Annotated in this window: 58 protein-coding genes and 1 pseudogene (1 of these 59 only partly in view); 27 read left to right on the top strand and 32 right to left on the bottom strand. The window is 71.0% G+C overall.

Features of this window, described 5'->3' with window-relative positions:
- Window positions 1–780 carry the 3' portion of an NAD(P)-dependent alcohol dehydrogenase gene (locus tag BDW27_RS05635; RefSeq protein ID WP_199560577.1) on the top strand. It extends 171 nt beyond the left edge of the window, so 780 of the gene's 951 nt are visible here — the last part of the coding sequence; its start codon lies off the left edge, out of view; it ends in the stop codon at window positions 778–780.
- 104 nt (window positions 781–884) lie between these two features.
- On the opposite strand, the gene BDW27_RS05630 is transcribed toward BDW27_RS05635, so the two are convergent.
- Entirely contained in the window at window positions 885–1,376 is a 492-nt protein-coding gene (locus BDW27_RS05630) for a hypothetical protein (RefSeq protein WP_110048491.1), read from the bottom strand.
- A 225-nt stretch (window positions 1,377–1,601) separates the two neighbouring features.
- Here BDW27_RS05630 and BDW27_RS05625 point away from each other — a divergent pair, with 225 nt between their 5' ends.
- Window positions 1,602–3,203, top strand: coding sequence for an alkaline phosphatase (locus tag BDW27_RS05625; RefSeq protein WP_017543327.1), 1,602 nt, complete (start codon window positions 1,602–1,604; stop codon window positions 3,201–3,203).
- A gap of 44 nt (window positions 3,204–3,247) precedes the next feature.
- On the opposite strand, the gene BDW27_RS05620 is transcribed toward BDW27_RS05625, so the two are convergent.
- Together BDW27_RS05620 and BDW27_RS05615 are read right to left on the bottom strand one after the other, a co-directional pair.
- Window positions 3,248–3,943, bottom strand: a complete 696-nt coding sequence (locus BDW27_RS05620; protein ID WP_017543326.1) for a metal-dependent transcriptional regulator — start codon at window positions 3,941–3,943, stop codon at window positions 3,248–3,250.
- A gap of 88 nt (window positions 3,944–4,031) precedes the next feature.
- The gene (locus BDW27_RS05615; RefSeq protein WP_110048490.1) at window positions 4,032–4,238 is read right to left on the bottom strand and encodes a hypothetical protein; all 207 of its coding nucleotides are present in this window, start codon (window positions 4,236–4,238) and stop codon (window positions 4,032–4,034) included.
- Window positions 4,239–4,342: 104 nt separating this feature from the next.
- Here BDW27_RS05615 and BDW27_RS05610 point away from each other — a divergent pair, with 104 nt between their 5' ends.
- Both BDW27_RS05610 and BDW27_RS05605 read left to right on the top strand, forming a co-directional pair.
- The gene (locus BDW27_RS05610; RefSeq protein WP_110048489.1) at window positions 4,343–5,254 is read left to right on the top strand and encodes a LysR family transcriptional regulator; all 912 of its coding nucleotides are present in this window, start codon (window positions 4,343–4,345) and stop codon (window positions 5,252–5,254) included.
- Window positions 5,255–5,609: 355 nt separating this feature from the next.
- Window positions 5,610–6,572 carry a bacteriocin fulvocin C-related protein gene (locus BDW27_RS05605; RefSeq protein WP_110048488.1) on the top strand — a complete coding sequence of 321 codons (963 nt, stop codon included), beginning with the start codon at window positions 5,610–5,612 and terminating at the stop codon, window positions 6,570–6,572.
- Window positions 6,573–6,770: 198 nt separating this feature from the next.
- Here the strand turns inward: BDW27_RS05605 and BDW27_RS05600 are convergent, their stop codons facing one another.
- From BDW27_RS05600 to BDW27_RS05580, 5 genes are all read right to left on the bottom strand, one after another.
- Complete coding sequence (locus tag BDW27_RS05600) at window positions 6,771–7,913, bottom strand: PrsW family intramembrane metalloprotease (RefSeq protein ID WP_110048487.1); 1,143 nt, start codon at window positions 7,911–7,913, stop codon at window positions 6,771–6,773.
- Window positions 7,906–8,499 (bottom strand): hypothetical protein, encoded by a 594-nt coding sequence (locus BDW27_RS05595; RefSeq protein WP_110048486.1) that lies wholly within the window; start codon window positions 8,497–8,499, stop codon window positions 7,906–7,908. The genes BDW27_RS05600 and BDW27_RS05595 overlap by 8 nt, the downstream gene beginning before the upstream one ends.
- A gap of 283 nt (window positions 8,500–8,782) precedes the next feature.
- Complete coding sequence (locus BDW27_RS05590) at window positions 8,783–9,385, bottom strand: DUF4291 domain-containing protein (RefSeq protein ID WP_110048485.1); 603 nt, start codon at window positions 9,383–9,385, stop codon at window positions 8,783–8,785.
- Between the two features lie 65 nt (window positions 9,386–9,450).
- Window positions 9,451–10,146, bottom strand: a complete 696-nt coding sequence (locus BDW27_RS05585; RefSeq protein ID WP_110048484.1) for a type 1 glutamine amidotransferase domain-containing protein — start codon at window positions 10,144–10,146, stop codon at window positions 9,451–9,453.
- A 128-nt stretch (window positions 10,147–10,274) separates the two neighbouring features.
- Window positions 10,275–11,234 (bottom strand): GlxA family transcriptional regulator, encoded by a 960-nt coding sequence (locus tag BDW27_RS05580; protein ID WP_110048483.1) that lies wholly within the window; start codon window positions 11,232–11,234, stop codon window positions 10,275–10,277.
- Between the two features lie 69 nt (window positions 11,235–11,303).
- Here BDW27_RS05580 and BDW27_RS05575 point away from each other — a divergent pair, with 69 nt between their 5' ends.
- Window positions 11,304–12,260, top strand: coding sequence for an NADP-dependent oxidoreductase (locus BDW27_RS05575; protein ID WP_199560550.1), 957 nt, complete (start codon window positions 11,304–11,306; stop codon window positions 12,258–12,260).
- A gap of 438 nt (window positions 12,261–12,698) precedes the next feature.
- Here the strand turns inward: BDW27_RS05575 and pabB are convergent, their stop codons facing one another.
- On the bottom strand, window positions 12,699–14,711 hold the full coding sequence (pabB, locus tag BDW27_RS05570) for an aminodeoxychorismate synthase component I (protein ID WP_110048482.1): 2,013 nt from the start codon (window positions 14,709–14,711) through the stop codon (window positions 12,699–12,701).
- Between the two features lie 158 nt (window positions 14,712–14,869).
- Here pabB and BDW27_RS05565 point away from each other — a divergent pair, with 158 nt between their 5' ends.
- Both BDW27_RS05565 and BDW27_RS05560 read left to right on the top strand, forming a co-directional pair.
- On the top strand, window positions 14,870–15,103 hold the full coding sequence (locus tag BDW27_RS05565; protein WP_110048481.1) for an SHOCT domain-containing protein: 234 nt from the start codon (window positions 14,870–14,872) through the stop codon (window positions 15,101–15,103).
- 290 nt (window positions 15,104–15,393) lie between these two features.
- The gene (locus BDW27_RS05560; RefSeq protein ID WP_110048480.1) at window positions 15,394–17,058 is read left to right on the top strand and encodes an ABC-F family ATP-binding cassette domain-containing protein; all 1,665 of its coding nucleotides are present in this window, start codon (window positions 15,394–15,396) and stop codon (window positions 17,056–17,058) included.
- 31 nt (window positions 17,059–17,089) lie between these two features.
- Here BDW27_RS05560 and BDW27_RS05555 read toward each other — a convergent pair whose 3' ends face one another.
- From BDW27_RS05555 to BDW27_RS05525, 7 genes are all read right to left on the bottom strand, one after another.
- The gene (locus BDW27_RS05555) at window positions 17,090–17,488 is read right to left on the bottom strand and encodes a VOC family protein (protein ID WP_110048790.1); all 399 of its coding nucleotides are present in this window, start codon (window positions 17,486–17,488) and stop codon (window positions 17,090–17,092) included.
- Window positions 17,485–18,369, bottom strand: a complete 885-nt coding sequence (locus tag BDW27_RS05550; protein WP_110048479.1) for a helix-turn-helix domain-containing protein — start codon at window positions 18,367–18,369, stop codon at window positions 17,485–17,487. Before BDW27_RS05550 ends, BDW27_RS05555 begins: the two co-directional genes overlap by 4 nt.
- A 92-nt stretch (window positions 18,370–18,461) precedes the next feature.
- Window positions 18,462–19,880, bottom strand: coding sequence for a sugar porter family MFS transporter (locus BDW27_RS05545; RefSeq protein ID WP_110048478.1), 1,419 nt, complete (start codon window positions 19,878–19,880; stop codon window positions 18,462–18,464).
- Window positions 19,881–20,250: 370 nt separating this feature from the next.
- Complete coding sequence (locus tag BDW27_RS05540; RefSeq protein WP_110048477.1) at window positions 20,251–20,655, bottom strand: NUDIX domain-containing protein; 405 nt, start codon at window positions 20,653–20,655, stop codon at window positions 20,251–20,253.
- A 194-nt stretch (window positions 20,656–20,849) separates the two neighbouring features.
- Window positions 20,850–22,178 (bottom strand): UDP-glucose/GDP-mannose dehydrogenase family protein, encoded by a 1,329-nt coding sequence (locus tag BDW27_RS05535; RefSeq protein WP_199560548.1) that lies wholly within the window; start codon window positions 22,176–22,178, stop codon window positions 20,850–20,852.
- Between the two features lie 272 nt (window positions 22,179–22,450).
- Window positions 22,451–22,999 carry a M23 family metallopeptidase gene (locus BDW27_RS05530; RefSeq protein ID WP_017543306.1) on the bottom strand — a complete coding sequence of 183 codons (549 nt, stop codon included), beginning with the start codon at window positions 22,997–22,999 and terminating at the stop codon, window positions 22,451–22,453.
- A gap of 407 nt (window positions 23,000–23,406) precedes the next feature.
- Window positions 23,407–24,054: an HNH endonuclease family protein gene (locus BDW27_RS05525; protein ID WP_110048475.1), complete on the bottom strand. Its 648-nt coding sequence runs from the start codon at window positions 24,052–24,054 to the stop codon at window positions 23,407–23,409.
- Between the two features lie 180 nt (window positions 24,055–24,234).
- Here BDW27_RS05525 and BDW27_RS05520 point away from each other — a divergent pair, with 180 nt between their 5' ends.
- Both BDW27_RS05520 and bioB read left to right on the top strand, forming a co-directional pair.
- A complete protein-coding gene (locus tag BDW27_RS05520) occupies window positions 24,235–24,714 on the top strand; it encodes a GNAT family N-acetyltransferase (protein WP_017543304.1) in 480 nt (159 codons plus the stop codon).
- 96 nt (window positions 24,715–24,810) lie between these two features.
- The gene (gene bioB, locus BDW27_RS05515) at window positions 24,811–25,884 is read left to right on the top strand and encodes a biotin synthase BioB (protein ID WP_110048474.1); all 1,074 of its coding nucleotides are present in this window, start codon (window positions 24,811–24,813) and stop codon (window positions 25,882–25,884) included.
- A 63-nt stretch (window positions 25,885–25,947) separates the two neighbouring features.
- Here the strand turns inward: bioB and BDW27_RS05510 are convergent, their stop codons facing one another.
- Window positions 25,948–27,072, bottom strand: a complete 1,125-nt coding sequence (locus BDW27_RS05510) for an FAD-binding oxidoreductase (protein WP_110048473.1) — start codon at window positions 27,070–27,072, stop codon at window positions 25,948–25,950.
- A gap of 144 nt (window positions 27,073–27,216) precedes the next feature.
- Here BDW27_RS05510 and ddaH point away from each other — a divergent pair, with 144 nt between their 5' ends.
- The 4 genes from ddaH (at window position 27,217) to BDW27_RS05490 (ending at window position 30,630) form a co-directional block, all read left to right on the top strand.
- Window positions 27,217–28,014 carry a dimethylargininase gene (gene ddaH, locus BDW27_RS05505; RefSeq protein WP_110048472.1) on the top strand — a complete coding sequence of 266 codons (798 nt, stop codon included), beginning with the start codon at window positions 27,217–27,219 and terminating at the stop codon, window positions 28,012–28,014.
- A 144-nt stretch (window positions 28,015–28,158) separates the two neighbouring features.
- Window positions 28,159–29,148 (top strand): YafY family protein, encoded by a 990-nt coding sequence (locus tag BDW27_RS05500; RefSeq protein WP_110048471.1) that lies wholly within the window; start codon window positions 28,159–28,161, stop codon window positions 29,146–29,148.
- A gap of 71 nt (window positions 29,149–29,219) precedes the next feature.
- Window positions 29,220–29,606, top strand: a complete 387-nt coding sequence (locus tag BDW27_RS05495; protein ID WP_110048470.1) for a DUF2784 domain-containing protein — start codon at window positions 29,220–29,222, stop codon at window positions 29,604–29,606.
- A gap of 103 nt (window positions 29,607–29,709) precedes the next feature.
- Window positions 29,710–30,630: a GNAT family N-acetyltransferase gene (locus tag BDW27_RS05490; RefSeq protein ID WP_017543298.1), complete on the top strand. Its 921-nt coding sequence runs from the start codon at window positions 29,710–29,712 to the stop codon at window positions 30,628–30,630.
- Here BDW27_RS05490 and BDW27_RS05485 read toward each other — a convergent pair.
- Window positions 30,608–31,624, bottom strand: coding sequence for a Gfo/Idh/MocA family protein (locus BDW27_RS05485; RefSeq protein WP_110048469.1), 1,017 nt, complete (start codon window positions 31,622–31,624; stop codon window positions 30,608–30,610). The two genes, BDW27_RS05490 and BDW27_RS05485, sit on opposite strands and share 23 nt — an antisense overlap.
- 124 nt (window positions 31,625–31,748) lie before the next feature.
- Here BDW27_RS05485 and BDW27_RS05480 point away from each other — a divergent pair, with 124 nt between their 5' ends.
- On the top strand, window positions 31,749–32,138 hold the full coding sequence (locus BDW27_RS05480; protein WP_110048468.1) for a hypothetical protein: 390 nt from the start codon (window positions 31,749–31,751) through the stop codon (window positions 32,136–32,138).
- Here the strand turns inward: BDW27_RS05480 and BDW27_RS05475 are convergent.
- From BDW27_RS05475 to BDW27_RS05465, 3 genes are all read right to left on the bottom strand, one after another.
- Window positions 32,135–33,103, bottom strand: a complete 969-nt coding sequence (locus tag BDW27_RS05475; protein WP_026129020.1) for a DUF4097 family beta strand repeat-containing protein — start codon at window positions 33,101–33,103, stop codon at window positions 32,135–32,137. The genes BDW27_RS05480 and BDW27_RS05475 overlap by 4 nt on opposite strands.
- A 62-nt stretch (window positions 33,104–33,165) precedes the next feature.
- The gene (locus BDW27_RS05470) at window positions 33,166–33,873 is read right to left on the bottom strand and encodes a response regulator transcription factor (protein WP_026129019.1); all 708 of its coding nucleotides are present in this window, start codon (window positions 33,871–33,873) and stop codon (window positions 33,166–33,168) included.
- Entirely contained in the window at window positions 33,861–35,270 is a 1,410-nt protein-coding gene (locus tag BDW27_RS05465; protein WP_199560547.1) for a histidine kinase, read from the bottom strand. The genes BDW27_RS05470 and BDW27_RS05465 overlap by 13 nt, the downstream gene beginning before the upstream one ends.
- Window positions 35,271–35,331: 61 nt before the next feature.
- Between BDW27_RS05465 and BDW27_RS05460 the strand changes: the two genes are divergently transcribed.
- Window positions 35,332–36,171: a (2Fe-2S)-binding protein gene (locus tag BDW27_RS05460; RefSeq protein ID WP_370446430.1), complete on the top strand. Its 840-nt coding sequence runs from the start codon at window positions 35,332–35,334 to the stop codon at window positions 36,169–36,171.
- Between the two features lie 45 nt (window positions 36,172–36,216).
- Here the strand turns inward: BDW27_RS05460 and BDW27_RS05455 are convergent, their stop codons facing one another.
- Window positions 36,217–36,699 carry a VOC family protein gene (locus BDW27_RS05455; RefSeq protein WP_017543291.1) on the bottom strand — a complete coding sequence of 161 codons (483 nt, stop codon included), beginning with the start codon at window positions 36,697–36,699 and terminating at the stop codon, window positions 36,217–36,219.
- 149 nt (window positions 36,700–36,848) lie between these two features.
- Here BDW27_RS05455 and BDW27_RS05450 point away from each other — a divergent pair, with 149 nt between their 5' ends.
- The 4 genes from BDW27_RS05450 (at window position 36,849) to BDW27_RS05435 (ending at window position 39,361) form a co-directional block, all read left to right on the top strand.
- Window positions 36,849–37,277 carry a helix-turn-helix domain-containing protein gene (locus BDW27_RS05450; protein WP_017543290.1) on the top strand — a complete coding sequence of 143 codons (429 nt, stop codon included), beginning with the start codon at window positions 36,849–36,851 and terminating at the stop codon, window positions 37,275–37,277.
- A 44-nt stretch (window positions 37,278–37,321) separates the two neighbouring features.
- Window positions 37,322–37,687 (top strand): DUF4180 domain-containing protein, encoded by a 366-nt coding sequence (locus BDW27_RS05445; RefSeq protein WP_110048467.1) that lies wholly within the window; start codon window positions 37,322–37,324, stop codon window positions 37,685–37,687.
- A gap of 98 nt (window positions 37,688–37,785) precedes the next feature.
- On the top strand, window positions 37,786–38,589 hold the full coding sequence (locus BDW27_RS05440; protein ID WP_017543288.1) for a class I SAM-dependent methyltransferase: 804 nt from the start codon (window positions 37,786–37,788) through the stop codon (window positions 38,587–38,589).
- Between the two features lie 364 nt (window positions 38,590–38,953).
- Window positions 38,954–39,361: a MarR family winged helix-turn-helix transcriptional regulator gene (locus tag BDW27_RS05435; RefSeq protein ID WP_110048466.1), complete on the top strand. Its 408-nt coding sequence runs from the start codon at window positions 38,954–38,956 to the stop codon at window positions 39,359–39,361.
- Window positions 39,362–39,365: 4 nt separating this feature from the next.
- Here BDW27_RS05435 and BDW27_RS05430 read toward each other — a convergent pair whose 3' ends face one another.
- Together BDW27_RS05430 and BDW27_RS05425 are read right to left on the bottom strand one after the other, a co-directional pair.
- Window positions 39,366–39,926, bottom strand: a complete 561-nt coding sequence (locus tag BDW27_RS05430) for a GNAT family N-acetyltransferase (protein WP_110048787.1) — start codon at window positions 39,924–39,926, stop codon at window positions 39,366–39,368.
- Window positions 39,927–40,054: 128 nt separating this feature from the next.
- A complete protein-coding gene (locus tag BDW27_RS05425) occupies window positions 40,055–40,672 on the bottom strand; it encodes a TetR/AcrR family transcriptional regulator (protein ID WP_110048465.1) in 618 nt (205 codons plus the stop codon).
- A gap of 68 nt (window positions 40,673–40,740) precedes the next feature.
- Between BDW27_RS05425 and BDW27_RS05420 the strand changes: the two genes are divergently transcribed.
- Window positions 40,741–41,430 (top strand): GAP family protein, encoded by a 690-nt coding sequence (locus tag BDW27_RS05420; RefSeq protein WP_110048464.1) that lies wholly within the window; start codon window positions 40,741–40,743, stop codon window positions 41,428–41,430.
- 98 nt (window positions 41,431–41,528) lie between these two features.
- Here BDW27_RS05420 and BDW27_RS05415 read toward each other — a convergent pair whose 3' ends face one another.
- Both BDW27_RS05415 and BDW27_RS05410 read right to left on the bottom strand, forming a co-directional pair.
- On the bottom strand, window positions 41,529–42,266 hold the full coding sequence (locus BDW27_RS05415; RefSeq protein ID WP_049577375.1) for a VOC family protein: 738 nt from the start codon (window positions 42,264–42,266) through the stop codon (window positions 41,529–41,531).
- A gap of 118 nt (window positions 42,267–42,384) precedes the next feature.
- The gene (locus BDW27_RS05410) at window positions 42,385–43,242 is read right to left on the bottom strand and encodes a LysR family transcriptional regulator (RefSeq protein WP_110048463.1); all 858 of its coding nucleotides are present in this window, start codon (window positions 43,240–43,242) and stop codon (window positions 42,385–42,387) included.
- A gap of 68 nt (window positions 43,243–43,310) precedes the next feature.
- Between BDW27_RS05410 and BDW27_RS05405 the strand changes: the two genes are divergently transcribed.
- A complete protein-coding gene (locus tag BDW27_RS05405) occupies window positions 43,311–44,258 on the top strand; it encodes a DMT family transporter (RefSeq protein ID WP_110048462.1) in 948 nt (315 codons plus the stop codon).
- Here BDW27_RS05405 and BDW27_RS05400 read toward each other — a convergent pair.
- Window positions 44,197–45,054, bottom strand: a complete 858-nt coding sequence (locus tag BDW27_RS05400; RefSeq protein WP_110048461.1) for an alpha/beta fold hydrolase — start codon at window positions 45,052–45,054, stop codon at window positions 44,197–44,199. The genes BDW27_RS05405 and BDW27_RS05400 overlap by 62 nt on opposite strands.
- A 156-nt stretch (window positions 45,055–45,210) precedes the next feature.
- Between BDW27_RS05400 and BDW27_RS05395 the strand changes: the two genes are divergently transcribed.
- Entirely contained in the window at window positions 45,211–47,106 is a 1,896-nt protein-coding gene (locus tag BDW27_RS05395) for an ABC transporter ATP-binding protein (RefSeq protein WP_110048460.1), read from the top strand.
- Between the two features lie 205 nt (window positions 47,107–47,311).
- Here the strand turns inward: BDW27_RS05395 and BDW27_RS05390 are convergent, their stop codons facing one another.
- The 5 genes from BDW27_RS05390 to BDW27_RS05370 all read right to left on the bottom strand — a co-directional run bounded on the left by BDW27_RS05390 (window position 47,312) and on the right by BDW27_RS05370 (window position 50,605).
- Complete coding sequence (locus tag BDW27_RS05390) at window positions 47,312–47,659, bottom strand: MmcQ/YjbR family DNA-binding protein (RefSeq protein ID WP_110048459.1); 348 nt, start codon at window positions 47,657–47,659, stop codon at window positions 47,312–47,314.
- 24 nt (window positions 47,660–47,683) lie between these two features.
- Window positions 47,684–48,217, bottom strand: a complete 534-nt coding sequence (locus BDW27_RS05385) for a sugar O-acetyltransferase (RefSeq protein WP_110048786.1) — start codon at window positions 48,215–48,217, stop codon at window positions 47,684–47,686.
- Window positions 48,218–48,302: 85 nt separating this feature from the next.
- Window positions 48,303–49,481, bottom strand: coding sequence for an acyltransferase (locus BDW27_RS05380; RefSeq protein WP_110048458.1), 1,179 nt, complete (start codon window positions 49,479–49,481; stop codon window positions 48,303–48,305).
- 37 nt (window positions 49,482–49,518) lie between these two features.
- Complete coding sequence (locus tag BDW27_RS05375) at window positions 49,519–50,139, bottom strand: TetR/AcrR family transcriptional regulator (RefSeq protein WP_110048457.1); 621 nt, start codon at window positions 50,137–50,139, stop codon at window positions 49,519–49,521.
- Window positions 50,140–50,227: 88 nt separating this feature from the next.
- Window positions 50,228–50,605, bottom strand: coding sequence for a VOC family protein (locus tag BDW27_RS05370; protein WP_110048456.1), 378 nt, complete (start codon window positions 50,603–50,605; stop codon window positions 50,228–50,230).
- A gap of 112 nt (window positions 50,606–50,717) precedes the next feature.
- Between BDW27_RS05370 and BDW27_RS05365 the strand changes: the two genes are divergently transcribed.
- The 5 genes and pseudogenes from BDW27_RS05365 to BDW27_RS05345 all read left to right on the top strand — a co-directional run bounded on the left by BDW27_RS05365 (window position 50,718) and on the right by BDW27_RS05345 (window position 53,775).
- Window positions 50,718–51,143 (top strand): CrcB family protein, encoded by a 426-nt coding sequence (locus BDW27_RS05365; RefSeq protein ID WP_110048455.1) that lies wholly within the window; start codon window positions 50,718–50,720, stop codon window positions 51,141–51,143.
- Window positions 51,140–51,501: pseudogene (crcB, locus tag BDW27_RS05360) on the top strand (fluoride efflux transporter CrcB). The gene BDW27_RS05365 and the pseudogene crcB overlap by 4 nt, the downstream one beginning before the upstream one ends.
- A 27-nt stretch (window positions 51,502–51,528) precedes the next feature.
- Window positions 51,529–52,188 carry a bifunctional 2-polyprenyl-6-hydroxyphenol methylase/3-demethylubiquinol 3-O-methyltransferase UbiG gene (locus BDW27_RS05355; RefSeq protein WP_110048785.1) on the top strand — a complete coding sequence of 220 codons (660 nt, stop codon included), beginning with the start codon at window positions 51,529–51,531 and terminating at the stop codon, window positions 52,186–52,188.
- Between the two features lie 106 nt (window positions 52,189–52,294).
- Entirely contained in the window at window positions 52,295–52,900 is a 606-nt protein-coding gene (locus tag BDW27_RS05350) for a bifunctional 2-polyprenyl-6-hydroxyphenol methylase/3-demethylubiquinol 3-O-methyltransferase UbiG (RefSeq protein ID WP_110048454.1), read from the top strand.
- Between the two features lie 206 nt (window positions 52,901–53,106).
- The gene (locus BDW27_RS05345) at window positions 53,107–53,775 is read left to right on the top strand and encodes an SRPBCC domain-containing protein (protein ID WP_110048453.1); all 669 of its coding nucleotides are present in this window, start codon (window positions 53,107–53,109) and stop codon (window positions 53,773–53,775) included.
- Window positions 53,776–53,865: the final 90 nt, after the last annotated feature.

Genomic DNA, 53,865 nt, shown 5'->3' with positions numbered 1-53,865 from the left:
CGCTTCCCCAAGGGGATGGGCATCGACTTCGCCGGGGAGGTCGTGGAGGCGGGCGCGCGGGTGAGGGGGCCCGCCGTGGGAGACCGGGTGTGGGGCGTCCAGGGGCGAGCCGGAGGCAGCGCGACCTCCGAGTACGTGGCCGTGCGTCCCCGACGGGTCTCCCTCAGCCCGGCCGGTCTCGACGCGGTCGAGGCGGTCTCGCTGCTGGCCGGTGGCACCACGGGAATCACCGCGCTGCGGGACATGGCACGGGTCAGGCCGGGTGAACGCGTCCTCGTGCGCGGCGCCAGCGGAGGGGTGGGCAGCGCGGTCGTCCAGCTCGCCAGGGCCATGGGGGCGCACGTGACCGGTCTGGCGGGGGCGCGCAACCTGGACTTCGTCCTTGGTCTGGGAGCCCATGAGGCGTATGACTACGCGTCCACCGGCCCCGCCGAGCTGGCCAGGCTGGAGGGGTTCGACGTGATCATCGACACCGTCGCCTCCGACCTGCCCGAATACCAGCGGCTCCTGACCCGGAGGGGGCGCCTGGTGGCGTTGTCCCTCGGGTCGTTCTCCTCGGCGGTGCGCCTGGCGGGCGCGACACTCCTGCGATCCCGCCGGACCATGTTCTTCAGCGGCAACCCGAAGACGCCGCTCTTCCGGGACCTGGCCGGGTATGTGGAGCGCGGAGAGGTGCGCCCGGTCGTGGACACGGTGCACGAACTGGCCGACATCGCCGAGGCCCACCGCGCGCTTGAGGCTGGTGGCGTGCGGGGCAAACACGTCGTTCGCCTGACCTGAACCGGGCCCGTCGAGCCCTGCTCGGCGGCTCCTCCGGGCATCCGGATCGTGTCGCGGTCCTCAAGCCGAGGGCTGCGGTGCCGCCCGCTCCCCCTGCGCCCCGCCTACGCGTCGTGGGGCGTCGCCACCTGGGCCCAGGCCTCCGTGGAGCGGTGCGCACCCAGCCCGGCGGCGTCGAACTCGTCGCGCTCGTCGGGGCCGACCACCACCCCCGGTCGGCGCAGAGCCCGGGCGATCGGGGTCCCCTCCCCGGGCGTGGGCTCGCCCACCGGTAGGTGGAGGGGACCCAGGTCCACCACTCCCCGATCCCACACGAGTGCCCTCTGCGAGCCTGTGCCGCCGAAGGAGTCGGCCTCGACGTAGGCGACCGGTCCCCGAGCCGACCACGCGGTGACGCGCTCCACCAGAGGCACGGTGAGGCGGACGAAACCGGAAGGGGCCTCGGCCGCCGGGTCGTCCCCGGAGGCCAGCGCCTCGGTGACGGGCACCAGCACGAGCCCCTCACTCAGAGTGACGGACACAACCGCGGAGAGGTCCGATCCGACCGCCCGAAGGAGCGACGGCGGAGCGATCACGGCTTCGAGAGCGTCACCCATGCGGACCTCTTGAGGGGGTGGGGCCAGAACGTAAGCGATCGTAATATCCCAGGGTCGACGAAACACCCAGGCTGCGACCCTCAGTAACCTTGCCGTCACCGAAGCGGAGGTAATGTTCACCGCGTAGGCGTTGGGTCGTACCACTTTCCATGGCCGGATGGACCACGGTTGCTCCCGTCCCGGGCACTCCGGGGCGGTCCGCCGCTCGAACCCAGGAGACCGTACATGCCGGGTACACCCGCATCCCCCGATCAGTCCCCCACGCTGTTCCCGGGGCCCGCAGCCACCCGCCGCCAGGCGTTGGTCGGTGGCGCCGTCACGCTGGGAGCCGCCGCACTGGGCACCTCCCTCGGGGCACCCTCCGCGCTCGCGGCCACCTCGATCCCCCGGAACCCCGCGATCTCCGACCCCTTCACCCTGGGCGTCGCCTCCGGCGACCCCCTCCACAACGGTGTGGTCCTGTGGACCCGGCTCGCTCCGAACCCCCTGGCCGAGGACGGGCTGGGCGGGATGCCCAACCGCGCCGTCGAGGTGGAGTGGCAGGTCTCCCACAGCGAGAACTTCGGCACCCTCGCCGCGTCCGGAAGCGTCGAGACCCGCCCCGAACAGGCCCACTCGATCCACGTGGAGCTGGAGCGCCTGCGCCCCAGGGCCGACTACTTCTACCGCTTCCGGGTCGGAAACGAGATCAGCCCCGTCGGCCGCACCCGCACCGCACCGCTTCCGGGCGCCCGCGTGAACAGGTTCGACTTCGCGTTCGCCAGCTGTCAGAGCTACACCCACGGGCACTACACCGCCCAGGCGCACCTGGCGGAGGAGGACCTGGACCTGGTCGCCTTCCTCGGCGACTACATCTACGAGACCCCCGACCAGGGCAGCATCGGTCGCGGCCACTACCCCGAGGTGGAGATCCGCTCCCTCGCCGAGTACCGGCTGCGGCACGCCCAGTACAAGACCGACCGCGACCTCCAGGCCGCCCACGCGGCCTTCCCGTGGGCGGTGGTCTTCGACGACCACGAACTGGAGAACAACTGGGCCGACGACACCTCCTACGAGGAGGACATCCCCCCGGAGGAGTTCCTGCTCCGGCGCGAGCACGCGCTCAAGGCCTACTACGAGCACATGCCGCTGCGCGCCGCCCAGCGCCCGGCCGGACCCGACCTGCACCTGTACCGCAGGCTGACCTTCGGCAACCTGGTGGACATGCACCTGCTGGACACCCGCCAGTACCGGGACGTGCAGGTGGCGGACTCCGAGCGCGACGACCCCGGGCGCACCCTGCTCGGCGCCGACCAGCGCCGGTGGCTGTCCCGGGGACTGTCGGACTCCAAAGCCAGGTGGAACGTCCTGGCGCAACAGGTGTTCTTCTCCCAACGCGACTTCGCCGAGGGAGACTCGACCAGTTTCAGTGACGACGCCTGGGACAACTACCGGGTCGAGCGGGACAGTGTCCGGGACGAGATCGCCGGGGTGTCCAACCCGGTCGTGCTCACCGGCGACGTGCACGCCAACTACGTGGTGGACGTCAAGGCCGACTTCGACGATCCGGGATCAAGGACGGTGGCCACCGAACTGGTGGGGACCTCCTTCACGAGCGGTCAGGACGGCGCCGAACAGAACCCGGGCGACGCGGTCCAGCTGGCCGAGAACCCGCACATCAAGTTCATCAACCGCCGCCGCGGCTACGTGCGCAACACCGTCACGCCCACCGAGTGGACCGCCGACTACCGGGTGGTGGACTACGTGAGCCGGCCGGGCGCGCCCATCCGGGACCGGGCCCGGTTCGTCATCGAGGCCGGTCGTCCCGGCGTCCGGTCCCTGGCCTAGGACCAGCCCGCCCGGCATCCCACCCCGGTGTGGTGCCGGGTCGGCTACTCCTCGGGGCTGAGCCAGAGGGCCTCGGCGGCGACGAGCCCCAGGGCCTGCTCGCGCTCCTCCCCGCCCTTCTCCGGGCGGACCGCGATCTGGATGGATCCGGCGAAGGGCAGCCGTTCCACGACCTCCACCCGCATGCCGATACCGATGTCGATGTCGGCGAGGTAGCGCAGGAGTTCGGGGTCGGTGTCGTTGACCCGGACGATCACGCCGGTCGTGCCCGCCTCGGCCTCGGAGAGCAGCACGGACTCGCGCTCGACTATGACGCCCTCACGTGTGGGGATGGGGTCGCCGTGCGGGTCCACCACCGGGTTGCCCAGGTGGGCTGCGATGCGGTCGACGAACTTGTCCGAGACGACGTGTTCGAGGATCTCGGCCTCGTCGTGCACCTCGTCCCAGGAGTAGCCCAGCTCGGCCACCAGGTAGGTCTCCAGCAGCCGGTGGCGGCGCAGGACCGCCAGGGCCGCTTTGGTGCCGGTCTCGGTGAGGCTGACGTTGCCGTACCGCTGGTGCTCCACGAAGCCGAGTTCGTTGAGCTTGCGGAGCATCCCGGACACCGACGAATTGGACACCGACAGTCGCTCGGCCATCCCGGAGATCGTCACCGGTCCGGTTCCGCGCTCCTGGAGGTCATAGATGACCTTCACGTAGTCCTCGGCCGAAGTGGACGGTCGCGCCGGTGTGTTCCCCATGCCCGTAACCGTATCGCGGACCGCTCCCTGACCACGATTTCCGCACTGTTCCTGTGGACGAACCCCCGTCACACTTCCGGTGGGTCGCTCAGGCGTTGCAGCCGGGTGTGCGGGGGAGCTTGGTGGGCCGCCCCCGGGAGACGATCCGCGTGCCCGCGAGGCCGATCTCGCGGACCTGGGTCGAGCCGCAGACACAGCGCGACCACACGGTCAGCCCCGTGCCGGTCCGATGCTGGGAGAGCACCGCGAAGGGCTGTTCGTCCGGCCATCCGCAGTGTGGGCAGACACTGTTCATCGAGCACCTCTGGTTCGCTGTCGTCTTCCGCGATCCAGCATCACGCCCACGGACCCTCGCGGTCCAGGTTGAGTTTCTGGATGGCACTGTGAAGAATCGGCTACATGATCGATCTTCGTCGGCTGCGCATCCTCAGAGCGGTGGCCCACCACGGAACGGTGACCGCCGCCGCCGAGGCGCTGCACTTCACTCCCTCGGCGGCCTCACAGCAGATCCGCCAGCTCGCCAAGGAGTTGGACGTGCCACTGCTGGAACCCCAGGGGCGTGGTGTGCGGCTGACATCGGCCGCGCGAAGTCTGTTGGGGCACGCGGACGCGATCCAGGCCCGCTGGGAGCGGGCGGAGATCGAGATGCGCGGGCTGGAGGCGGAACCGGCCGGGCCGCTCCGGGTGGCGGGTTTCCCCGTCGTGTTGACCCGGCTGCTGGCGCCCATGGCCGCCGCTCTGCGCACAGCGTACCCGCGCCTGGACGTACGGATCCTCGAATCCGAGCCCGGGGACAGCCTCGACCTGCTCTTCCGGGGTGACATCGACCTCTCCATCGTGGAGTCCGCCCCCGGCACGCCCGCGTTGGACGACGCCCGCTTCGACCAGGCGCCCCTGTTCGACGACCCCTTCGACCTCCTGGTCGCCCGTGGGCACCGCCTCGCCGGGCGAGCGAGCGTGACGTTGATCGAGACCGCCCGTGAGCCGTGGGTGCTGCCGCGCCCGGACACGACCTGTCACGCGCACGCCCTGACCGCGTGCGGGGCTGTCGGGTTCACCCCGCAGGGCCGTCACCAGGCGCTGGAGTGGAGTTCCGTGGCGGCGCTGGTCGCCCACGACCTGGGGGTGGCGCTCGTGCCGAGGTCCGCGGACGTGTCCCCCGACCTGCCGGTCACCCGCGTGCGCCTGGAGGGTTCTCCGGTCCCGGCCCGCTCACTGCTGACCTTCACCCGTGCCGGAGCCCGGGGACGTCCCTCGGTCGCCGCCGCCGTCGCCGAACTGGAGCGTCTGGCCCCCGGCATGGTGGCCTGATCCTGTTCGCTCCGAGGTGCCCTCGGGACGGGGCGTCCCCTGGTGGTGGAGCGTTCGCCGCCCCCTCGCGTCGTCGCGGGGCCCGCTGTTCCTGGTCCTTTCCGGCTCCTTCCCCGAGGACCCCGCCTGACCTCGGTGAACTCCCCGTGGTTCCGGGTCTCCCCGGCCAGCCCGATACGTGACCCAAGTGACCACCAAAAAGAACGCTGACGAGCGGCGCGAACGCGGTTTCATCCGTGTTCGCGCCGTTATTGCCCTCGAGGACCATCGATTGGAGGTACCAAGTTCCGAAAACCTGACCCACGGCGAAGAACTCCCCTTGACACTGGGATGCGGCAGTGCGGGAAGGGAGATCATGAGGGACGTTCGGGTTCGGTACGTGTTGGCCTTCGACTCCTCGTGCGACAGGTGCGCGGACATCTCCACCACTGTGGAGTCCGTGTCGGGTGGTCGGCTGGAGACACTTCCGCTCACTCACCCGGAGGTGCGCGAGTGGCGGGTCCGTCAGTGGGGGCCCAACGCCCCCTGGGTCCCCACGCTGGTCCGGCACCGGGGTACCGAGGTCCGCTGCTGGAGCGGGGTCTCCATGGTCCGGCCGCTCCTGCGCGGCCTGGGCACGCAGGCGGCTCTGCGTGTCGTCGAGGCCCTGGGCGAACTCAGCCGCCAACGCCGCCGAGCCCCCTGGGAGCGGTCTCGGGTGTCCTCCCCCGGAACCTCGGTGCGGCCCCGGCTTCAGAGGCTGCGCGCGGGCTGGTTCGTCATCATGACCCTCGCGCTGGCGGGCCGTACTCCCGCGCTGGCCCGTTCCGACCACGGTCTGGCCCGCGAGTGGGTGGAGGCCAACCGCGACCGCCTGCCCAGGGACTACGACGCGTTCACCGCGCACCCCCTGGTCCACCGCCGCCTGGTCTTCGCGGAACTCCCTCCCCGTGCCCGCCGTGACCTGTGGCTGGAGCACCTGAGGCGTTACGAACGCGCTCACCCCCATCTCACCGCGGCGCAGCGCGAGGTGGTGCACCTGGCCCGGCGCACGCTGTCCGACGTTCTGGTGTTCCGCGACGGCCTCGACCCGGTCCGGGAACGCGAGCTACGCGGGCTGGCCGTCTCCGCGTTCGGCACGGAGGAGGCCCACGCGCTGCTGGCGACCCTGGGCCCCGACGAACCCGACTCGCGCGGCGGTGCCACCACGAGGGCGGAGCGCTGCGGAGCCTGGGAGCCCTGCCTGTCGAAGGGATGTACCGAGGTCCCCTTCACCTGTGGCACCGCCTGGATGTACACGCGGGACGGTATGCGCGCCCGCGCCGAACCAGCCGGTTAGCCCCCGAAGGTACGGTGCCTCCGCAAGACGGGGACCTCGGGAACGGGGGGACGAGGGGGATGAGTCCAGGACCTGGCGGTAGCGGCGAACCGAAGCTGACGGCATGGGCGCACCAGGGGGCGAGGAACGTCGAAACGACAACCCGCGCCAGGCGCCGGATTCTGTTCCGATGTTGCTCGCCCCCGCGGACCGGTGTGGTCAGGCCGCGCCCGGCACGGCCTCCCGGGCGCCCTTGCCCATGGCCCGTGATTCAGCCGCGTTCACCAGGCGGTCCTGCTCACCGCGCAGGGCGGCGCGGTCGGCCGCCGGAACCTCCCGCAGGGCCCTGCGCCGTCCCCGACGGGTAGCCAGCGCGAGCGAGGCCTCGCGCTCCCACCCGTGCTCGGCGCCCGCCTCCTCCAGTGCGCCGCGCAACCGCCGCAGGTGAGCTCGGCGCAGCACGAAGTAGAGAGCCATCGCGAGCACGAAATTCACCAGCGCCTTGACCACGACCGCCGACCCCTGGAGGAAGGGCAGGTTGATGGACGCGTGCATCCCCATGGCGAGCACCACCAGCAGCAGGGCCGCCGCAATGGTGCGGGGCGGCGGCCGCCGCCCCGCGGCCACCATCAGCCCCACCGCGGTGCCCGCGACCGCCGACAGCGCCCAGTGCGTGCCCATCCCCGTGAGCAGCACGCGCATGGCCGAGGACTGCACCACCAGGTCGACCCCGCCCAGACCGCCGCTCGAGGTCACCTCCTGCACGGCCATGAAGAAGTTCTCCGTCACCTGGAACCCCAGCCCCGTGAGCGCCCCGATGACGAATCCGTCCACCGGCCCCCTGACCGCGTGGGGGAACGCGACGGCGACCAGCACGACCCCGGCGAGCTTGAGCAGCTCCTCGTCGAGGGGTCCCGAGACCGCCGCGCCCCACGTGTCCGCCGCCTGCGGACCCATCGTCTTGGCCAGGACCGCGTCCAGCGCCTCGTTGGCGGTCAGGGCCAGCGCGGTCACGGCGAACAGCCCCCAGGCGACCGCCGCGAGCGACGCGGCCGTTCCGGGAGCACGCACGGGCCGGATGCGGCGCAGCAGCCAGTACCCGAACACCAGTGTGAGCGCGCCCAGAAGGAGCGCGCTCGCCCACACCGCGGGGAAGGCCACGGCGACGCCGAACACGCGGTACACCAGGGACCCGAGGGCGACCAGGCACACCAGGGCGATCAGCACGCCTGCGGCCTGTTGCGGCTCCAGCCCTCTTCCCGGGCTGCGCGCGGCGGTTCCGACTCCCGGACCGCGCCTGGGGGCCGGGGTCCCGCTGGCGGCGCGGCCGGTGGACCCGGATTCGTGTGGGGCCCTAACCATGTCCGGCCTCCCCGGAGAAAGTGATCATGTGCGCGAGGTCCTCCGGGGAGGGGCCGGGATCGCCGTCCGTGCCCTGCAGGACCATCCGGACCGCGTAGCTGTCACCGGGTGCAGGGAACAGCACGACGGCCCCCGGTCCTTGGGAGCGGCTCACGTCCGCCGCGAGCCCCTCCGTGCCGTCGGCGGAGACGACCGTCGCGGGCGCACCGATCTCGGTGGAGGGAGCCTGCGAGCGCAGGACCCTGCGTGCGCCCTCCCAGCGCCGGTCCGTGCCGGGGGCGGCCTCTGACTCCCCCGGCTGCCCGACATCGAGCACCAGGGAGCCGTGTTCGAGGCGGTAGGACTGCCCGGGGTGCGAGGCGGCCACGTCCATCTCCCAGCCGTCCTCGGGCACCACGAGTGCGGCGCGGGTCGTGCCGTCGCCTCCCAGGGCCAGTTCCTGTCCGGCCGTTACCGGGGTCTTGCCGGGGATCAGCGTGTTGACCAGTGACCACCCGGCCGTCACCAGGACGATCATCGCGACCGCGACTCCGACCGCGATCCATCCCGGTCCGGCCCGCCTTGTGGCCGTCTCCTGTTCCGTCACCGTGGACCTCCTCGTCCGAGCATGTGCTTGCCAGCAGACCCGGCGGCGGAAGGACGGCAAAAATGACACGCGTCACTTTGTGGGGTTTTGAACCGTTCTGAGAGTCGCTTGGTCGGGGCGGGGGTTGAGGAGTATCGGAACAGCATCCGCGCTGGGGAACCCCTGCCGCTCACCGGTCGGTGGTGGGGGCGTCCAGCGCGGCATCTATCGGCCTCGCTGGGCAGGGTGTGGCGACGGAGGGCGTCGGGCGTCCGCACCGTGAAGGAGTGGAGGGCACGGTGGTTCACCTCCGGGCTGGTCGCAGATGTGCGATGGCCTGGTCCGGGATCGGATACGGGCGTTCCCGCGGCAGCAGCGCGGCCGCCGTGTCCAGCTCACCTCGGCTCACCAGGTCGCGCAGCTCGTGGGCCAGGGGTGTGATGTCGGTGATCGACACCGTCCACTCGTCCGCGTAGCGGCGGGACGCCTCGCCGGACAGCCCCAACTGGAGGGAGCGGTACGCGAGCGGGTTCAGACGGAGGTCGCGTTCGGGGTCCCACTGGACACGCGACGGTGCCGCTCGCAGCTCCCGTTTCCAGGCGTCTCGGTCCGAGTGCAGACCGGGCTTGTAGTGCGACAGGGCGGAGCGGCGCAGGGCCCACTCGAACCCCTCGCGGGTGATCTCCACCGCCAGTACGGTCTCCTGGTTCGCCTTCCGCCCCCACCCGCAGCGGTACATCATCCAGAGGATCGACGGCTTGATCCAGGTCATCCGCTCGCGTTTCCACGACGCCGGGAAGCGGCCCTCACGTGCGGCGGGGACCCCGATCGCGGGGGCGTAGGCCTGGTAGACGGTGACCGTCGTGTCGGTGTACCTGGCCCTGATCTGGAACGGGGGAATGCTCATGGGAGACCACAGTGGCGCTGACCAGCGGGCGCGGCAACCGGATTTCCGCTGGCCAGCGCGGGGCCTCAGCCCATCAGCCTGAGCATCTCCTGGGCCAGCGGGGCTGAGGACGCGGGGTTCTGGCCGGTGACCAGGTTGCGGTCCACCACGACCTTGGGGGCCCAGGGCTCGCCCTCCTGAAAGTCCACCCCGGCCTCCACCAGGCGGTCCTGGAGCAGCCACGCGGCCTGGTCGGCCAGGCCCGCCTGGGTCTCCTCCGTGTTGGTGAACGCGCTCACCCGGTAACCGGCGAACGGGTTCGTGCCGTCCGGTCGCTCGGCCGCCAGCAGGGCGGCGGGGCCGTGGCAGACCACGCCGAGCAGCTTGCCCGTCTCCAGAGCGGTGGTGAGCAGGTCACCGGAGACGGTGTCCACCGCCAGGTCCTCCATGGGGCCGTGCCCTCCGGGCAGGTACACCGCGTCGTAGTCGCCGAGGTCGACCTCCTCCAGGCTGAGCGGCGAGTGGAGTTCGGTGAAGGAGTCCAACAGGGCGGAGACCCGGTCGGCGTTCTCCTGGCCGCCGTTGGCGCCCGCCTCCAGGCTGCCCCGGTCAACGGGAGGCACGACCCCGCCGGGGGTCGCGACGACGATCTCGTGTCCGGCGTCCCTGAAAGCCTCGTAGGGAGCGACGGCCTCCTCAGCCCAGAAACCGGTGGGGTGCCGGGTGCCGTCCGCCAGCGTCCAGTGGTCGGCGCCGGTCATCAGGAACAGGATCGTGGACATACTGGATCACTCCGCATGTGGGTTCCGCCTCGATGGTGCCGCTGACACTAGTTGCCCGGGCAGGCATGTTCCAACGGAACACCCTGTGTCCGCCGTCGGGGTTCGTCCGGCTTCCCGCGCCGCTGACCTCAGGAAACAGCCACGGTCGCGCCCCGGAAGGTGCGCCGGTAGGTGAGTGGGGACACCCCGATCGCGGCCCGCAGGTGCTGGCGCAGGGAGGTACCGGTGGCGAACCCGACCCGTCCGGCGATCTCGTCCACCGGAAGGCCCGTGGTCTCCAACAGGTGCCGCGCCCGCAGGACCCGCTGGTGGATCAACCACCGCCCCGGGCTCGTCCCGACCTCCTCGTTGAACCTGCGGATGAAGGTCCTCAAGCTCATGTGTGCGTGTTCGGCCAGATCAGACAGGGTTATTGGTTGATCAAGGCGGGCGAGGGCCCAACCGCGGGCCGCCGCCGTGCCCTCGCGTCCCGGCTCGGGGACCGGCCGTTCGATGTACTGGGCCTGGCCGCCGTCGCGCCAGGGCGGCACCACACAGGTACGCGCCACCCGGTTCGCGAGTTCGCTGCCATGGTCGGAGCGGACCAGGTGCAGGCACACGTCCACCCCCGAGGCCGCGCCCGCCGAGGTCAGGAGGTCGCCGTCGTCCACGAAGAGCACGTCCGGGTCCAGGAGCACCTTCGGGAACCAGGTGCGGAACGATTCGGTGAGGGCCCAGTGCGTGGTGGCCGGGCGCCCGTCCAGCCAACCGGCGGCGGCCAGCACGAACGCGCCGGTGCAGATCGAGACCACACGCGTGCCCGGGCGGATCGCGTCCAGGGCACCGGCGACCCGCGGGTCCAGCTCGCGGGAGAGCAGCCCGGCGTCGAAGGGCGGGATGACCACGGTGTCCGCGCTGGCCAGGACATCGGGACCATGCTCGACCGTGACCGCGAAGTCGGCGTTGGTGGGAACCGAGGGTTCGCCGGAAGAACAGGTCAGCACCTCGTACCGGCCGTTCGCGGCCCCGAGGACGCGGCTGGGGATACCCAGCTCGAAAGGGTAGACACCAGGCAGGGCCAGAACAACGACGCGATGCGGAACGCTCATGGCACGATCCTATTCAAAGATGACAATCATGCCATGGTGCGCCGATCCCGAACCCGAGAGGCTGGAGCCATGAACGCAGACCACAGCACCATGCGCGCCATCAGCCAGGACACCCACGGCGGTCCGGAGGTCCTCCAGGAGGTACGGGTCCCCACACCCAGTCCCGGGCCCGGCGAGATTCTGGTCTCCGTCCGCGCGGCCGGGGTCAACCCGACCGACTGGAAGCACCGCGCCGCGGCGGGCTTCGTGAACCGCCTCCCCCTCGTCCTGGGCTGGGACGTGTCCGGGGTCGTGGAGTCCGTGGGGTACGGGGTGACGATCCACCAGCCGGGCGACGAGGTCCTCGGAATGCTGCCCTACCCGCACGGAGCGGGCTCGCACGCCGAGTTCGTCACCGGCCCCGCGCGGGCCTTCGCCCGTAAACCCGCCGGTGTCGACCACGTCCAGGCCGGGGCGCTGCCGCTGGCCGCGCTCACCGCTCACCAGGCTCTGGTGGACACCGCCGGGCTTCGCTCGGGGCAGCGCGTGCTGGTGCACGCGGCCGCCGGAGGCGTCGGCCACCTCGCCGTGCAGATCGCCAAGGCGCACGGGGCCTATGTCGTGGGCACCGCCAGCACGCCCAAGCACGACTTCCTGCGTGAGCTAGGCGCCGACGAAGTGATCGACTACCGCGAGGTCGACTTCGCCGAGGCCACCAGCGACATCGACGTGGTTCTGGACCCGCTGGCCGGTGACGTGGCGGAGCGCTCCCTGAAGGTGATGCGCTCGGGCGGGACTCTGGTCTCCCTGCTGCCCCTGCCCGGGGAGGTGGTGGAGCGGGCCGCCCAACGTGACATTCGAGCGGTGTCGATGCTGGTCGAGGACGACCACGCCGGGATGGAAGCGATCGCCGAACTCGTGGCCGAAGGGGCTCTGAAGGCGCACGTGGAGGCGACGTTCCCGCTGTCCGAGGCCGCGAAGGCCCACTCCCTGGGCGAGACCGGCCGGACCACGGGGAAGATCGTCCTGGTCATGGAGGACGATTAGGCGGGAGAACTGGAAAGGCTGAGTCGGATTTGTCTGTTTCTGGAGAACTTGCAAAAACAGACCCTTGCCGCCGGTAAGTTCGCAGGTGAAAAAGGGTGCTCCCCGCGCACGCGGGGATGGTCCCTACAGCGGGGTGGTGGGCGGCGTCGAGTTCTTGTGCTCCCCGCGCACGCGGGGATGGTCCAGCTCGCTCACTCCAGATCCACTCCAGATGGAAGTTCCCCGCGCACGTGGGATTGGGTCGCATCAGGCTGAGGTGGTCGCCTGCGGCTCAAGGGTTCCTGATCCGGTCACGGGCATGGGTCTCGCCCTGCGAAGGCAGAGCCCAACCCGAGCCTGAGCCCGCTGACGACGAGCCGAAGGAGAACCACGGCGACCGCTGAGACTGATCCCTGACGTGCGACGAGGCAAGGCCTCTTGCTCGGGTGGTACGCGTTGCTACCGGCCTCGGGCTGGGACCTCGGCCTTGAGGAGCATCTCCTCGTACTCGTCCTCGGGGTCGGAGTCCAGCACGATCGCCCCGCCAGCGCCCACGGTGACCTCACCGTTGGCGTGCACGGCCGTGCGGATGACGATGCTGAGGTCCGCCTCGCCGGTGTGCGAGACGTAGCCCAGCGCCCCGGAGTACACACCTCTGGCCGAGGACTCCAGCCGGTCGATGAGCTCCATCGTGCGCAGCTTCGGTGCACCGGTCATCGAACCGCCCGGGAAGCAGGCGCGGACCGCCTCCAGCGTCGACACCTCCGGGCGCAGCCGTCCTCGGACGGTCGAGACCAGCTGGTGCACGGTCGCGTACGACTCCGTGTACATGAAGGCGGGCACCTCCACGCTGCCGACCTCGCACACGCGGCCGAGGTCGTTGCGGAGCAGGTCCACGATCATGAGGTTCTCGGCGCGGGTCTTGGCGCCGGTGCGCAGCTCGGAGGCGATGCGGGCGTCCGCCACCGGGTCGGTGTGGCGGGGCGCGGTGCCCTTGATGGGGCGGCTCTCGGCAACACGCTCCGCATCCACGCGCAGGAAGCGCTCGGGTGAGGCGCTGAGCACGGTCACCCCCCGGGCTCGCAGGAACGCGGCGTAGGGGGCGGGGCTTGCGGCACGCAGGCGGCGGTAGAAGTCCAGGTCGCCACCGTCGCCGAGGTCGGGCAGACGGACCCGGTTGGTCAGGCAGATCTCGTAGCTCTCGCCGTCGGTCAGGTGGCCCAGACACGTCTTGACGTCGTCCACGTAGGCGTCGCGGGACTGTTCCAGGAGCGAGGCCAGGTCGACCGGCGTGAGCGAGGGCGCGGGTTCGGGCAGCGGGGGGAGGTCGCCCAGGGCCGCGAGCGTGTTCCGGACCCACTCGTCCGCGTCTGGCTCATCGTCCGCGCAGACCACGTGGGTACGGCCCTCGTGGTGGTCGACGGCGACGAACCGGTCGCAGCGCATCCACACGGCGTCCGGGGTGTCGGCCGTGTGCGCCTGGTCGGCCCCGCAGTCGGCCTTGAGTTCGTAGCCGAAGTAGCCCACGTAGCCGCCGGTGAAGCCGAAGGGCAGTCCGGTCGGGCGGGGTGTGTGGCGGGTGCGGCGTTCCAGTGCCCCGAACACGTCACCGGGTTCCTCGCGGGTCCCGGTGGTGGTGTGCACCCACACGCCCGTGTCGCCGACGTCGTAAGTGAGGACCTCGGAGGCGTCCCCGAGGAAGGAGAAGCGGGCGGGCCCCTCGGGGCGGGAGCTGTCCAGCCAGAAGGCGTGTTCGGAGCCGCCGTACAGGTGGGCGAAGGCGCGCTCGGTGTCCACCGCGTGGGGCAGTGACTCGGAGCGGATCGAAGGGCCGCTCTCGGTGTCGTTCCTGGTGGTCGGCCCCTGGGCGCTGTGGCCGGTGGACGCCCCCCGGTGGTCGCGGGCCAGTGCCAGGAAGTTGGCGACCAGGTCGGTTCCGTGCTCGCTGGCGACGGACTCGGGGTGGAACTGCACCCCCCAGCGCGGCAGGTCGCGGTGGCTCAGACCCATCACCACGCCGTCCTCGGCCCAGGCGGTGGCCACGAGGTTCTCGGGCAGGGGCTCGGACACGGCGAGGGAGTGGTAGCGCACGGCGGTGAAGTCCTGCGGCACCCCTGAGAAGAGCCCTGTGCCGTCGTGCCGGACCCGGGTCAGGTGTCCGTGGCGGGGCTGGGGCGCCGCGTTCACCTCGGCTCCGGCCAGGTGTGCGATGGCCTGGTGCCCCAGGCACACCCCGAGGACCGGCAGGTCCGTGTGCGCGAGGAGTTCGGTGACGCGTCCCAGGTCGCGGGCGTTCTGCGGGCGACCGGGGCCCGGGGACACCACGACGGCGTCCACGGTGGCGAGGTCGAGTTCGGACCAACGGGGGTCGTCGTTGGTCAGGACCAGGGGCTCCGTGCCGAGCACCTCGGCGAGGAGCTGGAACAGGTTGTACGTGTAGGAGTCGTGGTTGTCCACGAGGAGAACGCGCATCCCGCCCTTTCTGGGACCGGCCGTTGGATCGCGATGTCCCAGATTACGCCGTTCTGGGTGGTTCAAGGATCGCCAGCCCTGGTGGTGGGACCGGGCAGGCTGTAGACAGGGAGAGCGGCGGGCGCGCCGGTCCGCTCACTGTCGAAGGTAGGGACGCCGTGAACGTCTTCATCGCCGTGGTCGCGATCGTGGTCGTGCTGGGCCTGGCCTTCTTCTTCGTCCTCACCGTCACCGAGGTCGGTCAGCTGCTCACGCGTCGTCGCACCGGACCGTCGATCGCTCCTCCCCCGGCCACGGACGCCGCCACTCAGGAGCTGCGCATGCGCTATGCCCGGGGTGAGATCAGCCGGGAGGAGTACCTCCAGCGCAAGATCGACCTCGAGGAGTTCTGAGCAACCGGAGACGCACGTCACACGCATGGGCTGATTGACACTCCGGCCGGAGTGGGTACAGTTCTCCTCGTCCTGTTGTCTACGATCGAGGTGGACGTTGCGCATCTGAGGTTCGCGATCATCACGCGGTGCGGCGCCGGTTTCCGGCTGTCCGACGCGTGCATGGAACCTCGGTGCAGGAGCCGTCCCTGACTCGACCAGGACTCCCCTCGCCTTCCCTCCCGGCGCAACGCCGTGTGGTGCTCGCACACGAAGCCCTTTCCACACCGCTTCTGACTGCGAGAACACCCATGTCCAAGACCAGCACCACCACGAGTGCCGTTGCCTGCTCCGACCTGGCCTTCCAGTGGAAGGACGGCACCGTCGTGTTCGACGGACTGTCCCTCACCCTCGGCCGGGGCCGCACCGGACTGGTCGGCACCAACGGCGCTGGCAAGTCCACCCTGCTACGGCTCCTGGCCGGTCAGCTGCGCCCCGCACGGGGTTCGGTGACCGTCGGCGGGAGCCTGGCCTACCTGCCGCAGAACGTCACGCTCGACACCGGCATGCGGGTCGACCAGGCGATGGGCATCGCCGACACACGCGCAGCCCTGCACGCCATCGAGGCCGGAGACGCCTCCGAGCAGCACTTCGAGACGGTCGGCGACGACTGGGACATCGAGGAGCGCACCCTGGCGACCCTGGGTTCGCTCGGGCTGGGCGGGATCGGCCTGGACCGCAGCGTCGGCCAGCTCTCCGGCGGCGAGACCGTCCTGCTGCGCCTGGCCACGGTCCTGTTGGAGCGCCCCGACGTGCTCCTGCTCGACGAACCCACCAACAACCTGGACCTCGTCGCACGCCGCCGGCTCTACGAGACGGTGGAGACCTGGCGGTCGGGCTCCCTGGTGGTGGTCAGCCACGACCTGGAACTCCTGGAACGGGTGGACCGGATCGCGGAGCTGCGGACCGGCTCGGTGACCATCTACGGCGGCGGCTGGACCGCCTACCAGGAGGCACTGGCCGTGCAGCAGGAGGCGGCCGAACGGACCCTGCGCGCGGCCGACGCCGACGTGCGCCGGCAGAAACGGGAACTGGAGGAGACCCAGGTCAAACTGGCCCGACGCCAGCGCACCGCCAAGAAGGCGGCCATCGACGGAGGAATCCCGAAGATCGTCCAGGGCGCGCTCAAGCGGGCCGCCCAGGAGTCCGCGGGCAAGCTCCGGGGCACCCACGAGGACCGGCTCGACGAGGCGCGCGAACGCCGCGAGGAGGCGGCCGACGCGGTGCGCGACGACGCGGAGATCCGGGTGGAGCTACCCCACACCGAGGTTCCCAACGGCCGTGACGTGCTCAGTCTGCGCGGGGTGCGTCCCCGGTTCGGCCGTCTGGTCTCGGGTGACCTGCTGGTACGCGGACCGGAGCGGATCGCCCTGGTGGGACGCAACGGAGCGGGCAAGACCACGCTGCTGCGAGCCGTGGCCGGGCAGGAGAGCCCGGTGGAGGGCGAGGTCGACGTGTCCGTGCCCGTACGGTTCCTGCCACAGCGGCTGGACGTGCTGGACGAGTCCCTGAGCGTCGCGGAGAACGTCTCCGATGCCGCTCCGGGCGTCAGCGTCCAGCACATCCGCGCCCAGCTGGCACGGTTCCTGTTCAAGGGGAACCGGGCCGCGCAGGTCGCGGGGACGCTGTCCGGCGGCGAACGCTTCCGGGCCGCCCTGGCGGCGACCATGCTGGCCTCCCCGGCCCCGCAGCTGTTGATGCTGGACGAGCCCACCAACAACCTGGACCTGTCGAGCGTCCGGCAGTTGACCAGCGCCCTGGAGGCCTACCAGGGGGCGCTGCTGGTCGCCAGCCACGACCTGCGCTTCCTGGAGTCCATCGGGATCACCCGCTGGCTGCTGCTCGACGAGGAGCTTCGGGAGACCACCGCCGAGGAGGTACGCGAGCTGTTCACCGGCGCACCGGACGAACGGTGACCCCCGCGGCGGCTTCGGTGGCGTGCGCCCCTCAGGGGGCGGACGCGCCGGGGTAGGTGCCGAACGACCAGAGGTTGCCCTCCGGGTCGCGCACCCCGAACTCACGGGAGCCGTAGTCGGTGTCCGCGAGGGGGCGGGTGACGTCCGCGCCCCGGGCGGTCACCCGCTCGTACAGGGCGTCCGGGTCGGTGGTGACCACGTAGGTCCCCGCCGTCCCGGGCTGGCGCGACCACTCGCCTCCGGGCTTGTGGGTGCCGAGCATGAGACCGCCGCTGCCCTCGGGCCACAGCAGTTCGGCGTGGGCCACGGTGTCGCCGTCGTCGTGACGCGCCGCGAGCACGAAGCCGAAGGTCTCGACGTAGTAGTCGATCAGTCTGGGTGCGTCCACGGCCTGGAGCGTGCTCCAGACGGTGGGATTCGTGTTGTTCATGGTGTCCATTCTTCGTGTGGGGCGCGGGCCACGTCTTGGATGTTTCGGAACTCCCTGATCAGCCAGGACCCCGGGGAGAGTCCGGTGAAGCGCACGAACTCCCTGTTCAGGTGTGCCTGGTCGCTGTACCCGGCTTCGAGGGCCACCTCGGCGAGCCGGGCCCGGCCGTGCACGTGAACGTCCTGGGTGATCAGGGTGCGTGCGTACTCGAAGCGCATCAGGGTCGCCACCGTCTTGGGCGACCGCCCGACCTCGCGGTGGAAGAGGGTGCCCAGGTGGCGCGCGCTCACGCCGACCTCCCGAGCGAGCTCGGCCACGGGGAACCGACCATGGCTGCGGGCCAGCAGCTCCCAGGCGTGCACGACCTCACTCCTCGGAGCCACCGCGCCCAGGTCGCGGTGGCGCGCCACGAGGTAGTGGCGGACCAGCGCGAACGACGCGTCCCACCCGGGCGCCTCGGTCAGCCGCTCGTGGACCTCGGTGGCGGCGCGTCCCAGCAGGTCCGAGGCGTCGAACCCGTCGGAGTCGCCCACGGCCAGTTCCGCCCCCGGCACGCCGAAGAGCGCGCGGGAGGCGAGGGGGTGCACCGAGACCTGGACCCCGGACTGTCCCGGCCGCTGGTTCACGTGGGTCGCCCGGGTGTGGAGTCCGCCCAACAGCACCGGGCTGGGGCGGGCGTCGGCCAGTCGGTCCGGGGTGTCGGCGGCCTCGACTCCGTCGTCCAGGCTGAGGATGAGGGTCAGGGTCGCCGACGGCAGACCGAGGTGGACGGAGTCGGGCGCGTCGCGGTTGCGGTAGCCGACCATCGCGGCCACCCCGGGAGCGCTGTCGGGGGCCGCCACCGCGAAGTCCCAGGTGTGGCCCCGTTCCCTGCCGTCCACGCTTCCAGCCTAGCTCCGTTCCGTGCCCCCTATCTGCCCCCCTGAGGCCGGAGTCGGAGGCCCCCGAAGGGCGAGATGGGGCTCTGACCAGCCTAGCCTCGCATCTCCTCCAGGGTCTTGCCCTTGGTCTCCCGCACGAACTTGAGCACGAAGAAGAAGGACAGCAGGGCGAAGGCCGCGTAGATCGTGTAGGAGCCCGGCAGGCTCCAGTCCCGCAGGCTCGGGAAGCTCACGGTGATCAGCCAGTTGGCCAGCCACTGGGTGGCGGTGGCCACGCCCATGGCGGCGGCGCGGATGCGCAGCGGGAACATCTCTCCCAGCAGCACCCACACGACCGCGCCCCACGACAGGGCGAAGAACAGCACGAACGAACTGGCCGCGACCAACGCCACCACGCCCCACATGAAGGGGAGTGTGACCTCTTCGCCGGAGCCGGTGGCGTGGCTGAACGCGAAGGCGGCCAGACCCAGCGCCACGGTCATGCCCGCCGACCCCGCCAGCAGCAGGGGTTTGCGCCCCACCCGGTCCACCAGCATGATCGCGATGACCGTGCCCACGATGTTCACCAGGGAGGTGAACAGACTCAGCAGCAGCGAGTCGGTCTCGGCCACGCCCACGGACTGCCACAGGGAGCTGGAGTAGTAGAAGATGACGTTGATGCCCACCAACTGTTGGAAGGCGGAGACCGCCATACCGATCCACACGATGGGCAGCAGGCCGTACTTGCCGGTGAGGTCACGCAGGCTGGGCCGTACCTCCGACCCCAGGGCCTCCTTGATCTCCCCGATCCGCCGGTCGATCCGAGCGGTCCCGCCGCCCTCGACCTCGCCCAGGATGGTCCGGGCCCGGTCCACGCGCCCCACCCGCACCAGGTATCGGGGCGACTCGGGGATGACCAGGCTCAACCCGAGGTAGACCAGTGCGGGCAGCGCCTCCACGGCCAGCATCCACTGCCACGCCTGCACCGGCCCGAGCATGTTGTGCGCGCTGCCGTCCGCCTCCTGGGCGATCGCGTAGTTCACCAGCTGGGAACAGGCGATTCCCAGCACGATGGCGAGTTGTTGCAGGGAGGCCAGGCGGCCACGGTAGGCGGCGGGCGAGACCTCGGCGATGTAGGTCGGTGCGATCACCGAGGCCATACCGATCGCCACGCCGCCGATGATCCGCCAGAAGGTCAGGTCCCAGATGGAGAACGGGAGGGCCGAACCGATGGCGCTCACCGCGAAGAGCACACCGGCGATCTGCATGGCCCGGATGCGGCCGAGCCGGTCGGCGAGGTTGCCCGCCGCCGCGGCGCCCACCACACAGCCCAGCAGCGCGGAGGCGACAGTGAACCCCAGGATCCCGGGGCCCACCTCGAACCGCTGCTGGATGGCGTCGACCGCGCCGTTGATCACGGCGCTGTCGTAACCAAACAAGAAGCCACCCATCGCGGCCGCGGCCGCGATCATGGTCACGTGGGCCAGGTTCGCGTCACCGGCCCCCGCCGGAGATGCCCCGGTATTGCTCACATCTGCCTCTTCCCAGTTCACAGGCGCGCATGGGTAGCGCGCCCGTGCTCCACAGTGACAGATCAGCGCCCTCCGGTCCCGGAGCGCAACGCGAACCGGGAACGCACCAGACCGCGGTGGGAGGCACCTCGCCAGCTGCCCCCTCTCCCGAATTTCTCCCACCCGAGACCGAGCCGGAGCAGGCGACATGAACGTCCGGGGCCGATCCGGCGAGCCAGAGGGGTCCCACGAGCCGACCGGGCGGCTCTCCGACGCGGTGCTGGAGGAGGAAGGGATCAGGCAGCAGTGCGTAGTCCAGCGGCTGGCGGGGCCGCTTCGGTTCTCTCCACCAGCCACGCCCAGGACCGGTGACCCGGCCAGCGGTCGCTCGTCACACGGTGCGCTTCAACTCAGCCGTTTGCCGAATGAAGTGCGCGATGTGTGGGGGAACCGGTGCGGGAAGGCGGTCAGGATCGCAGAACCGCAGGGCCTGCCCCTCCCCCAGCACCAAGTCCCGCTCGGCACCGTCCCAGTCCGCGTGGAACACCCTGTCCTGCCCTCCGGGGTGTTCGTCCACGCTCACTTCGCTGACGACGTCGAGGACGATCCCCGTCTCCTCGGCCACCTCCCGGCGAGCCGCCCGCTCCCATGACTCGCCCGCTTCCCGGTGCCCGCCCGGCAGGCTCCAGTGACCGGGCCAGCAGATGCCCTCGATGTCGTCGCGAAGCTGGAGCAGCACCTGGCCGCGCCCGTTGGTGATCACTACGACGCACCCGGCAGGGTCGGTGTCGGCCACGGGCTTCTCCTCTGGTCGTGAGAGCGGTCCCCCACCGTAGCGAGGGACCGCTCCGCTCCGCGCACCGGGGACGGACCAGGCCCCGTGTTCGGTGGTCTCCCGCACGGCGCCCTCCACCCGGCGGTTCCCCGGCCGCGCGGCCGGACCGACCAGTCGACCATCTCCGCCTCCACGGCCGCGCTGTTCGTGGACCTCTAGGTGGTGGGGTGCTGGGTCGGGCGGCCGAGCTGGCGCACCTGCCACCCGGCCGCCTGCCAGACGGGAACGTCGATGGCGTTGCGCACATCGACCACGATGCGACGAGCGACGACCTCCCCCAGGCTGCTCGGCAGGTCCGCGTCCTGGGTGAAGTGGGGCCATTCGGTACCGATGACGAGCAGGTCGGCGTCGGTGGCCGCCTCGGCAGCGGTGGCCGCGTAGGAGTACTCCGGGTGCAGACGCCGCGCGGCCGCCACCGACTCGGGGTCGTGGATGCGTACCTGCGCGCCGTCCTGGTGCAGCAGCCCGGCCAGCCGCAGCGCCGGGCTGCTGCGGACGTCGGAGGTTCCGGCCTTGAAGGAGGCGCCGAGCACCCCGATGCGGGCGCCGTCCACCGGCCCCTGGTTGGCGGCCTCCACCAGCGCCTGCGCGGAGTGCAGCTGCGCGGTGTTGACCTCCTGGACCGCGCCCAGCATCGCGGCGGCCTGGTGGGCGCCGAGTTCGTTGATGCGGTGGGTGAAGGCGGCCACGTCCTTGGGCAGGCAACCGCCACCGAACCCGATGCCGGGACGCATTCCCTTGGGGCCGATCCGCTCGTCCAGGCCGAGCGCGTGGGCGATGGCGTTGACGTCGGCGCCCGTGTGGTCGGCGACCTGGCTCATGGCGTTGATGAAGGAGATCTTCGTGGCCAGGAACGCGTTGGCGGCGGACTTGAGCACCTCGGCGGTGGCCGGGGTGGTGACGATCATGGGTGTGCCGCGGTCCAGGATCGGCGCGTACACCTCGCGCACGGCCAGTTCGGCTTCCTTGGAGGACACTCCGGCCACGATCCGGTCCGGGTAGAGGGAGTCGTGGATGGCGTGGCCCTCACGCAGGAACTCCGGGTTCCACGCCAGGTGGGCTTCGGGCGCGTGTCCGGTGAGGATGCGCTCCAGACGGGCGGCGGTGCCCACGGTCACCGTGGACTTGCCCACGACCGTGGCCGGTCCGGTCAGCAGCTTGGCCAGGGCGCGTACGGCGCCCAGGACCTGGGAGACGTCGTATCCCTTGCGGTCCTCTCGCAGGGGGGTGCCCACGCACACGAAGTGCAGGTCGGCGAACTCGGCGGCTTCGGCGAGGCTGGTGGTGAACCGCAGCCGCCCCGAGGCGGTGTGGCGCTCCAGCAGTTCGCCCAAGCGGTCCTCGAAGAAGGCCGACTGGCCGCTGTTGAGTGACTTGACCGCGTCGGCGTTGAGTTCCACACCGACGACGTCGTGGCCCAGTTCCGCCATCGCCGCGGCGTGCGGGGCGCCGAGGTGACCACAGCCGATCACGGATACGCGCATGGTCGCTGCTTTCTGAGAGTGGTGTCCAAGCGCGCGCCCGTCGGGCGGGCGCGCCCTGGCGACGCTACCGGGACCAGGTCGTCTGACATCCGGTTTTCGAGCACCGAAACACCGGTCGGTTCACAGCCCGAACCCGTGGGGGTGCCCGGCCGCTCCTCGTGCGGGCCGGGGCCGACCTGGTTTCGGGGCCGTCAAGCACGGTGACGCGCGCCCGTTCACCAACGAACGACGCGGGCCCTGGGGGACCCGCGCCGCACGTGAACCGGGAGGTGTCAGCAGCCGGTGCTGCTGGTGATGGTGGTGTTGCCGTAGTAGCGGATCGACACCCCGTTGAGCACCGCGCGGACCACGGTGCCGTTGACACGCTGTTCGTAGTGCAGGTGCGGGCCGGTCGACCCGCCGGTGCTGCCGACCTTGCCGATGACGGTTCCGGTGCTCACCCTGGTGCCCACCGAGACCGCCTGCGAGTTGAGGTGCGCGTAGAGGGTGGTGACGCCGCTGCCGTGGTCGATGACGATGTACTTGCCGTAGCTGGTGTTGCCCCGGTCGGCGACCGTGGTCACGGTGCCCGCGGCACTGGAGCGCACGTTCTGGTTCAGGGCGTTCGAGCGCTGGAAGTCGACCGCCAGCTGCGGGTTGTGGTTGGTGCGGGTGTTGGCGTTCCAGACCTGACCGCAGTCGAAGGGTGTGCGCAGGTTGACCGCGGCTACTGCCTGTTCGCTCGCCACGGCACTCACCGGCACGAGTACGACGGTCAACAGGGCGGTGGCCAGAAGCATGCTCAGACGCCGGAACAGCGCGCCGGAACGGGGGAACTTCATGGGGGTCCTTTCCTCGCGGGAACGGGGGTGCGAGAACTACGGAGGCTCGATACCCACATGAACGACGGAAATCACGAAACGGGACTGATCATCTTGAATCTCGTTATCGGCGCGAGCGTGCGGAACGGTACGAATGTCGAACACGCGTACCCGGTTCCTCGTGAAACAGGGACTCACCTCGAAGGGTGTCCTTCGGGGGGCGGATGCAGATCTCTTCCGCTGGGGACGGATCACCCAAAAGGCTCTCCCTTCCCCCGGTATGCGGTCATTCACGAAATTCAGAACAACGACCCCGGACGTCGTCGCGAGAGGAAAGACGAACGCGATTCCCTCACGGGCCGAAACCGCCCCTCGAACACGGCGCGGGCCCCGGTGTTCCCGGGGCCCGCGCCGTTCGCGCAGGAGCGTCAGGGTGCCGGGGTGGTCTCCACGACCGCGTCCGGGCAGTTCTCCGCGACGGAGTCGAGAGCCGCGCGCTCGACCTCGTCCACCGTCAGTCCCCAGCGCGTCTTCACCGTGGTCCACTCGGTGACGTAGCGGCAGTGCGCGTCGGCCGCCGGGGGCAGCCACTGGGCCGGGTCCTTGTCGGCCTTGGAGCGGTTCGACGCGGCGCTGACCGCGACCAGCGCGACGGGCTCGTCCAGGTCGTTGGCGTAGGCCTGACGGCGTTGGGTGCTCCACTGCGACGCGCCCGAGTCCCAGGCCTCCGCCAGCGGCACCATGTGGTCGATGTCCAGCCCGCGGGCGTCGGTGAAGGTGCGGTCGTCGTAGTAGGAGTACCACTCGCCTCCGCTCAGGCGGCACCGCTCGCCGACCTCGGGCGCGGTGACGGCCTCCTCCAGCAGCACCTCCGCCCGGGTGTTGCAGCCGTTCCTGTCGGCGTCCACCCAGTGGGGGAAGAGGCTTCGGTCGTAACCCTCCCGGGACTCCTCGGCCACGGTGAGGGCTTCGATCGCCTCGGTGAGGGGGGTGGGGGCGGCGTACGCGGGGGCCGGTGCCAGGAGGAAGGCGGCGGCGAGGGGAAGGAGGGCGAGTGCTGCCGAACTTCGGATCATGCGAACGTGACCTTTCCATGGGAATTACCGAACGTGATGATCCAGGCCCCGGAGTGTTCGTGGCAAACCGACACCCCGAAAGGATCGGGCGACCGTGAAACACGGTGCAAGCAGCGCAAATGAGAAATTCGTGCGGGAATTGCCGAGCGTCGAACCGGCCCCTTCCCTTACCCTGGGTGGATGATCGTCCGGAACGCCACCGGCCGCGACGGGCCCGCGATCACCGACCTCATGATCCGAGCGGCGCCGCATTTCGACACGAAGGGCTACCCGGAGCAGCTCCTGCCTCCCGGGATGGTGGTCCTCGTCGCGGAGGAGGAGGGTCGGGTGGTCGGCTGGTTGGAGGCCGTGCTCGACTGGGCGTACACGGGGCCCGGTGCGCCTGCTCCCCCGCCCCACGGGTACGTGCTCGCGGTCGTTGTGGACCCCGAGCGACGCAGGCGCGGGATCGGTTGCGCCCTGCTGGAACGGTACGTGCGCCAGGCGCGCGAGGCCGGGACCAGGTGGGTGTTCCTGTTGCCGGAGGGAGGTGAGGGCGTGGAGGGCAGACTCGCGTTCTTCCGCGCCGCCGGGTTCACCCCGCTTCCGGTCACGGACGACCCGCTGCCGCCCATGGGCCGGTGGACGGGGGCGGACGAGACCGCCCACCGGCAGAGTTGAGCCACTGCGGCCGCGCCACGGCACACAAGACTTCGATCGGTTTCTTGGCGGGTTCCGGCACTGCGCGGACGCGCCCCCACCCCCCAGGATCGTCCCGTGACGACTTTCCACGCTTGCCTCCACGCACTGTCCGAGAAGGCCCTGCGCCGTGAGGTCCCCACCCGCGACGAACTCCTGAGGGTGTTGACCAGCTCCGACGACGACCTGATGGACCTGGTCGCCGCCGCCTCGCGGGTCCGCCGTCGCTACTTCGACCGCCGGGTCAAGCTCAACTACCTCGTGAACATGAAGAGCGGCCTGTGCCCGGAGGACTGCTTCTACTGCTCCCAGCGCCTCGGGTCCCAGGCCGAGATCGTCAAGTACACCTGGCTCAGGCCCGACCAGACCCGCGAGGCCGTCGCGCACGGGGTGAAGGCCGGTGCCAGCCGCGTGTGCCTGGTGGCGAGCGGGCGCGGACCCACGGACCGCGACGTGGACCGCCTCGCCCCCGCCGTGGCCGGGATCAAGGAGGAACACCCGGAGGTGGAGGTGTGCGCCTGCCTCGGCCTGCTCTCCGAGGGCCAGGCCGACAGGCTCCGCGAGGCCGGGGTCGACGCCTACAACCACAACCTCAACACGTCGGAGGAGCGTTACTCCGACATCTGCACCACGCACGAGTTCGCCGACCGGGTCGACACGGTCGAACGTGCCAAGCACGCCGGGCTGTCCCCCTGCTCGGGGCTGATCGCGGGCATGCGCGAGACCGACGACGATCTCGTCGACGCCCTGTTCGCCCTGCGTGACCTGGGTCCGGACTCGGTGCCGGTCAACTTCCTGATGCCGTTCGACGGCACACCCCTGGAGGGCACCTGGGAACTGACTCCGCAGCGCTGCCTGCGCGTCCTGGCCGCCACCCGGTTCGTCTTCCCCGACGTGGAGGTGCGCCTGGCGGGCGGGCGCGAGATCCACCTGCGCTCCCTCCAGCCCCTGGCCCTGCACATCGCCAACTCGATCTTCCTCGGCGACTACCTCACCAGCGAGGGGCAGGAGGGCCGGGACGACCTGGAGATGATCGCGGACGCGGGATTCGTGGTCCAGGGCGCGGGAGAGCCGACCCTCCCGGGCGAGCGCCACGACCTGCTGAGGACCCGCCAGCGGGGGGCGGGAACCGACCTGCCGCCCAACGCCTGACGGGGGGTGGGCGCCGCGCGCTTCGCGGCGCCCCTCACCGAGGCTCTCGCTCCGGACCTGGAGTCAGGCCACGGAGGGGGTCTGGTTCCGGTCGGGAACGAAAGCGGACAGGTCCACCCCGGGGTCCTCACCCATCGCGAGCCGGGCGGCGACCACCCCCTGGTAGGGACCGAAGGTGAGCCCCTGGGAGCCCAACCCCGTGGCGACCAGCACGCCGGGCAGCCGCTCGATGGGACCGAGCAGCTGCTGGCCGTCGTGGGTACCGGGCCGGAACCCCACACGCGTCTCGACCACGCTGGCCTCGGCCAGCTCCGGGAGCAGCTCCAGCGCGGTGGACAGGTTGCGCGAGAGCCCGGCAGCGGTCACCCTGCGGTCGAACCCCGCCTCGGGCTCGGTCGTGCCGCCGGTGACCACCCGGTTGGGCGCGAAGGCGCTCACGTAGTAGTCGCGTTCCCCGAACCGCACCACCGGCCAGGAGCGGGTGTTCTGCTCCGGGAGCGCGAAGTGGGTCATCTTACCGCGCACCGGGTGCACCCCCAGCTCGACTCCGGCGACCGACAGCAGGCCCGCGGACCACGCCCCGGCCGCCACGATCACGATCGGTGCCTCCAGGTCCTCCTTGCCCACCCGTACGCCGGTGACGCGGTGGCCGTTCCACAGCAGGCTGGAGTCGCCCTTGTAATAGTGCAGTCCGCGCTCCCCCGCGGCGGTGAACAGGGCGGACCGGACTCGGCGCCCGTCGATCCGGGCCATGCCGCCGATGTGCACGCCCGCGTAGGGTTCGGGCAGCAGCGGGAAGTGTCGCCGGGGCTCCCCCTCCGCCAACCGCTCCACCCGGCCCATGGTGGCGAACTCGGGGCGCTCGGAGAGCGTGCGCAGCAGCTCGAAGCCCGCGTCGCCGCCCTCGCGGTCCACCGACATCCCACCGACCACCTCGTACCCCGTGGTCTGTCCGTCCTCGGCCAGCTCCGCCATGAGCCCCGGGTAGTGCTCGGCGGCGCGGGCCTTGAAGTCCCACACCGGTGGCGCGTCCCAGGGGAACGGCCACGGGAACACGACCCCCGTCCCGGCCGCCGTGGCCTGTCCCAGGTGGGAGGCGTCCACCAGAGCCGTGGACACCCCCTTCTTCGTCAGGTGGAAGGCCGCGCTGGCCCCCACGACCCCGCCGCCGACAACGATCACGTCCATACGTCCACCCTGCCGCTCCCCGCGCCGACGGACAAGCCGTTCGCTCCGCGTGCCGGTCCGCGAAACGGGGTAGGGAGTCGCGATACGCTGCGGCTTTCCCTGACGGAGCCCGGCCCCCTTCCCCTTTCCTTCCCTGGAGGTCGTATGGACGGTTACACCTATTTCGGGGTCGCCCTGATGCGTCGCCCCAGCCCTCGGTTGGCCGACGGCATCGTCACGCACATCGAGCGGGCCTCGGTGGATCCGGTGCTGGCCGCCCGTCAGTTCACCATCTACCAGGAGACGGTGGCCTCTGCCGGTTGGCGGGTGCACGAGGTGGACCCGGCCCCGGAGCACCCGGACTCGGTGTTCGTGGAGGACCCGTTGGTGGTGTGCGAGGATCTGGCGGTCCTGACCCGTTCGGGGGCGGCGGAGCGCCGGGGCGAGGTCGCGGGAGTGGAGGCCACGGTCAGCACCCTGGGGCTGAGGGTGGCGCGGATCGAGGAGCCGGGGACCCTGGACGGCGGCGACGTCCTCCAGGTCGGCGAGACCGTGTACGTGGGAATCGGCGGGAGGACCAACGAGGACGGCGCCGACCAGCTCGAACACCACCTCGCCCCGCTGGGCCGCAAGGTCCGCAGGGTCGCCCTGGGGCGGGCCCTGCACCTGAAGTCGGCCGTGACCGCCCTGCCGGACGGCACGTTGGTCGGCCTGCCCGAGCTGGTCGACACCACAGGTCTGCCGCCGATCCGCCAGGCCCCCGAGGAACCGGGCGCGCACGTGCTGCCCCTGGGGGGTCGTGACGTGCTGGTCAGTGCCGCCGCGCACGAGACCATCCACCAGCTGACCGCGGATCACTGGCGGGTGCTGCCGGTGGACATCTCCGAGTTCGAGAAGTTGGAGGCCTGCGTGACCTGCCTGAGCGTGCTGATCCCCGACCGCCCCGCACCACCGCCCGCCTGACCGGCGCGGGAGTGGCGTCCGTCCCTCACGCACCCCGCCCCGGCAGAGGTCGGGGCGGGCCGCTCGGAAGGAGCCTCGGCGGCCGGACCCGGGACCGGCAGGTGGAGGTCAGGAACGGACCTCCACTCCTGGCAGACTCTGGGCATGAAGTCGACATCGGCTCGTCTGCTCCAGCTCCTGTCCCTCCTCCAGACCCGCAGGGACTGGCCGGGGGCTGACCTCGCCGATCGCCTCGAGGTCAGCCCGCGTACCGTCCGGCGCGACGTGGACCGGCTTCGCGACCTGGGCTATCCCATCCAGGCGACCATGGGCACCGGCGGTGGGTATCAGTTGGGAGCGGGTGCGGCCCTGCCCCCGCTCCTCCTGGACGACGACGAGGCGGTGGCGGTCGCTGTGGGCCTGCGCACCGCCGCACAGGGCGGGGTCTCGGGGATCGAGGAGACCTCGGTGCGGGCCCTGGCCAAGCTCCTTCAGGTACTTCCCTCCCGGTTGCGCCGCCGTGTGGACGCGCTGGGGACCTTCACCGTCCCGATGCCGGGCGAGGGCCCCACGGTCGACTCCGCGACCCTGACCCTGGTGGCGTCGGCCTGCCGTGACAGCGAACTGCTGCGCTTCGACTACGAACGCCACGACGGGTCGACCGGCCGCCGGGGCGTGGAGCCGCACCGCCTGGTCTCCCATGGGCGCCGCTGGTACCTCGTGGCCTGGGACACCGACCGCGATGACTGGCGCACCTTCAGGCTGGACCGCATGCGCCCGCTCACCCCCACCGGCCCGCGGGTGCCGCCGCGTGACCCACCGGAGCGGGGGGTGGCCGCGTACCTGGCCGACCGGATGAACCTGCACATGTGGCCGATCAGGGCGCGCGTGCGCCTGGGGGTGTCCGCCGAGACCGCCCTGGAGGGCCCAGCCGCGCGATACGGAGTCATCGAGGCGGTGGACCAGCACTCCTGCGTGCTGCTGTGCGCGGGAGACGATCTGGTCGGCATGGCGTGCTACCTGGCCATGCTCGACCTCGACATGGAGGTGGAGGAGCCCGCGGAGCTGCGCGCGGAGATGGGCCGTCTGGGAGAGCGGCTCTCACGCAGGGGCGGTTCCTCCCGAAGAACCCCGGGGTCTGACCAGGGCGCATGAGCACGGGTACTCACCGCGGGTGGGTACGGACACTGATGCCCGGCCGGTCCCTCCCGCTCTAGGTTCGCGGTATGACGCACCTCCTCATCGGTCACACCGCGATGGTCATCCACTACCTGTTCTTCGCCTACGTCGTCCTCGGCGGCTTCCTCGCCTGGAAGTGGCCGAGGATGTTCTGGCCGCACCTCGCGGTGGCCGTGTACGCGCTCGGGATCGTCGTCGTGGGGTGGTCGTGCTTCCTCACCGACATCGAGAACTGGTCGCGTCTGCACACCGGACGCGAGGTGATGGGGAACGGGTTCATCGACTTCCACATCACCGGCGTCCTCTACCCGGTGGAGCACCTGATGACCTCGCGGTTCGTGATCGCGGGGATCATCGTCTGCGCCTACGCGGGCGCCGCGTGGAACCTGTACCGGCGACCGGCGGTGACCTCCCCCGATCCGGTGTCCGGCTAGTCCCAGGAACCTCCAGTTGGGTCAAGTCCGCACGGGAACGCCACAAAGCCGCTACGTTAAGGAGTCGTTTACTTTCGTAGAGTAATGAAAGTGGGGCTTCCGCGTGCCCGACCAGACCCGACACCCCAGCCTGGAACTGCGCGAACTCAGTGTTCCTCCGACAGTCCGACCGCTCCGACCCGGCTACCGTGTCGCCCGCTGGGACGACCCCACCGCCCTGGCCCCCGAGTGCCGCGAACGCCTCCACCGCGCCCTGCGCGATCTGGCGGCCCGCGCCTTCGGAGCCGACCACTCCGGGTACTGGCACGCCCGGATGGCCTCCGGGTTCTTCGACCAGATCTCCTCGCTCGCGCTGATCCTGGGGCCGGACGGCGTTCCCGTCGGCTGGGGCGGTTACCACCGACGCCGCTTCGCCGCCCGCAACGCCCTGTACCTGGACGCGGCCGGCGTGGTCCCCGCCCACCGGCGCTCCGGTCTCTCCGCCGCCCTGATGATGCACTTCCTGAGCCGCGAGGTCCTGGCACATCCCCTGTCCAGCACCTACGTCGTACTGCGCACACGCCACCCGGCCGTCTACGCGGGGTGGCGCAAGGGGCTGGGCCGGGCGCGGGTCTTCCCGCGCCAGGACCGCCCCGTGCCCGGACTGGTCCGCCGGATCGCCTCCGACGCCGCTGACTGGCTCGGTGACGGCCCCGGCCTGGACCCCGACTCCCTGCTGGTCCGCGACGCCTACCGGATGTTCGACGGAGAGATCTACGGGGTCGCTCCCCGAAGTGGCGACCCTGAACTGGACGCCCGCTTCGCCCGCGAGGTCGGCCCCAAGGACGCGGTCCTGGTCGTGGCCCGCATGGGTTCCCTGCCCCTGGCCAGATTGGTGCTGGGCCGCGCCCTGAGCCCCCGGCCCCGCCCCGCCTCCAGCCGGGGTCGAACCGTGCCGGGGGCCGCGGTCCGCGACGACTTCACCGTGCGCGCCACCCCCACCGGAGCGGGGGCGGGTGGGCTCATACCCGGGGGACGCTTCTGACGTCGGACGGGCCGCTCACCAGCGCGCCCACGTCCCTGATCTGGTCCGTGACCCCGGCCAGCCGCAGGCTCTCCGCCCAGGTCATGTCCGGGCTCTGGCGCTCACCAGCGGCCAGGCACCGCCCGACCTCCTCGATCTCGTACTCGTAGCCGTTGGCCCGGAAGGGCCGGTGGAACCGTTCGGGCGCGCGCCCCTCCCGGTGCAGGACCAGTTCGGTGGCGGCCCAGAAGAGCGGGATCTCGATCCAACCGTCCGTCCCGGCCAGCACCGCGCGGTTGGGCAGGACGTTGCGGGAGGCGCAGGTCAGGGAGGCGCTCACCCCGTTCTCCCCGTGCACCAGCACCGACGTCTGGGTGTCCACCATCCGGTCCGGCGACAGCTGCCGGGTGGCGCCCACCACGGTGAGTTCGCCCAGGTACTGCGCGGCCAGCGCCAGCGGGTACACCCCCAGGTCCATCAGGGCGCCGCCGCCGAGGTCGACGTTGAACAGCCGGTGGTCGGGGTCGTAGGGGACGTTGATCCCGAAGTCGGCGGAGACCGTGCACAGTTCGCCGACCGCCCCGTCCGCGACCAGTTCGCGGGCGAGCCGGGAGGCCGGCAGGAAACGCGTCCACATGGCCTCCATCAGGAAGCGGTCGTTGGCACGGGCCGCCGCCACCATCTGCGACACCTGGAGCGCGTTCATCGCCATGGGCTTCTCCACGAGCACGTGCTTGCCCGCTTCGAGCATCATGAGGGTGTTCGGATGGTGCCAGGGGTGCGGCGTGGCCACGTACACCACGTCCACGTCGGGGTCGGCCGCGAGTTCCTCGTATCCGCCGTGGCGGTTCGGGACGTCCCACACCCGACCGAACTCCTCCGCCCGGTCCAGCGTGCGCGAGCCCACCGCAGTGACCCGGGCCGAGGGGACGGCCCGCAGTCCCTCCATGAAGGCGTGCGCGATCCCACCGGTCCCCACCACGCCCCAGCGCGGCCCACCGTTCTGTTGTGTCATGTGGGCATCCTAAAAACACGGTCATGTCCGGGTCGAGGCGGGGAAGGTCCTCGGTTTCCGCCCGGGGGGACCGTACGGTGGCCGAGGAGAGGCCGCGCACGGCCGACACGTGAACGGAGGAGGAATGTCGGAGACACTCGCCCGGAGGTTGGGGGTCGAGCCCGGAGACCGGCTGCTCGTCCTCAACGCCCCCGAACGCTACCTGCGGCTGCTGGAACCCCCGACCGACATCCACATCGACCTCGGTCCGATCGAGGGTGCCGAGTACGACGACCTGCACCTGTTCGCCCTGGACCGGGGCACCGTCGAACGGGAGGGCCCACGCGCCCTGGCGCTCACCGGCCCCGCAACCCGCCTGTGGGTGTGCTTCCCCCAGCGGGGCGGCACGATCATCACGGACCTGACAGCGGACAAGGGCTGGGACACCCTCGTGGACGCGGGATGGCGCGGCACCGCCCAGGTGCCGATCGACTCGGACTGGGCGGCGCTGCGCTTCGAACGCCGGGGCGTCTAGCTCTCGACCCGCACGGTACCGCTGGTGGTGTTGACGTCGATCCGACCGTCGCCGCCACCGGTGCCCACACCGAAGTCGCGCTGGCCGGACACCGACTCCCCAGTGACCTCGTACTCCCCGTCCGGGACCGTGGCCACGACCCCGCCGCTGACGGTCTCCACCGACAGAAGGTCGAAGGGGTCGGTGGTCCGCGCCCTGACCGCACCGGAGGTGGTGACGGCCTCCAGGGTGGTGAACCCGCCGCCGAGCTCCAGCGCACCGCTCACCGACTCGGCCCGGATCTCGTCGGCGGTGAAGTCCTCCGCGAGGATCTCGGCCGAGGTGCTGGAGACGTCCAGCAGGGGGCCCTCGCCGGAGGCCGTGATCCGGCCGCTGACGGTGTGGGCCCGCGCCGCGCCCTCGACCCCGTCGAGGACGACGTTGCCGGAGACGCTCTCCACGTCGACCGCGCCGCTGTGCTCCGACACGTCCACGGCGCCGCTGGTGGTCTCCACGCTGAGGTCGCCCTCCAGGTTCTCCACGGAGACCCGGCCGCTGATGGTCTCCAACGTCACATGGGTCCCCGTGGGGACCGTGACCTCGTAGTCGACCGAGCAGGAGTTGAAGAGCGGCAGCCCCGAACAGTCGGTGTCGATCTCCAGCGTGCCCCCCTCGGCCTCGATGTCCTCGTCCGGCTCCGACAAGGGGCTGCCCCGCAGCTTGCGGTCCACGGTGACCTCGTCGCCCGTGCCGCCGCGGAGCAGGACCTCCCCGCCGGTGGAGTTGTCGATCTCCAGCGCGCTCACCCCGCTGAAGGAGTCCGCGCGGTCCGACTGGTTGACGGTCATGTTCCCCAGCACGGAGAGCGCGGTGAGGACGACCAGCGCCAGCACGAGCACCCCGCCCAGGAACATCCACGGTCCCCGGCGGAATCCCCCGCGTTCCTTGCTTGAGGAGGCGTACAGGCCTCGTGCCCTGAAAGTCATGTTCTTCCCTTCCTGGAAGGCTCGGCCCTCCCTCTGGCTTCCCGGTGTCGTGCCGGTGCCGGTCAGTCCCGGTCGGTGCCGCGCAGGTAGCGCAGCACCGCCTGGACCCTGCGGTGGTCGTGGTCGTCCTGGCCGAGGTCGAGCTTGGTGAAGATCGACCTGATGTGCTTCTCCACGGCCCGGTCGGTGATGGTGAGCCGGTCGGCGATCCCGGCGTTGTTCAGACCCTGCGCCATCACCTCGAGGACCTCACCCTCACGCGGTGTGAGGCCTTCCAGGGCCCGGTCCCGGCGCCTGCTCAGCAGCTGTGAGACCACCTCGGGGTCGATCGCCGCGCCGCCCCCGGCCACCCGGCGCAGCACGGCGAGGAACTCCTCGATGTCGGCCACCCGGTCCTTGAGCAGGTAGCCGACCTTCTCGGCGCCGCCGCCGAGCAGGTCGGCGGCGTAGCGGCTGACCACGTGCTGGGACAGCAGCAGCACGGCCACCTCCGGGTGGTCCTGCCGAATACGCACCGCGGCCTGGATGCCCTCCTCCGAGTAGGTGGGCGGCATCCGGATGTCGATCAGGCACAGATCGACGTCCGGATGCTCGAGGACGGCGGCGGTCAACGCGTCGGCGTCGCCCACCTCGGCGAGGATCTCCACCCCGGAGTCCTCAAGCAGCCGGACCATGCCGCTGCGCAGCAGCACGGAGTCCTCGGCGATGATGACGCTCGGCCCCCGCCGTTCGTCGTGTGTGTCGGCCGTGCTCACGGTCACGCCTTCCATGGGATGTTCGCGGTCAGGACGGTGCCCCCGCCGGTCGGGCTGTGGACGGTCAGTATCCCGTCGACCGCGTCCACCCGGTCCCACAGCCCGTACAGACCGGTGCCCGTCTCGGGGTCGGCGCCCCCGACCCCGTCGTCGGTCACGGTGACGCGCAGCAGCTCGCCCCCGCGTCCAAGGGCCGCGATCCGTTCGGTGGTCACGGTGACCTGCTCGGCGTCGGCGTGCTTGGCGATGTTGGTCAGCGCCTCACAGACCACGTAGTAGGCGACCCCCTCGGCCCGGGCCGAGGGGCGTTCGGGCAGGTCCACGTCGAGGCGGACCGGGACCGGGGAACGACCGGCCGCCACCGGCAGGGCCGCGCCGAGCCCGTGGTCGGTCAGGACCCTGGGGTGCAGGCCGCGCGCGACCTGGCGGAGTTCGGTCATGACCTCCCGGGACTCCTTCTGCGCCTCGGAGATCAGCTCACGGGCGCCGTCGGGGTCGTGGGAGAGCCGGGCGCGCGCCCGGGTGAGGGTCATGGTGAGCGCGAGGAGCCGTTGCTGGGCGCCGTCGTGCAGGTCGCGTTCGATCCTGCGGCGTTCGGCCTCGGCCTCGTCGACCATCCGCAGTCGGCTGTCCTGGACGTGCAGGAGCCTGCGCCGCATCCGGACCTCGGGGGCCTCGAAGAGCAGCAGGCGGTGCAGGAGGACCTCGGTGGAGATCATGTGGGGGGCCAGACGCAGACCGACCACGGCGGCCAGCGGGCCGACGACGACCAGGATCAGCGGGCCGACCAGGTCGCCCGGTGTGCCCAGGGCCAGGATGTAGGCGATTCCCAGGGACGCACCAATGGCGGCGGCCCCGCCGCACACCACGAACACCACGACCAGGCCGGCGGCGAACAGTCCGTGCAGGCCGGCGGCGGTGCTGTAGACCACCATGGTCCACGCGTCGCGGCCGAAGACGAACCGCCACACCCGGGTCCAGGGGTTGTCGTCGGCCAGGGGGTCGGGCGGGTCGGCCTCCACGATCCCGAACACGTTGGCGAGGCGGTCGCGTTGGACCCGGCAGGCGAGTCTGGCGAGCAGGGTGGCGGTGACGGGCAGGGCGACCAGGAACCCCAGGGAGTCGCGGACGATCTGGGAGGCCGGGTAGGTGGACCCGATGTCCGTCCAGGGCAGGAACAGCCCCACACCGATCCAGCTCGCCACCATGACCAGCAGGGAGACGGGGATCAGGTAGAAGAGTGCCAGGGTCAGGGAGGTCATCAGGTGCAGGACCTGGACCAGGAGCAGCCGCCATCCGCTTCCGTGGAGGTCGGAGGCGAAGGGGACACCGGCCAGGGCGGTCAGCCGGGCCCCGACCCTTCCGCCGCCCCGTTCCGCGCTCCGCGCCCGCTCTTCTCGTGTGCCGCTCACAGGACCAATCTAGGGATCGGGGCAGTTGGGCACGAGGTCAGCAGCACGAGGAACGCGGGTGGTGCCAGCACTACCGGCCTGGTCGGGGCGGGTCGGGCGCCGGATGGTGCAGGGTGGGGGTTCGGGTTCGTCGACCGGGGGGGTGGCGGTGCTGGAACGGGTGTTGGAGGACGTCGGGGGCGTCAACACGTTCTTCCGGGTGGGGAGCGCTCCGCTCGGTGGGGGCTGGAAGCCGGTCACCGCGTGGGACGGACGCACCGAGTCCGGACGGGAGCGGGTGGCCGTCGAGGTCGACCGCGTGCGGGCCCAGCTCGGCGCGGTCTCGGGTGTCGGCGCGGAGGACGTGGAGTGGCGGGTGGGCGCCTCGCTGTTCCACCAGGGGCTGGCCTCACGGTTGCTCTCGCCGGTGCTGGCGGCGGGGCTGTGTCACGGGGTGGCGCTGCGCGCCGACCTGTTCGTCCACGAACCGGGGCGCTCGGGGTCGTTGGAGCTGCGTACGGAACAGACCCGGGCCGTACCGCTGTCGAGGGAACCACGCGAGGTCGCCGCCTGGGTGGACGAGACCGTGGTGGGAGGTGTGCTGACCCACGTGGAGGAGGCCCTGACCGGGATCGGCCGGGTCTCCCCCGGTCTGCTGCGCGGCGACACCGGTGCGGCCCTGGCCGGGGCCGCTCGCGCCCTGGGTGGCGCCCGGGTGGGGCAGCGCGCCCACGCGGAGGAGGTGGTCCGAGTCCTCATGGACCGCCCCTCCCTTCGGGGCACGGGTGCCTATGTCGGGGCGGACCGCACCGGGTCGGCGGTCTTCCGCAGGACCACCTGCTGTCTGTACTACCGGCTGCCCGGGGGCGGCCTGTGCGGGGACTGCGCGCTGCGCCATCCGCACACCGCCCTTCACGGGTGAGGGGACGCCCGTGCCGTCCAGCCCACGGGGCCGGTCCGGCCCGGCTCAGACGCCGTCCGCCGCCCGGCGGACGGCCTCCAGGTCGATCCGGCGCATCGTGAGCATGGCCTGGGTGGCCCGGTACGCCCGCTCGGGGTCGGGGTCCCACACCAGGGAGTCCAGCTCCTCCGGGAAGACCTGCCAGGAGAGGCCGAAGCGGTCCCGGAGCCAGCCGCACTGGCTCTCCTGGCCGCCGTCGGTGAGGGCGTTCCAGTAGCGGTCGGACTCGGCCTGATCGCGGCAGATGACCTGGAAGGACACCGCCTCGTCGAAGGTGAACCCGCCCCCGCCGTTGAGCGCTGTGAAGGGCGCTCCGTCCAGTTCGAACTCGATGGTCAGCACGGTGCCCTCGGCCCCCGGCATGTCGGGGCCGTAGTACGTGGTCCTGAGCACGCGCGAGTTCTCGAAGACGTGCGTGTAGAACTCCACCGCCTGTTGTGCCTGGTCGTTGAACCACAGACACGGCCTGATCGTGTGCAGGAGTGCCATGGTCTCCCCCTCCCCCGGAGTTTCCCCTCTCCCCTCTGGTACCCGCTTCTCTCGTGCCGCACCACACTCCCCAAACTTCCCTAAAGTCCTGTGATTGCGAGTATGATGAGGGAAGTTTGCGGAAGGAGGAAGTGTCAGTGAGGAGAGCCGTGCCCCAGCAGTACTACTCGGTGGACCAGGTCGCGGACCTTCTGGGTCTGCACGTCAAGACGGTGCGCGCCTACGTCCGTGAGGGGCGCCTGGCGGCCACCCGGATCGGGAAGCAGTACCGCGTCCGCCGCCGTGACCTTGAGGAGTTCACGGGTGGCCCGTTGTCCGAGGAGGGGCCCGAGACCCGGGAGGCTCCGCATGCGGAGGCCTCCACGGTGGTGCAGGTCGACGGGGTCGACCGCGCCATGGCCGATCGTGTCACCACGCTGCTCACGGTCACCGGGCGCCCCGAGGACCGCGGCCGGGCGCACGTCCAGGTGGTCCACGACCCCGAGCGCTCCCGGCTGAAGGTGGTCATGGTGGGCGACCTCGCCTCCACCTCGACCCTGCTGGGCTACATCGACTCCCTCGTGGGTGACCAGCGGTGAGCGCTCCGGACGCAGCCGGGGTGCCGGGCAGGAAAACGGAGCCGATGTCGCAGATCCTCCCGGAGGTCCGCCAGCTGGGCACACGGCCGGTCATGCTCTGCCCGGAGCTGGGACCTCCCCTGCGCGAGGCCGCCGACGTGATCGGGGACGCCTTCCACCACGGCGTCACCTGGGTCGCGGTGCCCGCCGGACGCCTGGACCCGGACTTCTTCCGGCTGAGCACCGGCGTGGCGGGAGAGTTCCTCCAGAAGTTCGCCAACTACCGACTCCGTCTGGCCGTGGTCGGGGACGTCTCCGCGCACGTGGCGGCCAGCGACGCCTTTCGCGATCTCGTCCGCGAGTGTGATCGCGGAACGCAGTGCTGGTTCGTCTCCGACCTGAAGGCCCTGGAGGAGCGGCTGTCCCACTGATCCGGACATTTTTCGTCTCGCCTATTGAGAACTGAGTCTCACAGGGAGAGATGTGGGGGTAGGGTCGGCCGAAGCCCCCGAGACGAAGGCGGAACCCGATGGCCCGGTACACGCACGGACAGCACCCGACCGTCACCACCTCCTACCTGTGGCGGAACGCGGAGAACTCAGCCGCATACGCGCTGCCGGAGATCAGGCCCGGGCACTCCCTCCTGGACGTGGGCTGCGGTCCCGGCAGCATCACCGTCGACCTCGCCCGCAGGGTCGCGCCCGGCCGCGTCACCGCCGTGGACGCCTCCACCGAGGCGGTCGAGCGGGCACGAGCCCACGCCGAGGAGGCGGGCGCGGACAACGTCGACTTCGTGGTCGGCGACGTCCACGGCCTGGACCTGCCCGACGACGCCTTCGACGTCGTCCACGCCCACCAGGTCCTCCAACACGTGGGCGACCCGGTGCGGGCGCTGGCCGAGATGGGCAGGGTCGCCCGACCGGGCGGCGTGGTGGCCGCCTGCGACAGCGACTACTCGGCGATGTTCTGGTACCCGCGCCTGCCCGAACTGGACGCCTGGATGACGCTCTACCAGCGGGTGGCCCGCGCCAACGGGGGCGAACCCGACGCCGGTCGCCACCTGCTGGCCTGGGCGCACGCGGCCGGATTCACCGAGGTCAGCTATGTCGCCGAGGCGTGGAACCACTCAGACCCCGAACGCCGTTCCTGGTGGGGCGACATGTGGTCGCGCCGGATCCTGGAGTCGGCGGTGGGGAGCGACGCCGTCGCGAGGGGGATGGCGAGCCAGGACGACCTGGAGTGGATCTCCCAGGGCTGGCGGCGGTGGAGCGCTCACCCCGACGGTGTGTTCGTCATCCCCCGGGGCGCGATCCTGTGCCGGGTTCCGGACTGAGCCAGCCCGCGCCGGGCCTGCCCTTCCACCAGCCGCCCGGTCCCACTGCGACGAGGCCCTGGAGCGCGCGGCTCTCACTGACGGCCGTGACGGAGCTGATCGGCGGCGCCCCTGTGTCACCGAGATCGTACGGAAGGGACCGGTGACCGTTCAGTACTCAGCGCTCCCCCGCCGGGATCAACCGCCCCGGGTGGCCCGGGCCACCCGGGGGCGACGGCTGGCGACTGCACCTGCGCACCGTCTCTCACCATCAGCCTCACGGAACACGCACCGGCCGAATCCGGCGTGACACTGGCCGCGACGGCGACGGCCGATATATCGTCGGTCCGTTCGGGACCCGGACCTCGACCCATCCGGAGGCACCATGACCGACCTGCCCATCGGATTCTGGCTCAAGCACCTGGACCGGCTCATCGAGAACGACCTCGACCGGGCCCTGGCCGAGGACTCCCTCGGCCGCCGCCAGTGGCAGGTGCTCAACTCCCTGCACGACGACCCCGGCACCGTCCTCCAGCTGGACCAGCGTCTGGCGCCCTTTCTGGAGGAGGACGAGCCCACCGTCGCCCCGGCCGTGGAGGCCCTGCGTAAGCGCGGCTGGGTGAGCGGCCTGGTCTCGCTGGAGCTGACCGCCGACGGCCAGCGGGCCCACGGAGAACTCCTCCAGCGCGTCAAACGCACACGGGAACGACTGTGCGAGGGCGTCGGCGACCAGGAGTACCGGGACACGGTCAACGTCCTCGAGCGGATGTCGGCCAACCTCGAACAACCCTGACCGGTCAGTCGAAGAGCAGTTCCCTGGTGAGTTCGACGAAGGCCAGGTCGTCCCGACGGGGCTGTCCCAAGGCGTCGTCTCCGTAGGGGAAGGGTTCGGTCTTGCCGGTGCTCGTGTACCCGCGCCGCTCGTACCAGGCGATCAGCTCGGGGCGCTGCTTGAGGACCTTCATCCGGATCAGGCGGCACCCCCACTCGCGCGCGGCCGTGCGCTCGGCCTCGGCCAGCACGACTCGGCCCAGGCCCGCTCCCTGGAGGTCGGGGCGCACCGAGAACATCCCGAAGTACGCGCCGTTGACGCTGCGCTGGAGTTCACAGCAGGTGACGATCTCGCCCTCGGACTCGCCCACGAGCACCAGCGTGTTGGTGCGGCCGAACAGTTCCGTCAGGGCGTCGGCGTCCACCCGCTGCCCGTCGAGGAAGTCAGCCTCGGTGGTCCAGCCCTGTCGCGAGCTGTCGCCCCGGTAGCAGGAGTTGACCAGGTCGACCAGCGCGGGGACGTCCTCGATCCCCGCGGGCCGGAACTCGACCTTGGTCCGTCCGTCCGGCACACCCTCGCCGTGCATGGTGGTCACACTCTCCCCCTCGAAATCATTCGGAATCACCCCGAACCGCGCACCCAGTATGTCCAAGCCCGGGGAGTGGCCGGGCCACCCCCTGGTCCGGGAGCCGGGCCGAGGCGATCGGACCGGGGCTACTTTCGGGTGGACTCGACGTGCGCCAGGAAGGACCGCAGCCTCGCCCGCCCGGTCTCGGGGGGAACCTGCGCCGGGTTGACCATCATCTGGAGCGCGAGCCCGTCCACGAAGGTGTGCAGGAACGCGGCCCAGGTCTCCAACCAGGGGTCGGGGTGTTCGCTTTCGGGGTCCTCCAGGGGAGGCAGGCCACCGAGCCCGCCGACCAACCGACGGTAGAGGCCCCTCTGGCGGATCCAGCGCTCCTCCAGGCGTGGGTCGAGGTCGCCGAGGTGCCCGGCGGCCTCCCAGACACGGAACTCGGCGCTGCGAGTGGGGTCCAGGGGGAGCATGTGCTCGGCGAACCCGGCGGTGCGCTCGACCATGGAGTCCTCAGGGGCCATGCTGAGCGACTGCTCCCGCATCCGCCCGACCACGCGTTCCTCGGACAGGTCCATGGCGAAGACCAGCAGTTCCTCGCGGGTCTGGAAGTAGTGGCGCAGTGCCCCGGCGGAGAGCCCCGCCTCAGCGGCGACGGTGCGGATGGACACGGCCTGGGGGCCGGAGTGGGCGATCACCCTCCACAGGGCCTCGGCCAGCTCCCGGCGGCGTTCTTCGTGATCAACGATCTTGGGCACCCTCCTTTTTTAGCACATCTGTGTTATTTTATTTGGCACAGTCGAGTTGAAAAGATGCGGAGAGACGCATGCCTCCCCTGGACGTACTCCTGCCGGTCGCCGGACTGGCGCTCCTGGACACACTGAGCCCCACCACCCTCGGTGTCTCGCTCTTCGTGCTGCTGAGCGGCGCCAGCTCCGTCGCCCGCCCCCTCTTCGTCTACCTCGGCACGGTGGCACTGTTCTACTTCGCCCTCGGGTGCGCGCTCATGCTGGGACTGGGAGTCGCACTGAGCGAACTGTCCCACCTCGCCGACAGCCCCGTCACGGGCTGGGTCATGGTGGTCCTGGGGGCGGGCCTGTTCGCCTACTCCTGGGTGATGCCCACCAAGCGGCGCGCACCCCGTCGCCCGGCCTCGTTCCGGACCACCAGCATGGTCGGCCTGGGCCTGGCCACCGGACTGCTGGAGGCCGGGACCGCGCTGCCCTACCTCGGCGCGATCGGCGTCATGAGCACCGCCGAGTTGGCCCCGCACACCTGGGTCCCCATGCTCGCCGCCTACAACCTGGTGATGGTCCTGCCCCCGGTCCTGCTCTACCTGGGCCACCGCGTGTTCGGCGAGCGCCTGCGCCCCAGACTGGACCGCTGGCGGGAGAAGATCGACTCGGGCTCGCGCGAGGTCCTGTCCTGGGTCATCGGCATCGTGGGGCTCCTCCTGCTCATCAACGGTCTCCAGCAAGTGGGGATCATCGACCTCATCGACTCCCTGGACCTCTGAGGCGGGGGTCGGGGGATTCGACAGGGCTGTAGCCAGCCCCCGAATCCTGTTCCGGTGTTCCTCGCGCCCGGTCCCGCGAGGGTCGACCGGTTCTGCCGTCAGCGCGGGGTGAGGACGCAGAACTCGTTCCCCTCGGGGTCGGCCAGCACGGTCCACGGCACGTCACCCTGCCCCAGGTCGACGTCGGTGGCGCCCAGGGTCCGCAGCCGGTCCGTCTCCGCCGCCTGGTCGTCACCGGGATAGGGCCTCAGGTCGAGGTGGATCCGGTTCTTCACGGTCTTCACCTCGACGGAGCGGACGAACTCCAGGTACGGGCCGACCCTCTCCGAGGAGCGAAGGAGCGCGTGCTCGTCGGTCACCTCGTGCACGGTCCAGTCCGTCGCCTCGCCCCAGAAACGGGCCATGGCCCGCGGGTCGGCGCAGTCGAGCACCACCGCGGCCATCGGGCCGGTGTCCCGGTAGAGGGCGCGGGGCTCCAGCACGCGGAACTCGTTGCCCTCGGGGTCGGACAGGGCGGCCCCGGGGGCGCCTTCCCGTCCCCGGTCGTCGGGGGTCGCGCCAAGGCCCTCCAGGCGCGCGACCAGCTCAGTCAGGTGGGCCTCGGAGGTGGTGGCGAGGTCCACGCGCACGCGGTTCCGTACCGTCTTGGGTTCGGGCACGCGAAGAACGTCGACGCAGAGCGCGATGGGGTCGGGGTAGGCGAAGCCCTCGGGTTCGAGGTTGGTGACGCCGGGTCCCTCGCTGGAGGTCTCCCAACCGAGTGCCCGTGCCCAGAAACCGCCGACTGCGGCGTCATCCTGGGCGTTCATCGCGATCTGAACAAGTCGAGTGGCCATGACGACCGATCGTAGGCCCACACGTCCCGGGCGGCCCACCCCTTTTTCCCTGGCGGTCCGGGCCGCCCAGCAGGAGGAGCGCCGCGACGTGAGCGCGCTCTGACCGCTCCCCCTGGGGTCAGCGGCCCTTCGCGTACAGCTCCGAGAGCAGAGCCACGGCCGCGTGCGTGGCCGGGTGCGGGTCGTGCCGCCGCCAGACCAGCCGCACGGGGATCAGCGGCGCGTCGCGCAGGGGCCGGAAGACGATCCCGTCGCGCCGGTACTGCGTCGCGGTGCTCTCAGGAGTGATGCCGACCGCACGCCCGGTGGCGATCTCGGCCAACCAGTCGTCGATGTCGCGGGTGGGTTCCATCTCAGGACGGGCGTCCTCCGGCCACAGGTCCGCGGTGGTGGTCCCGGTGCGGCGGTCGAACAGCAGGACCCGGCCCGCCAGCTCCTCCAGGCGCAGGGAGCGACGGCGCGCCCAGGGGTCGTCGGAGGCCATCGCGCAGTGCCGCCGCTCGTGCCCCACCACGGCGCTGTCGAAGCGTTTGCTGTCAAAGGGCGCCCGGACCACCGCCAGGTCGCACAGTCCCTCGGCCAGGCCCCCGGTGGGGGTGTTGGTGCGGATCAGGTGCAGGGCCACGTCCGGGTACAGGTGGGACCAGCGGCGCTGGAACTCGGCCGTGTGGCGACCCACCGCCGACCACGCGTGCCCCACCCTCAGCCGGGTGTGGCCGGTGGTGGCCTCGCTCACGAGGTTGTCGGCCTCGGCCAGCAGGTGACGGGCTCGGGCCAGCACCTGGACCCCCGCGGTGGTGGGCGTGACGTTGCGGCTGGTGCGGTGCAGCAGACGCACGTCGAGGATGCCCTCCAGAGCGGCGAGGGTCCGGGAGACCGCCGCCTGGGACACCCCGAGTTCGAGGGCGGCGTCGCTGAAGCTGCCGGTGTCCACGATGGCGACCAGGCAGCGCAGGTGGCGGAGTTCGAGATCCATGACTCCAGCGTATAGATGCACAGTCGTATGCATTTTGCGTATGTGAAACGCCGGTGGATGCTCGCGGTATGACGACTTTCACCGGCACCGGACAGGGCGGGGACTCGGCCGGGGGCAACGGCCCCGAAGCGGGCGGGAGGCGATGGCGGGGCGTGGCCGTGATGCTGACCGGCGGCGCCTCCAACCAGGTCGGCGCGGCCACCGCAGCCCTGGCCTTCCCGGTGATCGGGCCGGTCGGTGTGGTCGCGATCCGCCAGTGGGTGGCGGGCACCGTGCTGATGGTGGTGGGACGGCCCCGGCTGCGCTCGTTCACCTGGCACCAGTGGTGGCCGGTGCTGGCGATGGCGGTGGTGTTCGGGTCCATGAACCTGACCCTGTACCTGGCCGTCGACCGCATCGGTCTGGGGCTCGCCGTCACCCTGGAGTTCCTCGGTCCCCTGGCGGTGGCCCTGGCCGCCTCACGCCGCTGGACCGACCTGGCCTGCGCGCTGGTGGCGGGCGGCGCGGTCGCGGTCCTCATGCGCCCGCAACCGTCCACCGACTACCTCGGGATCTCCCTGGCCCTGGTCGCGGCGGCCTGTTGGGCGGCGTACATCCTGCTCAACAGGACGGTGGGGCGGCGGCTGCCCGGGATCGAGGGATCGGCCGCCGCCGCGGGGATCTCCGCGCTCGTGTTCGTCCCCGTGGGGATCGTCGTCCTGTACCTGAACCCGCCCACGCTCACCGCCGTGCTGTGCGCGGCGGTGGCGGGGGTCCTCTGCTCGATGGTCCCGTTCCTGGGCGACCTGTACGCGCTGCGGCGGGTCCCGGCCCGGTTCTTCGGCCTGTTCATGAGCGTGCACCCGGTGATGGCGGCCCTCGCGGGCTGGGCGGTGCTGGGACAGGCCCTGGACTGGGTGGAGGGCGCGGCGATCCTGGCGATCGTGGCCGCCAACGCGGTCAGCGCGGGAACGGTCACCCGGGGTGGGGAACCCGCCCCCGAAGGAACTCCAGAACGGGTCCGGTCTGGCTCGTGAGGGCGTGGCCGACCCCCGGAAGCACCCGCACGTGCGCGTGTGGAACGCACGCGCGCACCCGCCGGGCGGTCTCCGAGGAGTCGAACATCCGGTCGCGGTCGCCCACGGTGACCTGGAGCGGGAGGTCCAGCGTGCGCAGAGCGTCGTCACTGAGGACCGGCAGGGCCTCGGTGCGCGGGCGGAACCGGGTGAAGACCGCCATGACCTCCTCCAGCACCGCCTCGTTTCCGGAGCGGTCGAGCCCCACCAGGTAGCGGACGGAGCGCTCCCGGGCGCGTGGCCCGAGGAGCATCAGGAGCCCCGCGGCGAGGATGCTCCACCGGCGTTGCGCGCCCAGGCCTCCGGGACATCCCAGGGCGAGGCGGGTGATTCGTCCGGGTCGGCGGACCGCGTAGTCCAGGGCCGTCCATCCCCCCAGGGACATACCGACCATCGCGGTCGTGTGCACGTCGAGCCCGGCCAGGACGTCGTCCAGCCACAGCGCGCTGGCCTCCGTGGCCAGGTCAGGGCGGGAGGGCGCGCTCAGCCCGGGTTCGCCGACCAGGTCCACCGAGTACACGCGGAAGTGCTCGGACCACGCGGGCAGGTCCGCGTACCAGTGGCTGCCGTTGGCCCCGGAACCGTGCAGCAGGACCAGTGGCGGAGCCTGTTCGGGGCCGCAGGCGAGCACGAAGGTCTCGCCCTCGCGGGTGGGGACGCGCAGCTGCTGGTTCGACACCGGGGCGTCGGCCAGGGCCTGGCTGTACCGCTGTCGGAGCCACTGCCCCTCGGCCTCGGTCTGGTAGATCACACTCATGACATCCTCCCTTTAGTTCCCTAAGCTACCCTAAACGCCCACAAGTCAGGGAACAATAGGGAGCATGAGAGAGATGCATGTGCAAAGTTGACCTGAACTATTGTTGAGGTTCTACTGTTCTGGGGTAGCCAACGACACGGACCGGTGGATGACCCCATGAGTATGGAAATGGCCGCGTGGAACTCGATCTACCACGCGATGCACGCCCACGAGGATCAACGCCCCTTCTCCCTGCCGGTCCTGCGCAGGATCGCCGCCTTCGCCCGCCCGCACTCACGCCCCCTGGCCTGGTTCCTCGCGCTCAGCGTCCTCGTGGCCGCTTTGGCGGTGGCGTCCCCGCTCCTGGCCGGTGAGGTCGTCAACGAGATCGTGGACGGATCGCCCCTCAGGCCGGTCCTCCTGCTGGCCGGACTCATCGCCCTGGTCGCGATCGCCGAGGCCGTCCTCGCCCTGATCGTGCGGTGGCTCTCCTCCCGGGTCGGCGAGGGGCTCATCCTGGACCTGCGCACCACCGTCTACGACCACGTCCAGCGCATGCCGGTCGCCTTCTTCACCCGCACCCGCACCGGCGCGCTGGTCAGCAGGCTCAACAACGACGTCATCGGTGCCCAACGCGCCTTCAGCGACGTCCTGTCCGGAGTGATCAGCAACTTCGTCACCCTCGTCCTCGCACTGGTCGTCATGGTGACTCTCTCCTGGCAGATCACCCTGCTCTCGCTGGTGCTGCTGCCCGTCTTCGTCCTGCCGGCCCGCCGCATGGGCGCCCGCCTGGCCAGGATCGAACGCGAGCGCACCATCCACAACTCCGCCATGAGCACCCAGATGACCGAGCGCTTCTCCGCGCCCGGCGCCACCCTGGTCAAGCTCTTCGGCCGCCCCGGTGACGAGTCCGCCGAGTTCGCCCGCCGAGCCAGCCGGGTCCGCGACATCGGAGTGCGCACCGCCATGGTCCAGGAGGTCTTCTTCACCGCCCTGACACTGGTCTCCGCGCTCGCCCTCGCCCTGGTCTACGGCCTCGGCGGCTTCTACGCGCTGCGCGGCCAGCTCGACGCCGGAACGGTCGTGGCGATGGGCATGCTCCTCACCCGCCTGTACGCCCCGCTGACCGCCCTGGCCAGTGCCCGCGTGGAGATCATGAGCGCCCTGGTCAGCTTCAGCAGGGTGTTCGAGGTGCTCGACCTCGAACCCCTCGTGGACGAGAAGCCGGACGCGCGCCCGGTCCCCGCCGGGCCGGTCTCGCTGGAATTCGACGACGTCACCTTCGGCTACCCCACCGCCGACCGGGTCTCCCTGGCCTCCCTGGAGGAGGTCGCCACCCTGGACACCACCGACAACGGACCGGTCCTGCACGGAGTGTCCTTCCGGGTCGAACCCGGCCAGACGGTGGCCCTGGTCGGCTCCTCCGGGGCGGGCAAGTCCACCATCGCCCAGCTCACCCCGCGCCTGTACGACGTGGACGAGGGCTCAGTCCGTCTGGCCGGGACCGACGTCCGCGACCTCACGTTCGCGTCCGTGCGCGCCACCCTGGGCATGGTCACGCAGGACGGACACCTGTTCCACGAGTCCATCCGCGCCAACCTCACCCTGGGGTCCCCGGAGGCCACCGACGCCCAGGTCTGGGACGCCCTGCGCCGCGCCCGCCTGGACACCCTGGTCGGCAGCTTGCCCGACGGGCTGGACACGGTGGTCGGCGAACGCGGCTACCGCTTCTCCGGCGGGGAACGCCAGCGGCTCACGATCGCCCGCCTCCTGCTGACCGGGCCCGAGGTGGTCATCCTCGACGAGGCCACATCCGCCCTGGACTCCACGTCCGAGGCCGCGGTCCAGGCGGCCCTGGCCGAGGCCCTGGAGGGGCGGACCGCCCTGGTCATCGCCCACCGGCTGTCCACCATCCGCGCCGCCGACGCGATCCTGGTGGTCGAGGCCGGGAGGATCGTGGAACGCGGAACCCACACCGAGCTGCTGGCCCGGGGCGGGCGCTATGCCGAGCTGTACCGGACCCAGTTCTCCCACGGGGACACCGAACCGGCGTCGGCTGTCCAGGCCCCCTAGCGGTGTCGCAGACCCCGTTCCCCGGTGGCGCCACACCGGGGAACGGCCCCTCCGTGGCCGGGGCCCGCACACGAGGACCCCGGCTCCCCATGCCACCTGACCAGCAGGGTCACCTCGCTGGGAGAGGCCCGCCCGTCAGCTCGTTTCCGACCGGGACGGGTGGGGGGCGGGGACACACCACGTGTCCCCGCCCCCCACCCCAGGGTCAGACCCGTGTGTCCGGTCCGGGCCCGGTCAGGCGGCGCGGGGCGCGAAGACGCCAGGCCTCGTCCAGCAGCTCGGACAGCTCGGTGGCCTCCACCAGGCCCAGGCGCACCAGCACGCTGGCGTGCCCTTGGTAGTGGTCGGTGGTGAAGAACCGCTCCGGGTCGCCGTCCCTCAGCTCCTGACCGTGCTCGGCGCTGGCCAGCCACAGGACCAGGACGTCGGGCATGTCGTGCAGGCGGGCGAAGATCCTGCCCGAGGCGTAGAAGGCGGGCCTGCCATAGCAGGGGCGTTCGGTCACCTCCGGCAGTGCCAGCGCGATCCGCCGGACGTCGTCCTCGCCGCTCATGCGTGCTCCTCCCTCACGGGGGCGTCAGATCTCCTTGACGACCCGGGCCGGATTTCCGACCGCCACCACGTTGGCGGGCAGGTCCTTGGACACCACCGCCCCCGCGCCCACCACGGTGTTCTCACCGATGGTCACACCCGGGCAGACGATGACCCCGCCACCGAGCCACACGTTGTCGCCGATGGTGATGGGCTCGGCCGCCTCCCACTTGGCTCGGCGCAACTCGGGGTCGAGGGGGTGTGTGGGGGTGAGCAGCTGGACGCCCGGACCGATCAGCACGTCCGCGCCGATGGTGATGGGGGCGACGTCGAGCATGACCGCGTCGAAGTTGACGAACGAGCGAGGCCCGATGGTGATCCGGTACCCCAGGTCCACCCGCAGCGGCGGACGGACCTCGCTCCCCTCACCCAGCTCACCGACGAGGTCGGTCAGGGCCTTGTGCCTGCCCTCCACGTCGTCGGCCGCAGTGCTGTTGAACGCTTCGGAGCGCAGCCGGGCCTGGGCCACGTCCGCATCGATCTCGGGGTCGTCGGCGAGGTAGAGCTCGCCGGCCAGCATGCGTTCCTTCTGAGTGCCCACGGGGGTCCTTCCTTCGGGAGTCCTGGCTCGACCCTAACCCTGGGGTTCCGTCGCGCACCTCGATTCAGAGGATGCGTCGGGCCCCCGGGAGGGACCGCACGGCGGCGGCCACCACCCAGCACAGCGGCACGGCCAAGGCGGCCGTCCCGGCGAACTTGGCGAGGGCGCTGGCCTCCCACCCGCTCAGCGCCAGCCCGAGCGCGACCAGCACGAGGGCGTGCAGCACGTAGACCGCGAAGGCGTTGTCGGAGAGGAAGCCCAGGAAGCGGTTGCTCCGGTTGCACAGCCTCCGGAAGAGCACCAGCAGCGTCACCACCACGCCCATGGAGAAGAGGGTCTCCGCCAGGAGCTGGACCAGCACCTGCCAGCCACCCGGGGTCAGGGAGTCCACACCGAGGACAGCGACGGCCGCCCCCAGGGCGACCAGACCCGCGACCGCCATGGTCGGTCCGCCCCACCCTGCCGAGTTCGGAAGTCGCATGAGCCAGTTGCGCCGGTACGCGAACACACCCACGGTGAACAGGGCCGCGTACTGGGGCAGGTAGCCGGGGCTGGGCAGCCCCACCACCGGCCAGTACGGCGCGGGGAAGGCGAACCGCCACACGAAGGTGACCACCGCCAGCCCCACCGCGAACAGAACGACCGGGACGAACCAGTGCAGCGGCTCGGAGTCCGCGGGCCGGGACGCATCCCGAGCCGCACCGGCCTCCAGGACGGAGGCGCGGCGCTCACGCAGACCCCGGACCACCACGTAGACCAGGCTCATCACCAACAGGACCTCCACGAACCACATGGGTCCGGGGTCGATCCCGAACACGTAGAGCATCCAGTACGACAGCTCGGGGTCGGCGGCCAGCATGTCCGCGTGCGCGGGCGCCATGGCCAGGGGGCGCAGCAACAGCAGGAACAGCAGCAGGGGCGCGCCCAGGCGGACCAGGCGTTCACGGACGAAGGAGCGCGGCCCCCGGCGGTCCGCCGCCCCCGGGACGAAGTACCCGGCCAGCAGGAAGAACAGGCCCATGAAGAAGGTCTGGTTGAGGACCACGAACAGGTCCAACAGGCCGCCGGTGGGGTCCTGGGCGGGTTCGGTGTAGAACCACAACGGGATGTTGCCGTAGGTGATGGCCACGTGGTGCAGGACCACCAGCACCGTCAGGAACACGCGCAGGTTGTCGACGAAGAACAGGCGTGCTGTGGTGGCCGGGGGACGGGTCGTGGTGGTCGTGGATGGTCGCGGTGTCATGGTGCCCTCTGTCCGGGTTGGGTGAGCCCTGGGGCAGTCAGTCGGCTCGGGTGGCGCGGACCAGGAGTTCTCCCAGTTCGTCGGCGTGCGCGAGCAGGTCGTGGTCGGGGTGGACGCGCCAGTACTCGAACATCGCGTCGATGGACGACTGCTGGCTGACCGCCATCACGCGCACGTCGAAGTCGCGGAACTCGCCGCTGTCCTGCCCGTGGCGGTAGAACGCCTCGAGGCCCTGGTACAGCGGCTCGGCCTTGCGCCCCCCGAATCGGGGGCCGCCGTCGGCGTCGCGTGCGTGGATGAAGATCTGGGCGAGCGCGGCCATGCGGTCACGGTGTTCCAGTGCGTACTCGGCCACGCCGCGCACGTGGGCGCGAAGCATCGCCTCGGCGTCGGCCTGTGCCATGACCCGGGCGGCGACCGTCTCGGCGATCTCGGTGTAGACGCCCGTCACCACCTGGTCCATCAGCTCGTCCTTGCCGTCGAAGTGGTAGGAGATCACGCCCTTGCTGATCCCGGCGGTCCTAGCGATCCGAGCGAGGGAGGCGTTGGGGTAGCCCGCCTCGGCGATGGTCGCCACCGCCGCCTCGATGATCTGCGCCCTGCGGGCCTCCTCGATGAAGGACCGCTTCTGGCCGTCTGGATTATTTTCTGACTGCATGGCCAGAATCCTATACGCCGGGCCAGGAATCCATGGGGGATGGCCCTGAACACCCCCTGAGCCCGGACCCTGAGGGCTCGCGGACACCTCAGTCGTCGACCAGGCAGAACTCGTTTTCCTCGGGGTCGGCCAACACCACCAGGCCGGGGAGACGAGCGAGCACGGAGGCGCCCAGGGAGAGCAGTCGTTCGAGCTCGACACCGTCCCCCACCAGGTCCACATGCATGCGGTTCTTGGCCACCCGGGGCTCGGGGACCCTCTGGAAGAAGAAGGACGGGCTTCCCGACGGGCCCTCCACCAGAACCAGGGGGTCGTCCTCGGGGTCGAGCACGCCCTCCGAACGAAGTCGGGCCAGCTCCCCCTCGTCGTAGGGCGCCACGGCGTACCCGTCCATCGCCGCGGCCCAGAACCGGGCCAGGGACGCCGGGTGACGGCAGTCCAGGAGGATGTCGCGCATGAGTGTCATGGGCGCACCCCAGGCACGCGCGCACCGGGCCGCCACGGGATATCGGAGTCGCGCCGTTGTCGCCACCCGCACTGATCGGCCACGGCGGCTACGGCGGGTGCACAATGACCCCATGTCCACATCCGCACGGGGGTCGTTGCCGCTCCTGGTCGCCGCCGTGTCCGCCGGTGGGGCACTGGGCGCACTGACCCGGCACGCCCTGGACGCGCTCTGCCCGCCCGCGGCCTGCGGGGTCTCCTGGACGATCCTGGCGATCAACGTCACCGGCAGCCTGCTGATCGGCCTGCTCATGGAGCTGATCGTGCACCGCTGGCCCGGGAACCGCCTCGTCCGCCCCTTCTGGGGGGTGGGGTTCCTCGGCGGGTACACCACCTTCTCCGCCTACGCCACTGACGTGGTCACCGCACTGGAGCGGGGCGCACCCCAGGTCGCGCTGACCTACCTCCTCCTCACGGTCGCGGGGGCGCTCACCGCGGCCTGGGCCGCCTCCTCGTTGGCCCACCGGTTCCTCACACACGGAGGAGGGCGCAACCCGTGAGCGAGCTGATGGTCGTTCTGGGCGCGGCCGTGGGAGCTCCTGTCCGCTTCCTCGTGGACCTGGAACTCAAACGCCGGCTCGGCGAGGACTTCCCCTGGGGAACCCTGGTGGTGAACGTGGTGGGCAGCCTGGTCCTCGGGGCGCTGCTGGCCCCCCCCTGTCCCCCGAGGCGATGTCTCTGCTGGGCGTGGGGGTGTGCGGGGCGCTGACCACCTACTCCACGTTCGCGTACGAGACGGTCCAGCTCTGCCGAACCGGCTCCCGAGGGCACGCCCTTGTGAACGTGCTGGCCCACCTGGGCCTGGGTGTGGGTGCGGCGTGGGCGGGGCTGACCGTGGCCGGGGCACTGCTGGGCTGAGCCGATCGCCCCGCTACTGTGGCCGACATGCCCTCGCTGACACCCGTGACCACCTGGTTGGACCGCCTCAACCAGCGGCATCCGTGGAGCCACAACGACCGCCTCGCCCCCTGGGTGGTGCGCAGGGTGGCGGCCAGCGGGGCGCGCGACGTCCTGGACGTGGGATGCGGCACAGGCAACCTGGTGGCACGCCTGCACCGACGCGTCGGCGAGGTCTCGGGACTCGAACCCGATCCGGCCACCGCGGCCCTCGCCCGGGCCCGTTTCGCGGACGCCCCCGGAGTGACCGTCACTCAGGCGGGCTTCGCGGAGCGCGACCCCGACCGCCGCTGGGAGGCCGTCACCATGGTGGCCGTCCTGCACCACCTGCCGCTGGAGGCGACCCTGCGCGAGCTACGCGCCACCCTGTCCCCCGGCGGACGGCTGGTGGTCGTGGGCTGCCACCGCGACGCGGGCTGGGCCGACCACCTCACCGCACTGGTCTCCGCCGTGCTCAACCCGTTGGTCGGCCTGATCAGGCACCCGGTCGCCGCCACCGAACCACCCCCGCACATGAGAGCGCCCACCCTGGAGCCGCGGTGGACCCTGGGCCGGATCCGCGCCGCGGCAGCCGAGGAGCTGCCCGGTGCCCGCGTGCGCCGGCGTCTGTTCTGGCGGCACACCCTCGTGTACGACCATCCCTCCTGACCTTTTTGCCATTCCCGCAACAAACCTTGCCGCATTGTTCGCGGTCGGGGCACCTTGGTGACGGAGCGGGCCAACAGGCCCCTGCGAACCACCAAGGAGCACGAGCATGGACGCACAGTTCTGGGACGACAGGTACGGCAGCCAGGAGCAGCTCTTCAGCGGCGACCCCAACGGCGTCCTCGTCACCGAACTCGCCGACCTCCCACCCGGTCAGGCACTCGACGTGGGCTGCGGCGAGGGCGGCGACGCCCTCTGGCTGGCGCACCGGGGCTGGCTGGTCACCGGGGTCGACATCTCCGGTGTCGCCCTCGACCGCGCCGCCGCCGCGAGCGGCGGCGTCTCAGGCCGGGTCTCCTGGAAACGGGGCGACCTGACCACCACGCCTCCCCCGGCGGGCGCCTTCGACCTGGTGACCGTCCACTACTTCCCGCTCCCACGGGAACCCGAGCACACCGCCCTGCGCACCCTGCTCGCGTCCGTGGCCCCCGGCGGCACCCTCCTGTTCGTCGGCCACGACATCACGCCGCTTCCCGAGCGGCTGACGGACGGCCACGCCCCCGGCGACTACTACCAGCCCGCGGAGGTGGCTGAACTCCTGGGCACCGACTGGACCGTCACCGTCAACGAGACCCGAGCCCGGGTGACCCCGGCTCCCGAGGGGTCGCACCACACCCACGACACCGTCCTGCGTGCCCACCGCACCCACCCCTGAGCCGGGCTGGTGACACGTGCCGACCGGGGGTAGCGTGGGACGGGGGTAGCGTGGGAGACGTCGCGGTCCGCGCCCAACCTCCGGCCCCGACGCCCTCGCCGTCAGCACCGAGGGGGCGAAGGGGGCCCCGGAGTCCTCGGGGTGCCGGTCTGACGTACAGCCCTTCCGGCGGGCACCGGGGGCGTGGGCTCCGCCGAGGAGGCGTCATGACCAGTCAGAAGTCCTTCCAGCGGGATGTCCGCGCCCGCATGGCCAGGACCGGCGAGAGCTATACGGCCGCCCGGGCGCACCTGATCTCCGATCCCGCCGACGGCGCCGCGTCGGGGACGGGTGCCGCCACCATCCGCGCCCGTGTCTCCGACGCGAAGGTGACCGACGCCACCGGCCGTGACTACGACGCCTGGTTTGCCCTGCTGGACGCCTGGGGCGCCACCTCGCGCACCCACACCGAGATCGCCGCGTGGCTGGTCGAGGAGCAGGGCGTGCCCGACTGGTGGGCACAGACCGTCACCGTCGCCTACGAGCAGGAGCGCGGTCTGCGCGTGCCCGGCCAGAAGAAGGACGGCTTCGCCTCCAGCGCCAGCAAGACCGTGAACGTTCCGGTCGAGCGGCTGTTCGAGGCCTTCGCCGACCCCGACCTGCGCGCTCGCTGGCTGCCGGTCGAGGCGACCGAACGCACTGCGAAACCCGGCAGGCGCTTCACCGCCGACCTGCCCGAGGGCACCCGCATCGCCGTCACCTTCCAGGCCAAGGGCGATGCCAAGTCCTCGGCGGGGGTCGAGCACACCCGCGTCGCCACCGCCGAGCGCGCCGCCGAGTGGAAGGCCGACTGGCGTACCTGGCTGGCCGACCTCAAGAAGGTCCTGGAGGCCTAGATCGTTGATGGGAAAATGTGCCCTGGTCAGTGGTCGTAAGCGATCAACGACCGCTTGACCGGGGCACCGATCATCCAGTTGTGCCAGATC

It is taken from the genome of Nocardiopsis sp. L17-MgMaSL7 (genome assembly GCF_003182025.1).
Lineage (GTDB): Bacteria > Actinomycetota > Actinomycetes > Streptosporangiales > Streptosporangiaceae > Nocardiopsis > Nocardiopsis prasina.
This window is presented reverse-complemented; position numbering and strand designations above follow the sequence as displayed.

Bases quoted from the DNA above. Each gene is read 5' to 3' on its own strand.
- BDW27_RS05630 (WP_110048491.1), bottom strand. From the start codon at position 1,376: ATGGGTGACGCTCTCGAAGCCGTGATCGCTCCGCCGTCGCTCCTTCGG.
- BDW27_RS05625 (WP_017543327.1), top strand. From the start codon at position 1,602: ATGCCGGGTACACCCGCATCCCCCGATCAGTCCCCCACGCTGTTCCCG.
- BDW27_RS05620 (WP_017543326.1), bottom strand. From the start codon at position 3,943: ATGGGGAACACACCGGCGCGACCGTCCACTTCGGCCGAGGACTACGTG.
- BDW27_RS05615 (WP_110048490.1), bottom strand. From the start codon at position 4,238: ATGAACAGTGTCTGCCCACACTGCGGATGGCCGGACGAACAGCCCTTC.
- BDW27_RS05610 (WP_110048489.1), top strand. From the start codon at position 4,343: ATGATCGATCTTCGTCGGCTGCGCATCCTCAGAGCGGTGGCCCACCAC.
- BDW27_RS05605 (WP_110048488.1), top strand. From the start codon at position 5,610: ATGAGGGACGTTCGGGTTCGGTACGTGTTGGCCTTCGACTCCTCGTGC.
- BDW27_RS05600 (WP_110048487.1), bottom strand. From the start codon at position 7,913: ATGGTTAGGGCCCCACACGAATCCGGGTCCACCGGCCGCGCCGCCAGC.
- BDW27_RS05590 (WP_110048485.1), bottom strand. From the start codon at position 9,385: ATGAGCATTCCCCCGTTCCAGATCAGGGCCAGGTACACCGACACGACG.
- BDW27_RS05585 (WP_110048484.1), bottom strand. From the start codon at position 10,146: ATGTCCACGATCCTGTTCCTGATGACCGGCGCCGACCACTGGACGCTG.
- BDW27_RS05580 (WP_110048483.1), bottom strand. From the start codon at position 11,234: ATGAGCGTTCCGCATCGCGTCGTTGTTCTGGCCCTGCCTGGTGTCTAC.
- BDW27_RS05575 (WP_199560550.1), top strand. From the start codon at position 11,304: ATGAACGCAGACCACAGCACCATGCGCGCCATCAGCCAGGACACCCAC.
- pabB (WP_110048482.1), bottom strand. From the start codon at position 14,711: ATGCGCGTTCTCCTCGTGGACAACCACGACTCCTACACGTACAACCTG.
- BDW27_RS05560 (WP_110048480.1), top strand. From the start codon at position 15,394: ATGTCCAAGACCAGCACCACCACGAGTGCCGTTGCCTGCTCCGACCTG.
- BDW27_RS05555 (WP_110048790.1), bottom strand. From the start codon at position 17,488: ATGAACAACACGAATCCCACCGTCTGGAGCACGCTCCAGGCCGTGGAC.
- BDW27_RS05535 (WP_199560548.1), bottom strand. From the start codon at position 22,178: ATGCGCGTATCCGTGATCGGCTGTGGTCACCTCGGCGCCCCGCACGCC.
- BDW27_RS05530 (WP_017543306.1), bottom strand. From the start codon at position 22,999: ATGAAGTTCCCCCGTTCCGGCGCGCTGTTCCGGCGTCTGAGCATGCTT.
- BDW27_RS05525 (WP_110048475.1), bottom strand. From the start codon at position 24,054: ATGATCCGAAGTTCGGCAGCACTCGCCCTCCTTCCCCTCGCCGCCGCC.
- BDW27_RS05520 (WP_017543304.1), top strand. From the start codon at position 24,235: ATGATCGTCCGGAACGCCACCGGCCGCGACGGGCCCGCGATCACCGAC.
- BDW27_RS05510 (WP_110048473.1), bottom strand. From the start codon at position 27,072: ATGGACGTGATCGTTGTCGGCGGCGGGGTCGTGGGGGCCAGCGCGGCC.
- ddaH (WP_110048472.1), top strand. From the start codon at position 27,217: ATGGACGGTTACACCTATTTCGGGGTCGCCCTGATGCGTCGCCCCAGC.
- BDW27_RS05500 (WP_110048471.1), top strand. From the start codon at position 28,159: ATGAAGTCGACATCGGCTCGTCTGCTCCAGCTCCTGTCCCTCCTCCAG.
- BDW27_RS05495 (WP_110048470.1), top strand. From the start codon at position 29,220: ATGACGCACCTCCTCATCGGTCACACCGCGATGGTCATCCACTACCTG.
- BDW27_RS05485 (WP_110048469.1), bottom strand. From the start codon at position 31,624: ATGACACAACAGAACGGTGGGCCGCGCTGGGGCGTGGTGGGGACCGGT.
- BDW27_RS05480 (WP_110048468.1), top strand. From the start codon at position 31,749: ATGTCGGAGACACTCGCCCGGAGGTTGGGGGTCGAGCCCGGAGACCGG.
- BDW27_RS05475 (WP_026129020.1), bottom strand. From the start codon at position 33,103: ATGACTTTCAGGGCACGAGGCCTGTACGCCTCCTCAAGCAAGGAACGC.
- BDW27_RS05470 (WP_026129019.1), bottom strand. From the start codon at position 33,873: ATGGAAGGCGTGACCGTGAGCACGGCCGACACACACGACGAACGGCGG.
- BDW27_RS05455 (WP_017543291.1), bottom strand. From the start codon at position 36,699: ATGGCACTCCTGCACACGATCAGGCCGTGTCTGTGGTTCAACGACCAG.
- BDW27_RS05445 (WP_110048467.1), top strand. From the start codon at position 37,322: ATGTCGCAGATCCTCCCGGAGGTCCGCCAGCTGGGCACACGGCCGGTC.
- BDW27_RS05440 (WP_017543288.1), top strand. From the start codon at position 37,786: ATGGCCCGGTACACGCACGGACAGCACCCGACCGTCACCACCTCCTAC.
- BDW27_RS05435 (WP_110048466.1), top strand. From the start codon at position 38,954: ATGACCGACCTGCCCATCGGATTCTGGCTCAAGCACCTGGACCGGCTC.
- BDW27_RS05430 (WP_110048787.1), bottom strand. From the start codon at position 39,926: ATGCACGGCGAGGGTGTGCCGGACGGACGGACCAAGGTCGAGTTCCGG.
- BDW27_RS05420 (WP_110048464.1), top strand. From the start codon at position 40,741: ATGCCTCCCCTGGACGTACTCCTGCCGGTCGCCGGACTGGCGCTCCTG.
- BDW27_RS05415 (WP_049577375.1), bottom strand. From the start codon at position 42,266: ATGGCCACTCGACTTGTTCAGATCGCGATGAACGCCCAGGATGACGCC.
- BDW27_RS05410 (WP_110048463.1), bottom strand. From the start codon at position 43,242: ATGGATCTCGAACTCCGCCACCTGCGCTGCCTGGTCGCCATCGTGGAC.
- BDW27_RS05405 (WP_110048462.1), top strand. From the start codon at position 43,311: ATGACGACTTTCACCGGCACCGGACAGGGCGGGGACTCGGCCGGGGGC.
- BDW27_RS05400 (WP_110048461.1), bottom strand. From the start codon at position 45,054: ATGAGTGTGATCTACCAGACCGAGGCCGAGGGGCAGTGGCTCCGACAG.
- BDW27_RS05395 (WP_110048460.1), top strand. From the start codon at position 45,211: ATGAGTATGGAAATGGCCGCGTGGAACTCGATCTACCACGCGATGCAC.
- BDW27_RS05390 (WP_110048459.1), bottom strand. From the start codon at position 47,659: ATGAGCGGCGAGGACGACGTCCGGCGGATCGCGCTGGCACTGCCGGAG.
- BDW27_RS05385 (WP_110048786.1), bottom strand. From the start codon at position 48,217: ATGCTGGCCGGCGAGCTCTACCTCGCCGACGACCCCGAGATCGATGCG.
- BDW27_RS05380 (WP_110048458.1), bottom strand. From the start codon at position 49,481: ATGACACCGCGACCATCCACGACCACCACGACCCGTCCCCCGGCCACC.
- BDW27_RS05375 (WP_110048457.1), bottom strand. From the start codon at position 50,139: ATGCAGTCAGAAAATAATCCAGACGGCCAGAAGCGGTCCTTCATCGAG.
- BDW27_RS05370 (WP_110048456.1), bottom strand. From the start codon at position 50,605: ATGACACTCATGCGCGACATCCTCCTGGACTGCCGTCACCCGGCGTCC.
- BDW27_RS05365 (WP_110048455.1), top strand. From the start codon at position 50,718: ATGTCCACATCCGCACGGGGGTCGTTGCCGCTCCTGGTCGCCGCCGTG.
- BDW27_RS05355 (WP_110048785.1), top strand. From the start codon at position 51,529: ATGCCCTCGCTGACACCCGTGACCACCTGGTTGGACCGCCTCAACCAG.
- BDW27_RS05350 (WP_110048454.1), top strand. From the start codon at position 52,295: ATGGACGCACAGTTCTGGGACGACAGGTACGGCAGCCAGGAGCAGCTC.
- BDW27_RS05345 (WP_110048453.1), top strand. From the start codon at position 53,107: ATGACCAGTCAGAAGTCCTTCCAGCGGGATGTCCGCGCCCGCATGGCC.